Source organism: Clostridium sp., from assembly GCF_050717515.1.
In the GTDB taxonomy this organism is placed as follows: Bacteria; Bacillota; Clostridia; order Clostridiales; family Clostridiaceae; genus Clostridium_AD.
In genome coordinates, this window is record NZ_JBOITL010000023.1 from 57,672 (window position 1) to 115,342 (window position 57,671).

At 31.6% G+C, this 57,671-nt stretch carries 52 protein-coding genes (2 of these 52 cut by a window edge); 13 read left to right on the plus strand and 39 right to left on the minus strand.

Annotated elements, in window-relative coordinates; translation table 11 throughout:
• The 29 genes from uvrC to ACREV6_RS08390 all read right to left on the minus strand — a co-directional run.
• Positions 1-1,061: the 5' portion of an excinuclease ABC subunit UvrC gene (gene uvrC, locus ACREV6_RS08250; RefSeq protein WP_431577530.1), read on the minus strand. 802 nt of this gene lie to the left of the window's left edge; only the first 1,061 of its 1,863 coding nucleotides appear in the window; it begins with the start codon at positions 1,059-1,061; the stop codon falls past the left edge of the window.
• A gap of 290 nt (positions 1,062-1,351) precedes the next feature.
• Complete coding sequence (locus ACREV6_RS08255) at positions 1,352-2,776, minus strand: peptidoglycan D,D-transpeptidase FtsI family protein (RefSeq protein ID WP_431577531.1); 1,425 nt, start codon at positions 2,774-2,776, stop codon at positions 1,352-1,354.
• The gene (locus tag ACREV6_RS08260; RefSeq protein ID WP_431577532.1) at positions 2,769-4,013 is read right to left on the minus strand and encodes an FtsW/RodA/SpoVE family cell cycle protein; all 1,245 of its coding nucleotides are present in this window, start codon (positions 4,011-4,013) and stop codon (positions 2,769-2,771) included. Before ACREV6_RS08260 ends, ACREV6_RS08255 begins: the two co-directional genes overlap by 8 nt.
• 38 nt (positions 4,014-4,051) lie before the next feature.
• The gene (locus tag ACREV6_RS08265; RefSeq protein WP_431577533.1) at positions 4,052-4,480 is read right to left on the minus strand and encodes an FHA domain-containing protein; all 429 of its coding nucleotides are present in this window, start codon (positions 4,478-4,480) and stop codon (positions 4,052-4,054) included.
• Between the two features lie 70 nt (positions 4,481-4,550).
• Entirely contained in the window at positions 4,551-7,388 is a 2,838-nt protein-coding gene (uvrA, locus tag ACREV6_RS08270) for an excinuclease ABC subunit UvrA (RefSeq protein WP_431577534.1), read from the minus strand.
• 58 nt (positions 7,389-7,446) lie between these two features.
• Entirely contained in the window at positions 7,447-9,432 is a 1,986-nt protein-coding gene (uvrB, locus tag ACREV6_RS08275) for an excinuclease ABC subunit UvrB (RefSeq protein WP_431577535.1), read from the minus strand.
• Between the two features lie 283 nt (positions 9,433-9,715).
• A complete protein-coding gene (locus tag ACREV6_RS08280; protein ID WP_431577536.1) occupies positions 9,716-10,495 on the minus strand; it encodes a hypothetical protein in 780 nt (259 codons plus the stop codon).
• A 276-nt stretch (positions 10,496-10,771) separates the two neighbouring features.
• On the minus strand, positions 10,772-11,176 hold the full coding sequence (locus tag ACREV6_RS08285) for a hypothetical protein (RefSeq protein WP_431577537.1): 405 nt from the start codon (positions 11,174-11,176) through the stop codon (positions 10,772-10,774).
• A gap of 298 nt (positions 11,177-11,474) precedes the next feature.
• The gene (locus ACREV6_RS08290; protein WP_431577538.1) at positions 11,475-12,689 is read right to left on the minus strand and encodes a C40 family peptidase; all 1,215 of its coding nucleotides are present in this window, start codon (positions 12,687-12,689) and stop codon (positions 11,475-11,477) included.
• 682 nt (positions 12,690-13,371) lie between these two features.
• Positions 13,372-13,581, minus strand: a complete 210-nt coding sequence (locus ACREV6_RS08295; protein ID WP_431577539.1) for a helix-turn-helix domain-containing protein — start codon at positions 13,579-13,581, stop codon at positions 13,372-13,374.
• Between the two features lie 536 nt (positions 13,582-14,117).
• Positions 14,118-15,431 (minus strand): PDZ domain-containing protein, encoded by a 1,314-nt coding sequence (locus tag ACREV6_RS08300; RefSeq protein ID WP_431577540.1) that lies wholly within the window; start codon positions 15,429-15,431, stop codon positions 14,118-14,120.
• A gap of 139 nt (positions 15,432-15,570) precedes the next feature.
• The gene (locus ACREV6_RS08305) at positions 15,571-16,860 is read right to left on the minus strand and encodes a S41 family peptidase (protein ID WP_431577541.1); all 1,290 of its coding nucleotides are present in this window, start codon (positions 16,858-16,860) and stop codon (positions 15,571-15,573) included.
• Between the two features lie 87 nt (positions 16,861-16,947).
• The gene (ftsX, locus tag ACREV6_RS08310; protein WP_431577542.1) at positions 16,948-17,841 is read right to left on the minus strand and encodes a permease-like cell division protein FtsX; all 894 of its coding nucleotides are present in this window, start codon (positions 17,839-17,841) and stop codon (positions 16,948-16,950) included.
• Complete coding sequence (gene ftsE / locus ACREV6_RS08315; RefSeq protein ID WP_431577543.1) at positions 17,831-18,517, minus strand: cell division ATP-binding protein FtsE; 687 nt, start codon at positions 18,515-18,517, stop codon at positions 17,831-17,833. Before ftsE ends, ftsX begins: the two co-directional genes overlap by 11 nt.
• A gap of 322 nt (positions 18,518-18,839) precedes the next feature.
• The gene (locus ACREV6_RS08320; RefSeq protein ID WP_431577544.1) at positions 18,840-19,196 is read right to left on the minus strand and encodes a hypothetical protein; all 357 of its coding nucleotides are present in this window, start codon (positions 19,194-19,196) and stop codon (positions 18,840-18,842) included.
• Between the two features lie 116 nt (positions 19,197-19,312).
• Positions 19,313-20,251, minus strand: coding sequence for a transketolase family protein (locus ACREV6_RS08325; RefSeq protein WP_431577545.1), 939 nt, complete (start codon positions 20,249-20,251; stop codon positions 19,313-19,315).
• Positions 20,251-21,075 (minus strand): transketolase, encoded by an 825-nt coding sequence (locus ACREV6_RS08330; RefSeq protein ID WP_431577546.1) that lies wholly within the window; start codon positions 21,073-21,075, stop codon positions 20,251-20,253. The genes ACREV6_RS08325 and ACREV6_RS08330 overlap by 1 nt, the downstream gene beginning before the upstream one ends.
• Positions 21,076-21,389: 314 nt before the next feature.
• On the minus strand, positions 21,390-21,737 hold the full coding sequence (locus tag ACREV6_RS08335; RefSeq protein ID WP_164959548.1) for a type II toxin-antitoxin system PemK/MazF family toxin: 348 nt from the start codon (positions 21,735-21,737) through the stop codon (positions 21,390-21,392).
• Complete coding sequence (locus tag ACREV6_RS08340) at positions 21,697-22,017, minus strand: CopG family transcriptional regulator (protein ID WP_164959547.1); 321 nt, start codon at positions 22,015-22,017, stop codon at positions 21,697-21,699. The genes ACREV6_RS08335 and ACREV6_RS08340 overlap by 41 nt, the downstream gene beginning before the upstream one ends.
• 159 nt (positions 22,018-22,176) lie before the next feature.
• Positions 22,177-23,337: an alanine racemase gene (gene alr / locus ACREV6_RS08345; RefSeq protein WP_431577547.1), complete on the minus strand. Its 1,161-nt coding sequence runs from the start codon at positions 23,335-23,337 to the stop codon at positions 22,177-22,179.
• Between the two features lie 57 nt (positions 23,338-23,394).
• Positions 23,395-24,009, minus strand: coding sequence for a germination lipoprotein GerS-related protein (locus ACREV6_RS08350; protein WP_431577548.1), 615 nt, complete (start codon positions 24,007-24,009; stop codon positions 23,395-23,397).
• A gap of 142 nt (positions 24,010-24,151) precedes the next feature.
• Positions 24,152-24,547: a holo-ACP synthase gene (gene acpS / locus ACREV6_RS08355; protein WP_431577549.1), complete on the minus strand. Its 396-nt coding sequence runs from the start codon at positions 24,545-24,547 to the stop codon at positions 24,152-24,154.
• A gap of 286 nt (positions 24,548-24,833) precedes the next feature.
• A complete protein-coding gene (locus tag ACREV6_RS08360; protein WP_431577550.1) occupies positions 24,834-25,187 on the minus strand; it encodes a DUF6514 family protein in 354 nt (117 codons plus the stop codon).
• A 368-nt stretch (positions 25,188-25,555) separates the two neighbouring features.
• Positions 25,556-26,155 carry a hypothetical protein gene (locus ACREV6_RS08365; protein WP_431577551.1) on the minus strand — a complete coding sequence of 200 codons (600 nt, stop codon included), beginning with the start codon at positions 26,153-26,155 and terminating at the stop codon, positions 25,556-25,558.
• Positions 26,156-26,315: 160 nt separating this feature from the next.
• Positions 26,316-27,557, minus strand: coding sequence for a hypothetical protein (locus ACREV6_RS08370; protein ID WP_431577552.1), 1,242 nt, complete (start codon positions 27,555-27,557; stop codon positions 26,316-26,318).
• Between the two features lie 2 nt (positions 27,558-27,559).
• Positions 27,560-28,684, minus strand: coding sequence for a DUF58 domain-containing protein (locus ACREV6_RS08375; RefSeq protein ID WP_431577553.1), 1,125 nt, complete (start codon positions 28,682-28,684; stop codon positions 27,560-27,562).
• Positions 28,685-28,696: 12 nt separating this feature from the next.
• Positions 28,697-29,644 (minus strand): AAA family ATPase, encoded by a 948-nt coding sequence (locus tag ACREV6_RS08380; RefSeq protein ID WP_431577554.1) that lies wholly within the window; start codon positions 29,642-29,644, stop codon positions 28,697-28,699.
• A gap of 277 nt (positions 29,645-29,921) precedes the next feature.
• The gene (locus ACREV6_RS08385) at positions 29,922-30,380 is read right to left on the minus strand and encodes a COG2426 family protein (protein ID WP_431577555.1); all 459 of its coding nucleotides are present in this window, start codon (positions 30,378-30,380) and stop codon (positions 29,922-29,924) included.
• A 177-nt stretch (positions 30,381-30,557) separates the two neighbouring features.
• Positions 30,558-31,448: a DegV family protein gene (locus tag ACREV6_RS08390; protein WP_431577556.1), complete on the minus strand. Its 891-nt coding sequence runs from the start codon at positions 31,446-31,448 to the stop codon at positions 30,558-30,560.
• A 195-nt stretch (positions 31,449-31,643) separates the two neighbouring features.
• Between ACREV6_RS08390 and ACREV6_RS08395 the strand changes: the two genes are divergently transcribed.
• Positions 31,644-34,187: an FAD-dependent oxidoreductase gene (locus ACREV6_RS08395; RefSeq protein WP_431577557.1), complete on the plus strand. Its 2,544-nt coding sequence runs from the start codon at positions 31,644-31,646 to the stop codon at positions 34,185-34,187.
• A 236-nt stretch (positions 34,188-34,423) separates the two neighbouring features.
• On the opposite strand, the gene ACREV6_RS08400 is transcribed toward ACREV6_RS08395, so the two are convergent.
• The gene (locus ACREV6_RS08400; RefSeq protein ID WP_431577558.1) at positions 34,424-35,311 is read right to left on the minus strand and encodes an N-acetylmuramoyl-L-alanine amidase family protein; all 888 of its coding nucleotides are present in this window, start codon (positions 35,309-35,311) and stop codon (positions 34,424-34,426) included.
• 204 nt (positions 35,312-35,515) lie between these two features.
• On the opposite strand from ACREV6_RS08400, the gene ACREV6_RS08405 reads away from it, so the two are divergent.
• Positions 35,516-35,899, plus strand: a complete 384-nt coding sequence (locus ACREV6_RS08405) for a hypothetical protein (protein WP_431577559.1) — start codon at positions 35,516-35,518, stop codon at positions 35,897-35,899.
• A gap of 42 nt (positions 35,900-35,941) precedes the next feature.
• Here the strand turns inward: ACREV6_RS08405 and ACREV6_RS08410 are convergent, their stop codons facing one another.
• The 3 genes from ACREV6_RS08410 to yidA all read right to left on the minus strand — a co-directional run bounded on the left by ACREV6_RS08410 (position 35,942) and on the right by yidA (position 38,811).
• Positions 35,942-36,601 (minus strand): deoxynucleoside kinase, encoded by a 660-nt coding sequence (locus tag ACREV6_RS08410; protein ID WP_431577560.1) that lies wholly within the window; start codon positions 36,599-36,601, stop codon positions 35,942-35,944.
• 426 nt (positions 36,602-37,027) lie between these two features.
• A complete protein-coding gene (locus ACREV6_RS08415) occupies positions 37,028-37,705 on the minus strand; it encodes a hypothetical protein (protein ID WP_431577561.1) in 678 nt (225 codons plus the stop codon).
• Positions 37,706-37,986: 281 nt separating this feature from the next.
• Complete coding sequence (yidA, locus tag ACREV6_RS08420) at positions 37,987-38,811, minus strand: sugar-phosphatase (RefSeq protein WP_431577562.1); 825 nt, start codon at positions 38,809-38,811, stop codon at positions 37,987-37,989.
• Positions 38,812-39,068: 257 nt separating this feature from the next.
• Between yidA and ACREV6_RS08425 the strand changes: the two genes are divergently transcribed.
• Positions 39,069-40,286 (plus strand): HD-GYP domain-containing protein, encoded by a 1,218-nt coding sequence (locus ACREV6_RS08425; protein ID WP_431577563.1) that lies wholly within the window; start codon positions 39,069-39,071, stop codon positions 40,284-40,286.
• A gap of 144 nt (positions 40,287-40,430) precedes the next feature.
• Positions 40,431-42,731, plus strand: coding sequence for a diguanylate cyclase (locus tag ACREV6_RS08430; RefSeq protein ID WP_431577564.1), 2,301 nt, complete (start codon positions 40,431-40,433; stop codon positions 42,729-42,731).
• Between the two features lie 257 nt (positions 42,732-42,988).
• Here ACREV6_RS08430 and ACREV6_RS08435 read toward each other — a convergent pair whose 3' ends face one another.
• Both ACREV6_RS08435 and cmk read right to left on the minus strand, forming a co-directional pair.
• Positions 42,989-43,162, minus strand: a complete 174-nt coding sequence (locus ACREV6_RS08435; protein WP_431577565.1) for a hypothetical protein — start codon at positions 43,160-43,162, stop codon at positions 42,989-42,991.
• 119 nt (positions 43,163-43,281) lie between these two features.
• Positions 43,282-43,812 (minus strand): (d)CMP kinase, encoded by a 531-nt coding sequence (gene cmk / locus ACREV6_RS08440; RefSeq protein WP_431577566.1) that lies wholly within the window; start codon positions 43,810-43,812, stop codon positions 43,282-43,284.
• A gap of 187 nt (positions 43,813-43,999) precedes the next feature.
• On the opposite strand from cmk, the gene ACREV6_RS08445 reads away from it, so the two are divergent.
• Together ACREV6_RS08445 and ACREV6_RS08450 are read left to right on the plus strand one after the other, a co-directional pair.
• Positions 44,000-44,449, plus strand: coding sequence for a ferritin-like domain-containing protein (locus tag ACREV6_RS08445; RefSeq protein WP_431577567.1), 450 nt, complete (start codon positions 44,000-44,002; stop codon positions 44,447-44,449).
• Positions 44,450-44,762: 313 nt separating this feature from the next.
• Positions 44,763-46,256 (plus strand): leucyl aminopeptidase, encoded by a 1,494-nt coding sequence (locus ACREV6_RS08450; RefSeq protein ID WP_431577634.1) that lies wholly within the window; start codon positions 44,763-44,765, stop codon positions 46,254-46,256.
• Between the two features lie 97 nt (positions 46,257-46,353).
• Here ACREV6_RS08450 and ACREV6_RS08455 read toward each other — a convergent pair whose 3' ends face one another.
• A complete protein-coding gene (locus tag ACREV6_RS08455; RefSeq protein ID WP_431577568.1) occupies positions 46,354-47,178 on the minus strand; it encodes a hypothetical protein in 825 nt (274 codons plus the stop codon).
• A gap of 191 nt (positions 47,179-47,369) precedes the next feature.
• Between ACREV6_RS08455 and ACREV6_RS08460 the strand changes: the two genes are divergently transcribed.
• Positions 47,370-49,193, plus strand: a complete 1,824-nt coding sequence (locus ACREV6_RS08460) for a MutS-related protein (RefSeq protein WP_431577569.1) — start codon at positions 47,370-47,372, stop codon at positions 49,191-49,193.
• A gap of 146 nt (positions 49,194-49,339) precedes the next feature.
• On the opposite strand, the gene ACREV6_RS08465 is transcribed toward ACREV6_RS08460, so the two are convergent.
• Positions 49,340-50,347, minus strand: coding sequence for a ComEC/Rec2 family competence protein (locus tag ACREV6_RS08465; RefSeq protein ID WP_431577570.1), 1,008 nt, complete (start codon positions 50,345-50,347; stop codon positions 49,340-49,342).
• 251 nt (positions 50,348-50,598) lie between these two features.
• On the opposite strand from ACREV6_RS08465, the gene ACREV6_RS08470 reads away from it, so the two are divergent.
• Positions 50,599-50,742: a hypothetical protein gene (locus ACREV6_RS08470; RefSeq protein WP_431577571.1), complete on the plus strand. Its 144-nt coding sequence runs from the start codon at positions 50,599-50,601 to the stop codon at positions 50,740-50,742.
• A gap of 299 nt (positions 50,743-51,041) precedes the next feature.
• Positions 51,042-52,385: a magnesium transporter gene (gene mgtE / locus ACREV6_RS08475; RefSeq protein ID WP_431577572.1), complete on the plus strand. Its 1,344-nt coding sequence runs from the start codon at positions 51,042-51,044 to the stop codon at positions 52,383-52,385.
• Positions 52,386-52,455: 70 nt separating this feature from the next.
• Here the strand turns inward: mgtE and ACREV6_RS08480 are convergent, their stop codons facing one another.
• Both ACREV6_RS08480 and ACREV6_RS08485 read right to left on the minus strand, forming a co-directional pair.
• Positions 52,456-52,926, minus strand: coding sequence for a hypothetical protein (locus tag ACREV6_RS08480; RefSeq protein WP_431577573.1), 471 nt, complete (start codon positions 52,924-52,926; stop codon positions 52,456-52,458).
• A 70-nt stretch (positions 52,927-52,996) separates the two neighbouring features.
• The gene (locus ACREV6_RS08485; protein ID WP_431577574.1) at positions 52,997-53,482 is read right to left on the minus strand and encodes a VanZ family protein; all 486 of its coding nucleotides are present in this window, start codon (positions 53,480-53,482) and stop codon (positions 52,997-52,999) included.
• Positions 53,483-53,621: 139 nt separating this feature from the next.
• Between ACREV6_RS08485 and ACREV6_RS08490 the strand changes: the two genes are divergently transcribed.
• The 4 genes from ACREV6_RS08490 to ACREV6_RS08505 form a co-directional block, all read left to right on the plus strand.
• Positions 53,622-54,773, plus strand: coding sequence for an SLC13 family permease (locus ACREV6_RS08490; protein WP_431577575.1), 1,152 nt, complete (start codon positions 53,622-53,624; stop codon positions 54,771-54,773).
• 215 nt (positions 54,774-54,988) lie between these two features.
• Positions 54,989-55,615, plus strand: a complete 627-nt coding sequence (locus ACREV6_RS08495; RefSeq protein ID WP_431577635.1) for a GntR family transcriptional regulator — start codon at positions 54,989-54,991, stop codon at positions 55,613-55,615.
• A 295-nt stretch (positions 55,616-55,910) separates the two neighbouring features.
• Complete coding sequence (locus ACREV6_RS08500; protein ID WP_431577576.1) at positions 55,911-57,119, plus strand: quaternary amine ABC transporter ATP-binding protein; 1,209 nt, start codon at positions 55,911-55,913, stop codon at positions 57,117-57,119.
• Positions 57,097-57,671, plus strand: the 5' portion of a protein-coding gene (locus ACREV6_RS08505; RefSeq protein WP_431577577.1) for an ABC transporter permease. The gene runs 259 nt beyond the window's last position; the window shows 575 of its 834 coding nt (coding positions 1-575); it begins with the start codon at positions 57,097-57,099; its stop codon lies off the right edge, out of view. Before ACREV6_RS08500 ends, ACREV6_RS08505 begins: the two co-directional genes overlap by 23 nt.

A 57,671-nucleotide genomic window follows, 5' to 3' on the forward strand; every position in this document is an offset into this window, starting at 1 on the left:
ATTTCTAAAGTCTTCTTCTTTTCTCCCTTTTGAGGAACCTTAATTGTTACCTTTGAGTCTTTTTTTGAGCTAAGCCATTGCTCCAGAATCTCTCCCTCATTTATAAAAGGAACATATATAGTTTTAGGAATAAAGGCTGTACCTCCGTAAAATCTCTTTATAAATCCTTCTATAAGTTCACTTCCTAATTCACCCGCTTCGTCATTTAAAATAAAATGTTCCCGGCCTATTATCTTTCCATCCCGAAGGAAAAACACCTGAAGGCAAACATCTTTTTCATCCACATATAAATTAATAAAATCTTCATTTTCGCAATTACCTATTACAATTTTTTGCTTTTCGTTTATCTTATCTACCGCCAAAATTTTATCTCGAAAACCCGCTGCTTTTTCAAATTCCAAAGATTCTGATGCACTTCCCATCTCTTGCTTTAGACCATCCACAATATTTCTATCTTTTCCTGTAAGCAGTTCCATTGTACCTTTTATGAATTTACCATAATCTTCTCTATTAATATAACCTGCACAAGGAGCTTTGCAGAGCCCAATATGGTAGTTCAAGCAAGGCCTTGTATAGGGTAATCCTTCTTTAATAACTCGCTTGCAGGTTCTAAGGGGGAATATTTTTTTTATAAGCTCAATAACGGTATATACAGCTGCCGAATCTGTATAGGGCCCAAAATATTTCCCTCCATCATTTGCAATATTTCTAGTTACAAAGACTCTTGGGAATTCCTCATTTATGGTTATTTTTATAAAGGGATAATGTTTATCGTCCTTAAGCAAAATATTGTATCTTGGGCTATATTTCTTAATAAGGTTACACTCGAGTATTAGTGCTTCCATTTCTGAATCCGTCACTATGTATTCAAATTCAGCTATATTTTTCACCATAGCCTTCACTTTTTCAGAATGATTCTTTGAATTTTGAAAGTATTGTCTTACTCTATTTTTTAATATTTTAGCCTTCCCTACGTATATTATTTCACCAAGGTGATTTCTCATAAGATATACTCCTGGTGCCTCTGGAAGAATCTTTAGTTGATATTCAAAATCAAACACATTAAACCTCCTTGCCGCTTTCTGGAGTACATAACAAAAATCAATTATTTTAGTCATATATTCCTATTTCCTGGGCAATTTATTACAAATTGCTACATGCATTATATTACTAATAGGTAATTAAAAATAAATATTAATCCAAGTTTAGAATAATCAATATACAATGCTCAATGACCAAGTATTTCAGTGAAAATGTAACGACATATTATATGAAAATAAAGTCAGATATCGTTCCATATCTGACTTTATAATATTAGTGTTTTCACATCATTCTATATGTTTTTTTAATTTTATTGCAAATAAACTTTTATCAGTTCTCTAGTTATTTCGGCAGCAACTCCGCCGCCTACTCCGCCCTCTTCTACAATTACCGCTATGGCAATTTGAGGGTTTTCATATGGTGCAAAACCAATAAACCAGGAATGTGGTCCTACCTGTTTACTGGCATCACCCTTATGATCTGCAGTGCCTGTTTTTCCACAAACAGTTATGCCATCCACAGCTGCATTTTTCCCTGTACCTTCAGCCACTACATCCTTCATTAAATCTTTCATTATCTTAGCATTTTCTTTTGACATGTTTTCTCCTAATGCTTTAGGCGCTATTTTCTTTAGTGATTTGCCCTTACTACTCAATATCTCTTTAACCATCATTGGTTGCATCATAATGCCATCATTAGCAACCGTGCCTGCAACTAATGCCATTTCCATAGGAGAAGTTAAAACTTGAGCTTGCCCTATAGCACTTTGTGCTATATTACCTTTTTCATTGCTTTTATAACTTGGAAATTGACTATTCTCTATGCTTAAACCAGAAGCTGGAGTATCCTTGTTAAAATAAAATTTTTCTGCAGTATCCTTTAGTGCCTTATTTCCCAAATCAATACCCAAGGATCCAAAAAACACATTACTAGAATGCAAATAAGCAGTTCTAAAATCTATATTTCCCAAAACCTCACCATCATAATTTCTAAGTGATGAACTTTCATTAAAAACTAATGAACCAGTATCTTCAAACCTCCTATTGTAAACATTTGGAAGGTTCTCTAAGGCACTTATTGCCGTAATAGTTTTAAATATAGATCCCGGTGGATATAGCCCAGATACTGCTCTGTTAAGCAATGGCATATCCTTATTAGCAACTATCCCTTTCCAATCCTTTTCTAAATTATTAGGGTTATAAGATGGCATAGACACCATTGCTAAAATTTCTCCTGTTTTAGGATTTAAAGCCACTATTGAACCGCGCTTACCTTTTAAAAGATTAAAAGCTTTTTTTTGAAGCTTAGAATCAAGGGTAGTTCGCAGCCCATTACCAACCTTTTCTTCTTCCTTTTTATTAAAGTCAAAAAGCTTTGAGGCTACTGTGCTTTCAGATCCCATAAGTTCTGCATCATATTTTTTTTCAAGTCCTGCAAGTCCATATATAGGATTCATATACCCTATAGCATGAGCAAAAACCTCGCCTTGCAAATATTCTTGTTTTTGAGACACTTCGCTTAATTTCGTACTTTTAGTTAAGGGAGTCATATCTTTATCATAAACGGTTCCCCTGAGTACCTTATTTCTTTCTGCCCATAGTCTATGATTAAAAGTACTGGACACCGCCTTTTGACTATTAAACATATAAATATAGGTTATATAGGAGATTAAAGCAACAAAAAGTATTAAAAATACCAACATTACTTTTTTTATATTAATCACAAAATCATTCATAACTTTGACCGTCCTCCGAAATTTTTTGAAGTATACCTAGGGAAAAGAAAGTTATTATCATAGAACTCCCACCATAACTAACTAGTGGCAAGGTTATACCTGTTAGTGGAATAGCTCCAACCACACCACCTACAATAACCAATACTTGAGCGGCTATCATTGTGCTATAGCCCACTGCTAGAAGTCTTGAAAATTTATCCTTACCATAAACAGGTACTCTCATGCATCTATAAAACAGCAAAAAGTATAAAATAAGTATAGCAAACCCAGTAAGCACACCCATTTCCTCACAAATAGCTGCAAAAATAAAATCCGTATTAACTACAGGAACCATTTTAGGGTATCCAAGCCCAAGACCTGTTCCAAAAAGGCCACCTGAAGCTATAGAAATTAAGGATTGTACTACCTGATGCCCTTGATCATATCCATATTTCCATGGGTCACCCCAAATTAAAACCCTTAAGCGCACATGTCCAAAAAGTTTATAGCTTATAACTCCACCTACCATAAAAAGTACTAAACATACCAGTACATATTTAAAGTTTGAAGTAGCAATATATAACATAGTTACTGAAATAGCAAAAAATAAGAGTGCTGATCCTAAATCCTTTTGAATCACCATAAGCCCAAGCGAAACCATAACTACAATTCCTGGCTCAATTAGAGACTTAAATTTTATAAGCTCTGACTTCCCCTTAATACCTTTACCATAATTCTGTAATGATGATGCTAAATATGCCACCAATGATAATTTACCAAATTCTGTTGGTTGAAAACTAAATCCAGCAATATTTACCCAGTTTTTAGCTCCATAAGTTGGATCTGCAAATATACTTCCCATAGACATAAGTACAAGAGTACATACCAAATAAACCCATTTATACTTTCCAAAACTAGTCAAGCTAGGAAAAAGCACTACTACTAAAATAAATATGGCAATGCCTACGGTATACCATATAAGTTGTTTAAGGGCAGTAGGCGAGTCTAGTCTATATAAAATGCCCATGCCTATAACCGCCAAAACATTTGAAAATAGTAAAATATATTTATCTCCGTCGGGGAAAAATCTTCTTATTATAAAGTGAGAATAGGCAAAAAGTATACATATTATCACACCCATTATTAATGCGCCCTTATCAAATCCTTCTTTACCAATAAAAAACATATTTACAAATAAAACTATACATAAAAGATAAGTATACCTTAGAAGTTTCCGTTCTTCCTTTATACTTTCCATATTATCACCTCGTTAATCATCACCTTCGGTGCTGAAATTTATCCTATAACCTTGAAAATTGAAGTTCCTATTTTTATTTCGTCACCTTTTTTTATAGCCACACTGTCTTTCACCCTTTTATTGTTCATTAATGTACCATTAGTACTCCCCAAATCCTGCAGAATATAATCTGTGTTCTTTCTATATATCCTTACATGCTGAGAAGACACGTATTTATCACCTAATATTAAAAGATTATCTGCTTTTCTACCTACTGTAAGTTCATCATTCAAAGGAATAACCGCACCCACTCTTAAGTTGAAATTTTCTCCTCTTTCTATAACCTCAAGTCCCATAGTTTTCTTTATTACTGTTTTCTTCTTTCCACCACCTTTTATGTCTTTATACATTATTCTCAAAGCAAATATTATTATGAGGTATATAATCGCTATAATTGCATATTTCATGATCGAGCTTATAATAGTCATAAGTCATTTTCTCCTCTTTATAAAAATAATCAAAGACCAGCATTGAATTAATATGCTAGCCTTGAATAAATTATAACATTTTTTTTAAATATTGTCCTGTATATGAATTTACATTTAAAGATATTTCTTTTGGAGTTCCACTACACATAATGTAACCTCCCTTGTCTCCACCCTCTGGCCCTAAATCTATAATATAGTCTGAGCACTTTATAACATCTAAATTATGTTCTATTACCACTACAGTGTTACCTGCGTCAACTAATCTTTGAAGTATTTTAATAAGTTTGCTAACATCATCAATATGAAGTCCTGTTGTAGGCTCATCTAAAATATAAAAAGTCTTGCCTGTACTTCTCTTAGATAATTCTGAGGCCAATTTAATTCTTTGAGCCTCACCACCAGATAGTTGAGTTGAAGGTTGCCCTAGTCTAATGTAACCTAGTCCAACATCTATCAGTGTTTTAAATTTACTATGGATTCTTGGAATATTTTCAAAGAATTTTACTGCTTCCTCCACAGTCATATTTAAAATTTCATCAATATTCTTTCCTTTATACTTAACCTCTAAGGTTTCTCTATTGTATCTTTTGCCCTTACAAACCTCGCAAGGCACATATACATCAGATAAAAACTGCATTTCTATTTTAATTATTCCATCGCCCTTGCAAGCCTCACATCTTCCACCCTTTACATTAAAGCTAAATCTACCCGGCTTATAACCTCGCACCTTGGATTCTGAGCTCATAGAGAAAACATCGCGAATTATATCAAATACCCCTGTATAGGTAGCTGGATTGGATCTTGGAGTACGTCCAATCGGACCCTGGTCTATATCTATAATTTTATCTATATTCTCTACCCCTAAAATATCTTTATGAAGTCCTGCATTCTTTTTAGAATTATTTAGCTTTTTATTAAGACCTTTATATAGAATTTCATTTACTAAAGTACTCTTTCCAGATCCCGAAACACCCGTTACGCAAGTAAATACACCCAGTGGAAACTCCACGCTAACATTCTTAAGGTTATTTTGCTTCGCATTAATTATTTTTATACATGAGCCATTAGAGACTCTTGTTTTATCTGGAACCTCAATCATCTTTTTACCACTTAAATATTGCCCTGTAATTGACTCCGCGCAACTTTTTATATCGTCTATTGTTCCTGCCGCCACAATTTCTCCACCATGTTCTCCAGCTCCTGGCCCAATATCTACAATATAATCTGCTGCCATCATAGTGTCCTCATCATGCTCTACAACTACCAGCGTATTTCCTAAATCTCTTAGCTGTTTCAATGTCTTAATAAGTTTTGCATTATCCCTTTGATGAAGTCCAATACTAGGTTCATCTAAAATATATAAAACTCCCATAAGGCTTGAACCTATCTGGGTAGCTAGTCTTATTCTCTGCGCTTCTCCACCAGAAAGCGTTCCTGCTGATCTTGTTAAATTCAGATAATCAAGCCCAACGTTCTTAAGAAAACTAAGTCTATTATTTATTTCTTTAAAAATCTGATTAGCTATCATCTTATTTTTTTCTGACAATTCAATATTTTCTAAAAATTTCACTTCATCTACAATTGACATATTGCAAAATTCATATATATTTTTCTCACCCACAGTTACAGCTAATGCCTCGGGGCTCAACCTTGCACCATTACACTTAGGACATGCATTATCCCCCATATATTGTTCAACTTCTCTTTTTATATAATCAGAAGAGGTTTCAAAATATCGCCTTTTTAAATTGTTTATAATGCCTTCATAAACATGATTAAAGGTTCCTGTTCTATACTCCTTAACATACTCTACCTTTATTCGTTCTCCATTAGTTCCATATAATAGTATTTTAAGGATTTCCGGATCATATTTTTCTATAGGCGTATCTAAACTAAACTTATATTTTTCGCTTAGTGCCTTTAATACTGCAAAAGTCCAGGAATCCTCTTTAAGACTGCCTTCTCCAAAGGACAAAATAGCTCCACCCAAAATACTCTTACTTTTATCTGGCATAATTAAATCCTCGTCGATTTCCATAAGGGTACCAAGTCCATCACAAGTATCACACTTACCAAAAGGAGAGTTAAAAGAAAACATCCTAGGTGCCAGTTCCCCTAGACTGATACCACAATCCGGGCAAGCAAAATGTTCACTAAAAAGCATATCTTCTCCATCTACGACGCCAGCACCTATAGTGCTAGCTATTGCCGTTCCCTCTGCTAATTTTAAAGCACTTTCTAAGGATTCAGAAAGCCTACCACGAATTTCCTCTTTTACAGAAATTCTATCAATGACGATCTCTATACTATGTTTTTTAGTCTTTATAAGCTTTATATCTTCTTCCATAAGTTCTACAATATTACCATCTATTCTAGCGCGAACAAACCCATTCTTTTTAATATTCTCTAATATCTTAACATGCTCGCCCTTTTTTCCCCTTATTATAGGTGAAAGAATTAAAAGCTTAGTTTTCGGTGGCATTTCCATTATTCTGTCCACCATCTGATCCACAGTCTGTTGAGAAATCACCTTGCCACACTTAGGACAATGAGGCGTTCCAACTTTAGCATAAAGTAATCTCAAATAATCATAAATTTCAGTTACAGTACCCACTGTAGAACGTGGATTTCTGTTAGTTGTTTTCTGATCTATAGAAATAGCAGGAGATAGCCCCTCTATGTATTCAACATCTGGCTTATCCATATTGCCTAAAAACTGCCTTGCATACGCTGACAGTGACTCTACATACCTTCTTTGCCCTTCTGCATATAATGTATCAAAAGCAAGCGAAGATTTACCAGATCCCGAAAGTCCAGTAAACACTACAAATTTATCTCTTGGTATCTCTAAATCTACATTTTTTAAATTGTTAACCTTAGCACCCTTTATAAAAATCTTATCCCTCATAATTTCACTCCTCGTATACTTCCCTTAAATAATTAACAACTCTCTCAACTTTTAACTCTTAAATATTCTTAATTTGTTTTTTAAGTTTAAAAATTATATCTCTAAGCTGCGCTGCTCTTTCAAATTGTAAATCCTTAGCTGCCTGCTTCATTTCACTTTCATACTTATCCATTAACTTTTTAGTTTCATCGTAATTTGCTTCCATAGCAGCTTCCAGGGTTTCATATACCGCTTCTTCCTCTGCCACTGTAACAGCTCCTAGTACTTCCCTAATATCTTTAATAATAGTAGTTGGTATTATATCATTCTCTTCATTATAATCCATTTGAAGTTTTCTACGTCTATTAGTTTCATCCATAGCCTTTTTCATAGACTTTGTGATTCTGTCCGCATACATTATTACTTTACTCTCTGAATTTCTTGCAGCCCTTCCTATAGTTTGAATTAAAGAGGTTTCAGAGCGCAAAAATCCTTCCTTATCTGCATCAAGGATTGCCACAAGAGCTACTTCCGGAATATCTAAGCCTTCTCTTAAAAGATTAATACCTACTAGTACATCGAATGTACCAAGCCTAAGATCTTGGATAATCTTCATTCTTTCTATAGTATCAATATCCGAATGTAGGTAAGTAACTTTCATATCCATTTCTCTAAAGTATTTAGTCAAATCCTCTGACATTTTTTTTGTAAGCGTTGTAACTAAAACTCTAAACCCTTTTTTTATTGTGTCCTGAATACTCGCATATAAATCATCTATTTGCCCTTTAACCGGTCTAATATCTATTTCAGGGTCTAATAGCCCTGTAGGTCTTATCACTTGCTCTGCAGTATTCTCACTATGCTCTGCTTCATATACGTTTGGAGTTGCACTTACGAAAACTGTCTGATTCATAGTACCCTCAAACTCTTCAAAAGTTAGAGGCCTATTATCAAAGGCAGAAGGAAGTCTAAATCCATACTCAATTAAATTAGTCTTTCTTGATTTATCTCCGCCAAACATAGCTCTAACCTGTGGAAGCGTTACATGACTTTCATCTATAAACATTAAAAAATCCTTTGGAAAATAGTGCATCAAGGTTTGAGGCGCTGTTCCTTTTGGCCTCCCATCTAAAATTCTAGAATAATTCTCTATACCACTACAGTAACCAACCTCTCTTATCATTTCAATATCAAAGTTAGTTCTTTGCTTAAGTCTTTGAGCCTCTAGTAATTTATCCTGTGATATAAGTTCCTTTAATCTAAGCTCTAACTCTTCTTCTATTTGTTCTATAGCAGGCTCTAGTTTCTCCTTTGAAGTCGCAAAATGAGAAGCTGGGAAAATAGATACATGCTTTCGTGCTCCAATAATTTCTCCTGTTAGCGAATCAAAAGACCTAATTTTATCTATTTCATCACCGAAAAACTCTACCCTAATTCCTTCGCTGCTGGATGAAGCAGGAAATATATCAACAGTGTCCCCTCTTACTCTAAAGGTTCCGCGAATAAAATTAATGTCATTTCTCTCATACTGTATATCAACTAATTGTCTTAAAACTTCATTTCTATCCTTTTCCATACCTTCCCTTAAAGAAACTGTAAGTTTTTTATATTCTTCAGGGTTTCCAAGTCCATATATACATGAAACTGAAGCCACCACAATAACATCATTGCGCTCCAGCAGTGCTGATGTAGCTGAATGTCTTAATTTATCAATATCATCATTAATAGATGAGTCTTTTTCTATAAAAGTATCCGTTTGTGCAATATAAGCCTCAGGCTGATAATAATCATAGTAAGACACAAAATACTCCACACAGTTGTCAGGAAAAAATTCTCTAAACTCCGAGCAAAGCTGTGCCGCTAAAACCTTATTATGGGCAAGCACCAAAGTAGGCTTTTGAACTCTTTCAATAATATTAGCCATAGTAAAAGTCTTACCTGAACCAGTTACGCCTTTAAGAGTTTGAAACTTTTTACCTTCTTCAATTCCTCCCACAAGACTCTCAATAGCCTGTGGTTGATCTCCAGTAGGTTTAAACTTTGAATGTAATTTGAATTCATTCATAAACACACCCCCTTGTATTTCTCTAGGTGCGATAACAACTATTAATTGCTATCATCTATCTGAACGTTTGTTCGTCTACTCTATTTTAACTATAAGTATTTAATATGTCAATATCTCCTTTTTAGATTGACTCTTTTTTCTTAGAATGATACTAACAAAAGTATATATTTCGTAAAATGCGTTGAACTACTTAGGGTCGTGAACGCATTTCTAGCAATATATACTTTTTGTTACAGCATCCTCTTAGAAAAAAGCTTGTAATGTAAATATTAATTATAATTTCTTATTTAGACTTTTTTAATATTAACGACTCTTTTTTTCCATTCCATTCTATTTTTACTATCATATCTCTATCAGTAGACTTAGGAAATCCTGTTGGTAGTATCAGTTTGCCCGTATGAACCATGGTATTATCCATTGAGAATTCGCCCTCTTCTCCTTCGCTCCTAGTATCTATTGAGTATTTTACATCCTTTACCAAGTTACCTTCTTTCCCAGTGTACTTAAATGTATAATAAGTGTCATGTGAGTACTCATTACCATCGATTTTATAACCTACATGCCAATTATCACTGGTGCCCTCATAATTAATTACTACATCTTCAACACCTAAACGCAAATTATTTGAAAGTCTAGAAAGTGCATCATAACTATTTTTATCATTAGGATCTTTTACAATACATGTTAAGTATTTATATATATCTACTCGCTTTTCCGTAATCGCCTTCAATCTACTATTAGTTGTGTTAGTTTCTGTCATACAATAATAAAGCTCCTTTATCGCACTAATTAATTCATTGTGGTTTTCACTCTTGCCATATGAAGTTAAATCTTCTATAGATAAAGCTGTATATAAGTTAGAGGCTGCCATTATATAATAATGATTTTTTTCATCATCCTTCATTATAGTATAGTCCCCTGCAAAACAAAATTGGGCCTGGGACAAAGTGTATTTAAATAATTCATTTGCAGTTTTTTCTCGCTGGTTTAAACTAAAAAAGCTATAAGTTCCAAACACCAAACTAATTATTAGCGCTAATATTAATAATTTTTGTTTTTTCATTAAAATTCCACCTTTGCATACCTTATCGTCTTACCTTCACCAGGTACTTAAACTAATATAATTTCATTGCTTTTAAATCTATTTCCAACGTCCACATAAACAGCTACTATGATTACTTAAATAAAAAGCCTTATAATATACTATATTATAACATCAAATCCAATTAATTATATGTAGTTTAATTCGACTAATATATTCTAAAGATGCCCTTTTTAAACAAAAGGACTTGCCTCCTCAGTATAAACTGATAAGGCAAGTCCTTTTGTTTTATTTCAATTAAACATTTTTTTCTATAACATTTTCTTCTATAGTATTTTTTTCTACAACATTATTTTCTTCAATAACATCATGTTCAATCTCGCTTTTACTTAGTAACATAAAAGAATCCGAAACTTTTTTATTCACTTTACCCACACCAAATAAAACAAATGCGATACCTCCATATATACCAATTGGTTCAAACATTCCTGGCAACAATTGCGATGTCAATAATGCTTTTCTTACAGTAGCAATATCATAACCCTGAGCTACAGCTTGACTAACCGTACTTTTAAATAATAGAATATTATTAACCAATAATGCAACACCAATCATTGCCACAACTGAAGCTACAAGATACATAACAATTGAGATAGAAGATCCCTTTGATTTTTTAGATGCATTTTTTTCTTTGATTCCCATAATAATTTGTCCTCATTTCTGCCTTTAAAGGCTATATTATAATTTCAATTTAATACTGAGCTGATATTGTTTTCGAAAAAAAATCAGTGTCTATTCATTAATAATAGTAGATAATTGTTGCATTCAGGTGTCAATAATGTTAACAATCTATAACCAATATAAAATATTAGTTGCAAATACTTACTCAACATTCCATTTTCTGAAATGCAGTTAAAAAATACATTATCTTGTTCCATATAAAAAGGCAAGCCCAATAAGTAATGGCTTGCCGCTTAGTAAATATACATAATAAATTTATTTATTCTATTATTCTTTTACCTATTACAAAATGATCTACGTAATAACCAGTTAATTCAGATATTTTTACAACATCACCAGGTTTAGGACAATGTATAAATTTATTATTTCCAATATATATTCCCACATGAGATACTTGAGAAGGTTCAGCTGAATTTGTAGTAAAAAAGACTAAATCCCCACTTTCAAGATTATTTATATTAACAGTTGCACCTATATCTACCTGTTCCATAGTCGTTCTAGGTAAATTCATACCAAAGTTTTTATAAATATACTGCACAAGCCCTGAACAATCGAATCCACCACTTAAATATTTCCCAGTAGTGCTGAATTTTGCTGGTGTTTCACCACCCCATATATAAGGTGTACCCAAAAATTTGTTTGAATATGACACTAAATTATTTCCAGTTGCTGTTGTATTATATTGTTGTCCATCTTCAACATATTGAGCTTTGTTTGACGTATCATCAACCATGCTTACATAGGATTTATATATATATCCCCATTCGCCAGCATACTTAATTTTATAGAATTCACCTTGAGTTCCATATATCTCTACTTTTTCTTTAGGATACTTCTTACCCATAACAATAACATCATTAGCCAATGAAGCTGTTTTTCTTACACTCAAAAAATCAGAGGCTGTAATAGTCCCAACTCCTGTAGCTTTCGGTACAGGCGTCGGTGCAGTAGAACTGCTTGTACTATTTGAATTTACAGTCTTTTGCCCTGTAACTTTTACATATAATGCACTTATATAGCTTGTTTTTCCAGAATAAGTTATTTTATAAAAACCATTTGTGTTTTCATACATTGTAACTTTACTTCCAAGCTTAATAGTACCCGTCACAGGATAGCTTGGACCAGCTCCAGACCTTACATTTAAAATATTTGCTGTTATAACTCCATATTTTTCTACGTAAGCCGGTTTTACGCTTGGCACGCTCTTCGGAACAGACGCACTTTTTACTAGGTTTATATATGATCCATGCACGTATCCAGTTTTTCCACCATTACTTATTTTATAAAAATCCCCATATTTTCCAAGGGTATTTATTTTTGTATTCTTTGAAAGAAAACCTGTAATTGAAGAAGTCAGTGAAGGTTTTTGCCTAACACGTAATGAGGCTGTATTCACTACTCCACTATCTGCAAATGCAATTTGTGAACTTACTATTGTAAACAGTGTTACTATAAGAGCTATTCTTTTTTTCATTAGTTTACCTTCTCTCTATATTCTAAATTCAATTCAAGTATATGCTATATCTTAACCACTACTTATTATTTTGATTTTACATCTACATTTCGCCATAATATACTTTATGATTTATTTAAGTGTATTCATCCACCCCCTTTTTTTTGAGTACTATTAAAACTCACATTAAAAAGCACTAAGGTAAATATGATGCAGTAGTATTTAGTATTATAGCACTTATATACTAAAAAATTCTTGTTTTCAGAAATTTAAAATCCCTAATAAAGATAAAACTAGCAAATACAAATTACACATATTGCGTTGTCTTTAAATAAATCATAGTTTAATGATTTATTGTAAATTTACGGTAATAATGGTATAATTAAATAAATATTTTATATTGAATTTTTATTTTATGCTGCTTTAAAACCTATTTGTAAACAATTAGGTGTAATTGTATTTATGGATTTTATTATCATTTTTATACTTGAATTATTTAAAACTAAAAACCTTGATGACCCTGAATATAATGATTTCATTAATACTATTATTCCTTTATTAATATTTTTCGGTATTTTTATTGCCATACTTTGGGTATGCAGTAAGTTAGGCTTGTTCTGTTGCAAAAAAACAAAATTGACCATGTAATTTTACAGTCAATTTTAACAGTATTGTCCTAATGCCCCAGTATATATTTATATTTTTAAATTTTCCCTTTCATTTCTTTGATTCCTTTAATAATATAAGGAACGCCAAGTGGCAAAAAAACACCCACCATATTTATTTCTGGATACGTTTGTCCATATTCCCATTTTGATACTGACTGACGAGATACATTCAATAATTCTGCAAGTTGTTCTTGTGACAATGTTTTTTCTTTTCTCAATCCTTGTAATTTTTCTGAAAAACTCAACTCCATCACCACACCTAAATAATACCTAAACTTCGGTTATCACACTACCAATTTTAATTTGCTTTTTTGTCAACTTGAGGTTGCAGTCGTTATATCACAAGGCTAACGCCTAAAAGAATTTTGGACTTATCCATTAAAATAAATAATATTTCAATATTATTATACAAAAAATTCGCAGCCTATCGGCTAAAATATTTTGGGACTGCTCTGTTGCAAAAGATTATGCAACTCAGCCATATATTATGTCCCCCCAAGGTTTCCCCCCCAAATCTACATAAAAAAGAAAGAATGCAATTTCTCTGGAGTGACTTGCAATACGAAACGCTGAAACTATTGAAATTCCATTTAGAAATTCTTCTTTTACGAATGTAAAATCCTCGTAAGCTTGCACAGGAAGTGCAAGCTAGCGAACCTGAGGCAGGACGCCGAATGTGAGCGTTAGAGGATTTTACACGAGCAAAAGATTAGAATTTCTTAATGGAATTTCTAGTTTCGAGTTCGTTTGCAAGGCACTCCAGAGAATTGTGCACCTTTCTTTATTTTTTATCTCTGTCTTTCATTTTTTCCAGTACATCTTTAAAGCTTTCGTCATCCATCTTTACTATAGAATTGTCTTTTGGTAGCTCCCTTGGTACAATCACTACTCCTAGTCTTTTGTTCCCATCTACATTGGTATAACTCATATCTTTTAATTCTCCAGATGTTTTTTTGATTTTTAAAGATATTGAATCGAAATTACCTTTAACTATATGTAAAATTTCTTCTTCAGACTCTATTTTTTTATCGTTAAGTCCGACTATTAAATCTCCACTTTGAATTCCCATTTGAAAAGCAGGAGATTTAGGGGCTACTTCTAGAACCATAATTCCCTCATCGCCACTAACAAATTTAGGTTTTAAAGTGAGCTCCAGGTGCTTTTCTAATTGCAACATTGCTTCATGCAGTGCAGCTGCAAATATCAAAATAAAAATTTGAATAGCTACGCCAAATACTGCTAATTGTGATATAGCTGTTAAAATCACGCCATATCCCATTATTAGTGCTCCTGAAAATAGAGTTTTCTTGCCCTTACTCTTAGTAAAGGTAATACTGCTATAACCAATGATCCCATAAAGCGCAATAGAAGCTATGATTGATTTTTCTAAGATTTTACCCGCTATAGTCCCTCTTATTGCAGGCATCCACTGTGGAGTCATTAAGCTCTGTCCTGCCACCAGATCCGAGCTCTGAGAACTTAAAAGTATAAGTATAGCAATTGGCAATGCCCAATATCTTTTTAAGGCAAATCCCCCAATAATTTTATTGTCTCTATTTGTAAAAACAGGAATAGCTCCTCTTGATCCATCTATCATTACTAAACTTCCCTCAATAATATGTAATACACCCACCAACGTCATTAAGGTAAGAATATCTACGTTTATAAAATCTAATTTTGGCATATGCAATATGATAGCTGCATATTTAAACACTAGGCTGGCTATACCTAAAACTGCACCAGAATAAGAAAAGCATATAAATCTAGGCTTAAATGCCATAAAAAACAATGACAACATAAACAATAAATAAATACTTGAATTCTCATCAAAAACTAGACCTAAAAATGTAAACATAAGACTTGCTAGGGTCCCTGCAATAATTCCTATTACAATTTGAGATATAGTCAACTCAAAAGGTGAATCTAAACTTTCTCCCATTATCATTTTCTGCATAACCGATATTTTCTTATTTTTATTATAAAAAATTAATCCGATCATTATTAATATAAATGCATTTGAAGGATCTACAATTGCAGAAGCAACTGCTCTTAAAGTATGTATTGCAATGTCCATTGAATAAAATTCTCCTTTCATCTTACTTAGAACAAGGAGACTCCCACTTCTATACGAGGATAGGAATTGTTCTTTTAGCTTTAGCTAATCATCTGCGATGCTGAACTGTTGTTAAAAACCAAGTATCCACCAAATTTATTGGTAGATACTTGGTATGTTGTTACTTGATTTTACCCTTAGCTATCTCTAAAGCTTTTTCAAACTGTGGATCCAAAGTTCTATCATATGCTTTCTCTTTAAGTGCTTTTGGATAAACCACCTCAATTTCTGGTTTTATTCCAATATGATGTATATTCTCACCACTTGGAGTATAATATTTTGATATAGTTACTTTTAATGCAGTACCATCATCAAAACCATCAATATCTCTGTAAAACATCCTTTGAACTATCCCTTTACCAAAGGTCTTTTCTCCCACTAAAGTACCAACCTTATAGTCTCTGATTGCTCCTGCAAAAATTTCTGAAGCACTTGCTGAACCTTCATCTGTTAATACTGTGAGTGGCATGCCTATAGCCAGACCACCCTTAGATTTATCTTCGCTTCTTTTCTTATTCTTATCTATTGTAGATACAATAACCTTTCCTTTAGGTACAAAGTTAGATGTTAAGTCTACAACTTGATCTAAAAGTCCACCAGGGTTTCCTCTTACATCTACTATTAAACTTTTCATACCTTTGCCTTTTAATTCTGATAATTTTTTTTCAAAATTCTTAGCAGTATTTTCATCAAACATTGTAAGTTGAATATATCCAACATTTTTATCTAACATTTCACCTTTAACTGTTACCAAATCAATTTTAGCACATTTAAGATTAACTTCAAAACTGCCTTTATTTTTTCTATTAAGAGTTAACTTGACAGTTTCATTTTCCTTGCCTTTCATCATTGTAATAGCTTTGTCTAGTTCTTTTCCTGTCACAGCTATTCCATTAACCTTTTCAATAACATCTCCAGGAAGTATTCCTGCACTTTTAGCTGGTGATGGATCAAACGGCGCGACAACAACTATATTTTTTCCTTTAATGTCTACTTGCAAACCAAGACCTATATAAGTTCCTATTGTTTGAGTATTAAAGGCTGTAAACTCTTTTTTGTTCATAAAAACTGTATAAGGATCCTCTAGTGAATTAGTCATTCCTTTTATAGCACCTTCTACTAAAACATCATCACTAATTTTTCCATCGTAGTACTCATATAGTTTATTTCTCACTAAAAATAGCTTTTGAAACTTTACTACTTGGTCATAAGCATCTCTTCCAATTATTACTTTTCCATTGGCAGTTCTTAAGGATATTTGAGTTGAAACAAATAGGGTTATGAGGTTAGTAGCAATTACTATAACTATAATCCAAATAATCCATTTTGTTTTCTTTGTTTTGCGTGTTTTGTGTTTCTCATCATTATATTCTACAGTTTTATATTGTCCAAATCTATTTTCATCGCCCATTTTATACACCTCTTTGTAATTCTCTATATATTATTTATGTAAATATAATAAATTTATAACACTAATAATGAAATAAATATATTATATTTACACAACCAAGAATTTTCTTATAGACATTATACTTCCTATGGCTCCAATAACTATGCCACCCAACATAAATTGCCATAGAATAGTGCTTAATATAAAATGAGGATTTATTAGATTAACCCCTAATAATGCACTTGCTGCAACCTTTAGAAAAACCATTTTATAAGCATAATATAGTATTCCGGTAGAAATAATTGCTCCCGATAAACCCAGCATCATACCTTCAATAATAAATGGCCATCTTATAAACCAATCAGTAGCTCCAACAAATTTCATAATACCTATTTCTTTTTTTCTAGAATATAGCGTAAGCTTAATTGTGTTTCCTATTAAGAACAGTGATACACTTATTAAAATTACAAACAATACTAATCCTACTATCTTCAAAGTAGTTGTTATTTTTATAACTTTATCAACAATTTCCCTAACATCATTGATTTCATCTACACCTTTTAATCCTTCAGTAGCCTTAACTATATTATCTACTATTTCAGGTTTTTCTACTCTTACAATATATGAAGTTGGAAGAGGGTTCTTTTTATCAAAGCCTTGTACTAAGGATTTACTATCTTTTCCAAATTGTTTCTTCATTTTTTCTAGCGCATCGCTCTTATCTTCAAATTTAATCTCTGCAACTCCCTCTACATTGTCAAGGGCCTTTTGAATAACAGATTTATCACCTATTGTTACATCCTCTTTAAGAAAAATTTGCACCTGTAACTTAGAACCTACTTGTTTAACTCCTGCATTAACATTAAAAACAATTAATAAAAACACGCCTAAAATAAATAGAGTAGCTGCCACTGTAGCGATTGACGCCATACTAACAGTTCTATTTCTTTTTAAACTTTTTAGTGCATCTACAAAATAATATTTAATTGTACTAATCTTCATAACCGTATCTTCCTCTCTGCTCATCTCTAGCTAGAACACCTTTTTCTATAGCTATTACTCTCTTCTTCATAGAGTCTACTATATTCTTTGCATGTGTTGCCATAACTATTGTAGTACCAGCCTTATTAATATCATTTAAAATATCCATGATACCTATTGCTGTTTCAGGATCTAAATTTCCCGTTGGCTCATCTGCTATTAGCAATGTAGGATTATTTACTATAGCTCTAGCAAGAGAAACTCTTTGTTGCTCTCCACCTGAAATTTCATGAGGAAAAGCCATATGTTTTTTAGATAATCCAACTAAATCTAAAACCAAAGGCACTCTTTTTCTAATATCCCTTGGTGAACACTCTGTAACTCTCAGTGCAAAAGCCACATTTTCGTAAACATTTAAAGTATCAATCAATCTAAAATCTTGGAAAACCACTCCAATTTTTCTTCTAAAATAAGGTATCTGGTTTCTTTTTAATTTTGTTATATCCGTATTGTTTAAAATGACACTACCTGTAGTTGGTTCTATCTCTTTTAAAAGTATTTTAATAAAAGTAGATTTTCCCGCTCCACTAGGACCTACAAGGAATACAAATTCCCCTTTTTCAATAGTAATATCAACATTCGACAAGGCTATTACATTATTATCATAAATCTTAGTTACTTTCTTAAATTCTATCATATTTCATTCTCCTTACTACGTTTATGTAATTCATTTCAGTAAAATCCATAACAACATTATATCATAAGGACTAGACCTATAATAAATTTTATTATAAAATTTTCGTGAATATTACTCAAAATACGTTGATTTACTTTTTCAAAAATTCATAAATATTATTTATCTTTATGTTTTCCTATAAAACTAAAATTATGAGGTCTTATAAAATTATCATAATTTTAATTTTGAAGTATATGTGCGATTAAAGTACAAAAAGTAATTCATCAAAAAAAGGTGCCACCTACAGCAATAAGCTTGCTGTCTACAGTAACCTTATTGTTGATTAATAAATTTGAAATAATATTAAGTCAATTATTGTTGAATAAATTAACATAAATAGGGAAACGAAAAATATTACACCGACTAAGTTCAATTTTTCAAAGTACTCCATCCATTTTTCTTCATAATTAAGCGGTTCTAACATTTCTCTTTTTACAAAACCTATACCTGAAATAGCAAGACCAAAACAAGATATTCTAATAGCTGTCCTGTCTACTGAGGCTAATACCCCTTGAAGATTTAAGTCACCTGAGGCTAACCCACCTATTACGCCAATTAAAGCTCCCAAAATTATAGGAATTAAAAATATTTTTAATGACAATATAAAACAATGTAATAAATCCTTTAAAATTTCTTTCATGCTTGTCCCCCTCCCCCTTATTATTCTTGATGTATTATATCATAAATCATCGCAAAAAACATTATCCTGTAGAATAGTTAAGACCCCTATGTATAAACACATAAGGGTCTTTAAAATTATTTTAAACTCAGGCCTTTTTTAAGAGCTTTAACTATTTCTTCTGTGGTTAATCCATAAGCTTTTAAAAGTTCATCTGGTTTGCCACTTTCACCAAAGGTATCTTTGATTCCAACTCTCATAACTGGCACTGGATGATTTGAACAAACAACCTCTGCTACTGCAGATCCAAGTCCACCTATAACACTATGTTCTTCTGCAGTAACAATTAATCCGGTTTTTCTAGCTGCAGTAATAATCGCTTCTTCATCTATAGGTTTAATAGTGTGTATATTTAACACTTTAACCTTTATTCCTTCCTCAGCTAAGATGTTATAAGCTTCCAATGCAGCATCTACCATAATACCTGTAGCTATTATAGTTGCGTCACGACCTTCTCTAAGTGTTACAGCTTTTCCCAGTTCGAATTTATAATCAGGGTTATCATTTATTGTCTCAACACCCATTCTTCCTAGTCTTACATAACAAGGTCCATTGTATTTCGTAATAGCTGCAATAGCTGCCTCTGTTTCAATATCATCACTTGGGCTTATAACTACCATATTAGGAATACTTCTCATTAGAGCTATGTCTTCTATAGCCTGGTGAGAAGCTCCATCTTCTCCTACAGTTAATCCTGCATGTGTTGCACAAATTTTAACATTTAATTTAGGATAACAAATAGAATTTCTTATTTGTTCAAAAGCTCTTCCTGCTGCAAATATTGCAAAAGTGCTTGCAAAAGGAATTTTCCCACAAGTAGCAATCCCTGCTGCTACGGACATCATATTCCCTTCAGCAATACCCATATTAATAAATCTTTCCGGAGCAACTTTTTTAAAATCTGCAGTTTTAGTAGATTTAGATAAATCTGCATCTAAAACGACTATATTTTCATTTTCCAGGCCTAATTTAGCTAAGGCCTTACCATAAGCTTCTCTTGTTGCAATTTTACCCATTATAGTGCACCCCCAATTTCGTCTATTGCCATTTGGCATTGCTCTTTACTTGGAGCGGCACCATGCCAACCAGCTTCATTTTCCATGAAGGACACGCCTTTTCCTTTTATAGTTTCACAGATTATAACTGTTGGTTTTCCTTTTGTTTTTTTAGCTTCTTCTATAGCATTTTTAATTTGATCAAAATCATGCCCATCCACAGATATAGTATTCCATCCAAAAGCTGCAAATTTAGCATCTACTGGATCAGACCCCATAACCTCAGAAACTTTGCCATCTATTTGCAGTCCATTATGGTCTACAAAAGCCGTTAAGTTATCAAGCTTATAATGTGCAGCTGACATAGTAGCTTCCCATACTTGACCTTCTGCAAGCTCTCCATCACCAAGTAATGAATATACTCTATAATCTTTTTTATCAAGTTTTCCAGCTATTGCCATACCTACTGCAGCTGAAATACCTTGTCCAAGGGACCCTGTAGACATATCTACTCCAGGTACAGTGTTCATATTAGGGTGTCCTTGGAGCCTTGACCCTAATTTTCTGAGTCCCATTAACTCATCCTTATCAAAAAATCCCTTTTCAGCAAGCACGCTATATAATGCTGGTGCAGCGTGTCCCTTTGATAAAACGAATCTATCTCTATTGGGGTCATTTTTATTTTCTACACTTACATTCATCTCATTAAAATATAATGTAGTTATAATTTCAACGCAGGATAATGATCCACCTGGGTGACCAGAATGTGACTCTGTGATCATAGTTATTATATTTTTTCTAACTTGCCTTGCAATTGCTTTTAATCTTTCTACTGTATTTTGCATAAGTACCTCCTAGTATTTCTTTAGAGTATAAAATAATTATTAATTGTTTTCCTCCTAATATTGCTTTGAGATCAATAATACTAATAATAGTTATTTACTTGTATTCCATTTATCTTCCACCATTATTATAACAATATTACACACTATAACAACATATTTCTTAAGGATTCTACAAAAAAAAATAAAAAACTATAGATTTTTTTTAAAATCTATAGTTTTATTAAAATACATTGAGCCATTAACCCATAAAATGAAATAAGTTCAATAAATGACCTTATCGTTTTTAATAAGGGCAATAAATGCCCTTATTAATTTTATAAACCTACACTAATTAAAAGTGCAGTATCTACTTTTTTCATATCGCTATCAGTCATATGACCAATTTTTTCTTTTAATCTTTTTTTATCTAGTGTTCTTATTTGTTCTAGCAAAACTACTGAATCTTTATTTAACCCATACTCTTCTGAAGAAATTTCAACATGAGTAGGGAGTTTTGCCTTGTTTATCTGAGACGTAATAGCTGCAATTATAATAGTGGGACTGTACTTATTTCCAATATCATTTTGAATTATAATTACTGGTCTAACCCCACCTTGCTCTGAGCCTACAACCGGGCTCAAATCAGCATAAAATATATCTCCTCTTTTCACTATTGTTGTCATTAGACAAATCACTCTCCGAAAGCTTAACTTCGTAATCTTTAAAATCTTTAATATCAATTTCAAAACCCATGTCAGCTATTTCTAAATTTAATTCAGCCATTTCTAAATAACCACGTTTCATTTCATCTATATAACTAAGTCTTTTCTTTTCCTCAATATATAGTATTATAGCTTCCCTAAAAAATTCACTTCTTTTTTTAGAATCTTTCTGGAGTGCCTTATTAAATTCAATATAGAGTGTTTCTGATAGGTTTACTACTAATTTCTTTGAAGTTGACATAGAAAATTTAATACCTCCCATTTGCTTAAGCAACAATATGTACAAAATATATTATAATTCAACCTATGTCAATATGTCAAAGAAATTATGGGTATTTTAACCCTTTTACAACAGTATTTTTACACATAAATAGTTTATTTTACATATAATACATTAATATTACACGTAATTTCTTATTTTCACAACTTTACCTTTACTAATGTAGACTCTCGGAACTCTTTTCCCAACCATACAAACTATTTCATAATTTATAGTTCCTATTAGTTCCGCTATTGTATCCGCTGTAAATTTATTTTTCTCATCTTCACCCATTAGTATAACCTCATCACCAATCTTCACTCCAGAAATATCAGTAACATCAATCATACATTGATCCATGCAGATCCTACCTATTACTGGAGCAAAGCTTCCCTTTATGATAACCTTTCCCTTTTGATATAGAAGCCTTGTATATCCATCTGCATATCCAACTGGAAGTGTAGCTATAATACTTTCTCTCTCTGTTTTAAACTTTCTTCCATAACTCACGTATTCTCCAGGTGGCAAACTTTTTATGTGTACTACATTTGTTTTTAAGGTCATTACAGTTTTTAAATTTATATTGTCCTTATTTACCTCTCCAGAAGGATAATAGCCATATAATATTATTCCTGGTCGTACTGCCTCATAATGTGTTTCAGGTAAATCTATAATAGCAGCGCTATTGGCCATATGTCTTATATTTATGTTCACTTTTTTCTCTTTTAACTTTTCATAAAAATAATTGTACTTTTTAACTTGGTTATAGGTATAAGTCTTGTCTTTTTCATCAGCCGAGGAAAAATGACAAAACATTCCTTCTATAATTATATTAGGTAGCTTACTAATACTATATACTTCTTCTATACTGCCATCATTTGGCAGATAACCTATCCTACCCATACCCGTATCTACAATTATATGAATTTTAGCTACTTTATTTTTCTTTTGAGCCATTTTTGATAATTCACTTGCAAATTCATAAGAGTATACAGCTTGCTCAATGTTATATTTTAATAAATCATCTATTAAATTTGGTGGCGTAAACCCTAAAATCATTATTGGGCATTCTATGCCTGAACGCCTAAGCTCCACTGCTTCACTTACTACCGCTACAGCTAATCTATTAGCACCATTTTGTAGGAGCACTGGCGCCACATCTATAGCTCCATGTCCATAGGCATCTGCCTTTACAACAGCTATTATATTTTCGCTCTTAGCTACCCTTCGAATTTCTCTCATATTATAAGCTAGTTTATCTAAATCAACCTCTGCCCATACGGGCCTTAAATGTCTAAACACGACCTTCACCTCTTCTGATATTGAAATTTAATTCTTATGCTTATGTTTTTACTCGCACTAAGGAATTGAAAACTCCAATGGTTCAATTTTTACATTAGTAAGAAAATTAGTATATGTTATATTGATTTTTTCTTTACCCTTTATATCATAAATAACCAATTTTTCTGGTATCATACTTTTATAATTAACATACAACAATGCATTATTAATATTTTTATTGCTACCAGGTATAAATAAATTGATTACTGAATATTCAATATCATTAATCTTTTCAATTGAATATTTTATTTCCTCATTAGTATACAATAATCCTATGTATTCTCCAATAAAACACAGTTTAAGAACTTCATCAAAATCCTTGCTCTGTACATACTTTGTTCCATTGTTTTTATCATTAATATAAATATTATCATCGGTTTTATAGATAAATACTCTGTCTTTATTTAGCTCTAGTTTATATCCGCCTCCTTTCAAATAGGATTGCCTTGCCTTATAGTTAATAGTCTGCTTATCATTCTTTATATCCATGTTCATTTCTGTAGTATAGCTTTCCATGTTTTTTAAAAAGGTTACAATATCATTCGTATTCTTAGGTTTTTTATTACAGGAAGTTAATAGCGTGGAACTAGAAACAAGTAAAAGTATTAAAAATAATAGTAATTTTTTTTTCATTGTTACCCTCCTAGCATTTCTCTAGAGCAGATAGGGTTACCCCTGTTATCTACCATAACAAATCACTCTACTACTATTACTATTACTCATGGTTTCATACTATTACAAAAATAGCTAATGACAAAAAAATCATTATCTGCAGCTATTCACTCACCTCTTCATTTTTTTCTACTTCAAATATAGCATAAGCTACCGCACAATCTTCCCCGTGAGATATGCTAAGATGAATATTATACTTTCCCTCTTTTTTAGCTATTAACTTTGCTTTGCCTTTTAAAATTACTATTGGCTTTCCAAGGGTTGTCCTGTCAATTTCAATATCTTTAAAGTCAAACCCCCTAAACCCTGTACCTAACGCTTTTGCTACTGCTTCTTTAGCAGCGAATCTTCCAGCCACATATTCCGGCCTCAAATTTCTACTTTTAAGGTATTCTAATTCAGTTATTGTAAAAATTTTTTCTAAAAACCTACTGTTGGCGACCATAGCATTTTTTATTCGTCGTATTTCAACAATATCAGTACCTACTCCAATAATCAAAACTCTCACTCCCGCTCTTTAATCTCTGCTCCATAATTTATATATTTAATTAAACACAGATTTTAACTATACTAATATTCATACTGCTACTAACATAATATAATAAATTTATGATTATTTATAGTATTATTCATAAGTTATTTTATGTGCTTCTATTTTCAAACTATATTTTTCTTTATATAACAAAAAGAGGAGAATCCTCCTCACTATGTTAGTTTAGTTTAATAATATATCGCCACTAGCTCATTACTAAAGTAACGAGAGCACGTAGCTATTTTTCAAAATATTAGCAAGTACCAATATTTTTTAACATCTCATCAAAATCGCTAATATACTCATCAATATAGTCACCTAGTATATCAATCATATGAATAGGTGATACTGTATTTTCATATAGCATTTTTATAAGATTTTTAACTTTATGTCTTTGAGGACTTATGTTTTCTACACAATCCCTCTCTATAAATACTACTGTATCATCAACGATGTCTTGCCTTTCAATCTCAATACCATAGGCTTGTACTTCAGTAGATTCATTATCCATTGAAACAGAAACCTGACTTTTTACTAATCTATAAAAATAATTATGCTTTACATCAACCTCTGTTACTCTTTTAGATAAATTTTCTAAAACTACCATATTCGTCCCCCTTGTGTTATGTTATTGAAAATATAGTAACATTATTTTTCAGAAAAATCTGTCATTTTATGAAATGGGTTCAAATGTATTATCTCTTAAAAGTGACAACTTCAACTCTTTGCGCCCATAATGTTATTATTAACAAAGTATCCACAGGCATCTCTTTATATATACACTAGCTTATTTTGTCGAAATCATAATAAATATATATAAAAGTTTTTTTATTATAAATTGAATATATTTTTAAAAAGTGCAACTATTTTTTATTTGACCCGCAATATAATGAAAAATATAATTATTATGTAAATATTTGGCATAATAGTTGTTTGTTTTGCTAACTATTTTGTTTATTTTTTAATCCAATAATGTTATTTGTATTTTTTTTCCTTTATTTCTTTCAACATTTTATACCTATCAACGCCAATGTATTTACATAAATCTTCCAATATTAATAATACTGCAATAATCATAGTACAATCATCCTTGTAATACGCCTCTAAATCATATCGATTTTTATACACAATGGAATTATCTTTTTTGCAACTAATAGTTTTATATAGTTCCTTTAAGGTATTGTATAATATGGAGTACGAAATTAGTATAAAATCTCCTTTTGCTTTTTCACTACCATTAACTACCTCTCTAACAATTCTATTTAAAGATGTATTTTTGTAATATTCCAACATTTTCAGCCTATAATTATCTTGGATAAACTTCCCAACTATTTCGGCATCTATCAAAGTTATTTCTCCATCTGTGTTAAAAAAAATGCTAGCATCTACCAGACCATTTTTCTGGTCACTAATTTCTGATAACATTTTCTTCATTCTGTAGTTGAAAAAACTAGTGAATTCACCTTTTGTAATAAAATACTGGAGCTCTTTAGTAGACACAACATACACTAGCTCTGAAAAATTTTTATAAGCCTTATTTAAATAACTTTTATTATTATAATCCATGTAACTCATAATCCTATTGCCCCCACTCTAATAAATTAGTTGAGAATTCTAAGTCCTCCCTATTTAGTGTGGCTAATTAAATACAAACTATACTAAAGCACATGAAAATAAATAACAAGTCAAGTATACTAACATACTGACTTGTTATTTATTTTCATGTACTTTGATCTTATATTTTCTTCTTAATATCACTATGTCCCTTTTTAACCATCGCAACATTTTCCTGGGTCATAGGATGCACTGAAAACTTAGCTTCGTTATATACCGATGTCATCTCATCTAAGCTATCTAAATTATCAACTTTAATTTTAGTAACGTTCTTTAGCTGCGTGGCAGTCATGTAAGTCTTATAAATATCTGCTTCTTCAGTTATATTTTCAAAACCTTTGTATGTATAAAGAATCTTATCTCTATTACTTTGACCGCCTTGAAAAATTTTACGCAACAAGTCTTTAACCCAATGTTTTTTCTTCTTTTTGCTAACAATTCTTTCCTTTTCTTCTACAAATTCATTACAAATTTTTGTTTTATTTCTAAATCTCGATAAAAATTTATATATTACATATAAAATAAGAAGTAAAATCAAAATTTTAAAAATTATAATAAGCACTGGTGATATTTCAATTGATTCATATTTAGTCAGAATAGGCTGTTTTTTTAAATTGGTTTTAGATGTATCTGCACTACCTGCAACTCTTTGACACTTAATAAAAAATCCCCTTAGTTTTTCAGACAACCAACTTATTGGGCCACCAAAAATTTTAATTAGAAGGGATACTATTATAAACAATATATAATTTGCTAAATGCATAATCATATCTAATAATCCTGATATAATTTTGCTGGCATAATCCAAAGATAAAGTAAGAACTGATATTCCTATAATTATATTTGTAACCATAGTAGTATTGCTTTTAACAGCATATACATATCTTCGCGTTTCTCTCATAAGTATAATAATCATTATTATATAGAGAACGTGGAACCTATACATTGCATTTACAAAGTCGGTCCCTAAGATAAATGAGAACACCCAAATGGCTATTAGCACTACCATAGACTTTGTTATATCTTCTTTATATTGAGAGTAATCTATAGGATTATCCTCCAATGAATAGGTTATTAAAGCCATAAACAACAAGAAAATTGTATTTATAAAAATGATTTGACCTTTGAAAAATATAAAAGAAGCTAATATACTAAGTCCTAAAAGCGCTAGTATAAAAAGGGGTTTTCTTAACTTCAAACTTTTAAGATATTGCGTCAAAAAAACAATACACAAACAAACTAAAAACAGTTTATATTCTACTGGGTTTTTAAACAACCATTTACTTAAAGCTGACCAAATTATAAAAGAAATAGTAACAAGACTTATACTATAAATACTCTTGACTTTTCTATACCAGCTCATCCCTATAACACCCCTTTATAATCCATCTTTTCAATACCTGATATGCAGGTCACAGTAGATTTTAACGAAACGTCTATTACTTTAATTAAAATGCCCCGTCTTTTGAGTTTAGATAAAATACCAACACTCTCTTCATCTAAATAAGGCGTAATAATTATATAAGTAGAATTTGGATTAAATTCTTTTATTTTACTTCTTAAATAATCGCTAAATCTAATAGTAATGCTATAACTCATCCTAGCACTAAGTTCCATTATTTTTCTAAGAGCATTAATATCTGGATAAACCTCACTAGTGATTTTAGTTTGCATTCCTACTAATTGACAATTAGTCCACATTCCTGTGGGTACTCCTTCTTTGATGGCTATAGACGCTAAGGAGGCTGCCACTGTAATTCCATTTTCTATAAGCAGTGGTTGAATGGTACCCCAATAAGGTTCTCCACATTGAGCGTTTACAATGATTGTAAGGTCTCTATCTGAAGTAAAATCATATTCTTTTACCATAAGCCTGTCCATTTTCAAACTGGATTTCCAATGAATATCTTTCATTCTATCCTCTACGTTATATTCTCTTATTCCTTTAATATATAATGGATCCTTATGAATCCATCTCTTAACATTATTATTCCCTTGTAAATTGGTATTTGCAAATTCAACATTATTCATATTAATAAGTTTAGGATAAACCAAAAACTCAAGAAAATCTTCTGCATGCATGGTTTCTGCCGAAAGTCCAAATAAATCTCCTACAGTAACATTTATGTCTCTTAAAATGTAGGCGCCGCGTACGTTACACTTTAATTTGTAAATTCTTCTTTTTCTTTCATACCAGCTTATGGTGTATTTACTTAAATGCCATAAGTCAGCCCCTTCTTTAAATCTATTACTGTCTGATACAAACTCTATGGCACCTGGCATTTTCTCACTTAACATTAGAAATGATATAGGTAGCCTTTTATTATTTTCAATAGTTGTAGTAATAGTGAATTCCTCACCAGGTAAAAGTCTATCTTTATCAATATTTCTACTGATTTTGAGGTTATCAAAACCTTTTTTTCGTGTAAACTCACCTATAAAAAAAATAATAGTTAGTATGGCCAGAATCAGAGCAAATTGTATAAACATTGCCCCCCCTCCCTATAACTTTTCGAGTGGAGCTTGAATAGTACTTATTATTTCTTCTATAAGGGTTTTGCTCTTATTACCCAGGCCCAGATCATTCTTAAGCATTAACCTATGGCTTAAGATAGGGACTGCGAGTTCCTTTATATCCTCTGGAATTACATAGTCCCTCCCTCTTATAGCAGCTAGTGCTTGGCTTCCCTTCATCATATTCAATGTAGCTCTTGGACTACAGCCAAGCTCCACTTCTCTATGACTTCTTGTAGCGCTCACTATTGCTATTATGTAATCTTTTATTTCTTCACTAACATGTATCATAGTATAATTATTTTGAACATACTCTATGTCTTCCATCGAAACCACGGCCTGAAGATCATTCAATGGATCTGCTATCATAAATCTATTCATCATGGCCTTCTCCTCTATAGCATCTGGATACCCCAATGAAAGCTTCATAAAAAATCTATCTAATTGTGCTTCTGGTAATGGAAAAGTTCCAAACTGTTCCACCGGATTTTGAGTAGCAATTACAAAAAATGGTCTTTGGAGTTTTATAGTATTACCCTCCACAGTAATTTGCCTCTCTTCCATACACTCTAAAAGTGCTGACTGTGTTCTAGGTGTAGCTCTATTAATTTCATCTGCTAAAACTATTTGACTGAGTAGCGGCCCAGACCTAAACTCAAACTCCTGATTTTTTTGATTATAATAATATATTCCAGTTAAATCTGAAGGTAGTAAATCAGGGGTAAACTGTATCCTCTTAAACATGCAATTCATAGAGCTTGAAAGACTTTTCGCAAGCTTAGTTTTCCCGAGTCCTGGAACATCTTCAATAAGCACATGCCCAGAACATATAAACGCCACTATAATTTTATCTATATTGTCCCCTTTGCCTACTATAACTTTACCTACATTTTCCTTAATTTTGCCTCTAAATTCCTCAAATTTCTTTGTATCCATTTTAAAACCCCCCATTAGCTTATATATTTACATTTTCTTTAATTTCAATATACCATATATAGTAATTAATTTAAACATATTCGTTAGTAAATATTACTACTTTTATAACCATAAAAAAATCCCTCACCGTTAGGTAAGAGATCATGAGTTAAAGCATCTCCTGCGGAGCTGCAATTAATGACTTCAGAAGGAGCCTTAGACTCCCACTAAAGTTTTGTTTTGTTGTAGTATGTGATCCCCACTTATAAAAGTGGGAGACTTTCCTTCTGAAATATCATTAAAGCATTTTCAAAAAAGCTGGAGCAGCTACAGCGAGTCCTGTAACAATAACTCCACATAAAAAAGATCCTATAACTGAACACATAACAGATCTTTTAAAATCCAACTTTAAAAAAGCAGCTATTGCAGTCCCTGTCCAAACTCCTGTGGTTGGAAGAGGTATTGCAATAAACGTTATAAGCGCTATTTCTTCAAATTTTTCAAATTTAGCTTTATTCTTGTTTATCTTTCTATCAATTAAATTATAAAAGCCACTAAAAAATTTATATTTTCCTAAAAAGTCAAATATTTTATTAAAAAATATCAGTATAAATGGAACCGGAAGCAAACTTCCAATAAAACTTAACAGGAATACTGTTATTGGATTAATATTGTACACGTTTATTCCAAGAGGTATAGCAAATTTCATCTCACTAAGGGGCACTGCTGACAGTAATAATACTTGTAACCATTCCATAAAAAAATCTCCTTATTTACATTTTTTCTTAACGCATCTTCAAAAAAAATGACTAGTCATCATACTAGTCTTTTTTGAGGTTTAATCTATTATTCACAATACTATTATAAGTATTATGATTACATACTTTCAAGTGATATTATAAACAAAAAAATATTTAACTATATATTCACAATTTTAAATATCAATTACATGATGTTGTCTAGACTCACCAATAAAAAACACGGCCAAAGCTCCCGGTCCACTAAACCTTCCCACTACCGGTCCAATGTAATGAATAAGTACTTCTTTAACCCTAACCTTTTCCAGTATCTCCTCCTTAAGCCTTACAGCTTCATCAACGCAATCTGCATGACAAATAGCTATGGTTTGAGTTTCAGGATCTATAATCTTATCCTTTACTATTTCTGCAAGCTTAGTTATTGATTTTTTACGCCCGCGAACCTTGAGCACTGGCATTACGCGTCCCACCTGGTTAAGCGTAAGTATAGGCTTTATATGCAGAACTAGCCCTAAGGTAGCCGCTACATTAGATATTCTTCCGCCTCTTTTTAAAAAATTAAGATCCTGCACAGTAATATATGTATTTAAATTTTGTATAATTTTTTCTATTTCAGATACAATTTTCTCAGCGGTGCATCCCAGGTTTTTCATTTCTACAGCTTTTCTAACCATAAGTCCTTGACCAAGTGATGCTGTTAACACATCAATAATATATATTATAACATTTGGAAACTCTTCCAATATTGCAGTCTTTCCAATATTAGCGCTATTATAGGTTCCGCTAAGACCTGAAGAAACTCCAATATAAATTATATCCTGTCCACGCCTCGCAGCCGGCTTAAACATATTATAGAAGCTTTCGGAATTCGCTTGAGAAGTATTTGGAAGTGCCCCTTCTCTAAGGTCATCAAAAAACTGTTTTTGACTTAAACTTTGTCCAAAATCATCTAAGTACTCTTTATCATTATAACTAAATGGTAACATAGCAAAGGGTATGTTATTACCATAAATATACTCCTTCGGTAAATCGCAGCAAGAATCTGTCATTATAACAAAATCTTTCATTTGTACTCCTCCTAATTTTTATAATTCCGCAAATATTTTGTTAAACAATACTGTAAAAACTATAGCATAAAAAGTGTTCACTGTAAAAGGAAATTGTATTTACAGGGTAAATTATTATTGCTTTATAAATACGCCTATACTATAATGTTAAATAATAACTATTGTTTTTCAATAGTAATTAAAGGAGTGTTGTAAATGAACGCATTAGAAGTAAAAAAAGATATATATTGGGTAGGTGCACTAGACCCCAATCTTAGAATTTTTGACATAGTTATGTATACCCCTTTTGGTAGCACTTATAACTCTTATGTAGCTCGTGGCAGCGAAAAAACTGCAGTATTCGAAACAGTAAAAGAGAAATTTTTTGATGAATATCTGGAAAGACTAAAGTCTTTAGACATTAATATAGAGAATATTGACTATATTGTAGTTAATCATACGGAGCCAGACCATGCAGGTTCAGTTGGCAAACTTTTAGAAATTTCTAAAAATGCTAAAGTCGTAGGTTCAGCTGCAGCTATTAAATTTCTCAAAGAAATTGTAAATAGAGATTTTGAATACATAACTGTAAAAGATGGAGACAGTATAAATCTTGGAAATAAAACCTTATCCTTTATTTCAGCACCTTTTCTTCACTGGCCGGATTCAATGTTCACTTACGTTGTGGAGGACAAGATTCTCATAACTTGTGATTCTTTTGGTAGCCACTACTGTAATGCTGAAATGTATAATGATTTAAATAAAAGCCAGGAAAATTATATGGAAGCCTTAAAATACTACTTTGATTGTATTATGGGACCTTTTAAACCTTATGTGTTAAAAGCTATAGATAAAATCAAAGACCTTTCAATAGATATGATATGCCCAGGACATGGCCCTATTTTAAGAGAAGACCCTTGGAACATAGTAAATAAGTATAAAGAGTGGAGCCTTCCAATTGAAGCTGACCAGGAGCCACAAATCACCTTATGCTACGTATCAGCTTATGGCTATACGGAGGCTGTGGCTAAAAAAATAGAACAAGGTATAAAAACTTATTGTAATTTCAAAGTTAACATGTATGATGTTATACATAATGATATGAATGACATTTTAAATAGTATAGATAAATCCCAGGGAGTAATTTTTGGTTCTCCTACTATGAATGGAGACGCACTAAAACCAATATGGGATATTTTAATAAATCTAAACCCTATAGTTCATGGCGGAAAAGTAGCTTCTGCATTTGGTTCCTATGGTTGGAGTGGAGAAGCCGTTCCAAATATAGAGGATAGATTAAAACAACTTAACCTAGATCTATATCCTTCCATGACAATTAATTTTAAACCTACAGAAGGAGATTTAAACTTCGCCTTTAAATTTGGAGAAAGTTTTGCAGAGAAAATAGCTGAAAAGGTTAAAATAAAAAGTTGCCCCGTTAAACCTTCTACAGAAAAAAGATGGAAATGCGTAGTTTGTGGGGAAGAATTTGATGGACCAAAACCACCTGAAATATGCCCTGCTTGTGGAGCCAGCGCCGATCAATTTATTCAAGTATCACAAGATGTAGTGACCTTTAGTTCAGATAAAAAAGAAAAATTTCTAATCATTGGTAACGGCGCTGCTGGATATTATGCTGCGGATGCCATAAGAAAAAGAAATAAACAATGTGTTATAGAAATAATTTCAGATGAACCATACTTAACCTATTATAGACCTTCCATCTCTGATGGTATAAGTGAAGACCTTAAAGAAGATACTTTTTACCTATCTCCAAAACAATGGTATGTAGATAATAACATTACCCTAACCTTAGGAGTTCAGGTTCAAAGTTTAAAGCCTGAAGAAAAGAAGATATCACTTAAAGATGGCAGCACTGTAAGTTATGATAAGCTAATTTTAGCAAATGGAAGTCAAAACTTCATGATTCCTGTAGATGGAGTAGATAAAGCAGGTGTCTTCACTTTAAGAAATCTAAAGGATTTAGAAGCTATTAAAATTAAAATGAAAACCGCAAAGAATGTGGTAATTGTAGGTGGTGGACTCTTAGGCCTTGAAGCAGCTTATGAGATAAGAAAGTCTGGTCTAAATGTCTCTGTGGTAGAAGTTAGTAGTTCCCTACTCACTAAGCAATTAGATAGTGAAAGTAGCCTTATACTTAAGACTGCAGTTGAAAACCAAAATATTGAAGTTATACTTTCCGATTCTGTAACCTCTATAGTAGGTGAAAAATCAGTTTGTTCTGTTAAGCTAAAAAGCGGAAAAACGCTAGATGCAGACCTGGTACTATTTTCAACAGGTATTGCACCAAATAAAAATATAGCCCATGAAACTAATATAATTACGGGCAGAGGCATAATAATAAATGATAAAATGGAAACTAATATCAAAGATATATATGCCTGTGGAGATATTGCAGAATTCAAAGACAGAGTATATGGTAATTGGCCAGCTGCTGTAGAAATGGGTAAAGCTGCAGGTATGAATGCAGTAGGAGAAAGTAAAGACCTATCCATCTCCCTAAGTGCCATTTCCTTTAATGCTATGGGCCTTGAACTATTGTCTGTAGGAGAAATTTCAAAAGAAGGATCTATTTGTATTAGCTTAAAAGATGATACAAACAAAATATACAAAACATTATTCTTCACTGAAAACATCATAACTGGTGGAATTCTAATAGGAGATAACAAATCTTCAGCTAAACTAATAAGTGCAATTGAAGATTCAAAATCAATAAAGGAAGTCCTAGATATAATTTAGATGCCTAGTGCCAACCACGTGGCAAGTGGCATGTTGCAAGTTTTTTTTAGCAATCCACGTAATAAAGAGCACATAAGACTTAAATGTCTTATGTGCTCTTTACTTATTTTTTTTAACTTTTCACTTAAATCATTAAGGTGAATCATTACATCTATAAAAATTAATATATATACTAAATATGAAATTTCCACGGAGTGATTCGCAATAAGAAACCCTCGGAAATTAGGTATTTTTTCTTATTCTATTAATGCCTTATGAATCCCTTCTGACAATGCTTTGGATAATCGACTTTGGTAATTCACATTTGTGAGCTGCTTGTCCTCTTCCACATTAGATTGAAAACCCATTTCCACTAAAATAACAGGAACCACCGACCAATTAAAACCTGTAAGATCATTTCTCTCCACAACGCCTCTATTTTTCATGCCAACGCCGATTAAACTGTTAAGAACTATCTCTCCATATCTTTTACTTGTTTTATATATAGCATTTGTATTTTTAGTATCTGCTGGTACGAGCATCGAGGCTCCTTTAACAGATGAATTATCATTTGAATCCGCATGAATTCTTATAACTAAGTCTGCCTTAGAAGTATTTCCAATCTTCGCTCTTGCAATATTCCCTAACATTTGTTTATTTTCTGTTTTAGTCATTATTACAGTATAGCCTTTTTTTTCTAACAAACCCTTTAGTTTAACGGCTACTGCCATATTAACCAAGTACTCAGGAGTTTTTGTATTAATACCCTCAGCCCCACCTGGCTCCTTTATTTTCATTATGTTGGAGCCTGGCGCTTGCTGCTCTTTTTCCATACTAGTAACACTTGCATGTCCTGGATCTATAACAATAACCTTGCCAGAAGGTTTTTTTATTATTGGTGTTTTCACTTGCTTTTTAGTTTCAGTCTTCACCTCCGGTGTTGGCTTTTGTGCTACTATAGCTATTTTTTCTTTTTCCACTTTTAACACTGCTGCTTTTTTAGTAGTATTTATATTTACATCATTAATTTTTATAGCTTGTACGTATTCTTCCTTTACTTTGTTCACATAAGTTGCCCCATATAATACACCACCTATTATAGGTAGACAAATAAAACTTAATAAAATTTTCTTAATTTTCGACATTCTAATCCTCCTAACAATTTCTCTTGAAAAATAATAATCAATGCCTATTTTACTATTCCTTTATGAGATTGTATATACCTATTTGGAGTTATTAGAAAATGCAAAAAAATATTATATGTTAAATCCCAAGCATTTCATAGTATTATAATAAGCCCAAATACCTAAACTAAAAAGGATGAACTTTAAAAAAGAGGAGGCCTTTTCATGCCACGAAATAAAGATAAATACGTGAATGATGACCGTGATAAAATCGAAAAAGCTAATAGAATAGAGGAGCTTGAAAACCTAGTAGAAAGTCATACTAGAACAGAGCGACATCTTGAGCAGCACTCTGATATTGCTTCACCAGAAAGGGTCAATGAAGCAAGAGAAAAACAAGCTGAGAGAGAAGATAACATTGAGATTTTAAAAGATAAAATTGTAAGTGGAAACAAAACTCGCTCTAATGAGTCAGAAGGCCTAGAAAAAAACTATACCTTTGCTAACGGATATATGGATCATAACAAAGATCATATGGATAAGGATGTCCTAGAAAACATGAAGGAAAAACAGCAAAACAGAAGAGACCGAATGAATGGATTAACTTAGAAAAGCAGGCAAAGTCCTAAGGATTTTGCCTGCTTTTTCTTTTTAATATTTTATTTTTGTCAAAGCTTCATCTATAAGTCCCAACACATATTCTTTATCTTTTTCATTATTTTCAAAATCTAATCCATCCACATTTATCTTTAAAATTGGAGATATATTATATTGCTCAAAATAAGCTCTATAATTAGAATTTAGCTTTTCCCAATACCCACGTTCCACAATTTTCTCATACTCTCTACCTCTTCGATTTATCTTATCCATAGCTGCTTCTACAGATGTTTCTAGATATACTAGTAACTTCGGTGCCATGCAATGCTCAATCATATTTTCGAATAACTCAGAATATAAATCAAACTCTTCGTTACACATCTCTCCTGCATCATTCAACATTTTCGCAAAAATTACATCTCCATAAATACTTCTGTCCATAACAGCATTTTTCACTCTTGAAGCTGCCTTAATATTTTTAAATCTTTTATTAAGGAAAAATATTTGCAATGAAAAACTATATCTCTCCCTATTATAATAAAATTTTTCTAATATAGGATTATCTACCACCGGCTCTTCAAAACACTTATAGCCCTTTTCTGCCATTATATTCATAAGGGTGGTCTTCCCCACTCCAACTACACCATCTATAACTATCATGTCCCAGTGCCCTCCTCGGTTTATCTTACTTAGTGACTTCTCGTAATATCCCATAATTTTATACTCCTCTTATATCTTTTTCAGGTATAAAACTGCACATTTTCTAACTACTTTCATTCTAAAATTTGATTTCCCTAAGCAACTCAGGATGAATAGACATTAGTAATTGTTATGTCCCCCAGCGGAATTCCCAAATGGCTGTTTAAAACACCATATAAATAGTCAGTATGAAATTTCGCCGGAGTGACTTGCAATAAGAAGCGCAGAAACTATTGAAATTTGATTTAGAAATTCTTCTTTTGCGAATGTAAAATCCTCGTAAGCCTGCCAGGACGGCAGGCTAGCGAACTGAGGCAGGACGCCGAATGTGAGCGCTAGAGGATTTTATATGAGCAAAAGATTAGAATTTCTTAATCAAATTTCTAGTTTTAAGCTCGTTTGCAAGGCACGCAAGCGAAATTTCATACTACTCTGTTACCCCTATACAATTTTAAGATTTTTCCTTTTTGAATAAGCCAAAATTATACCCAAAGCCAAGGATAAAAATGCAGCCATAAGAACTCTATACTCACCTGGCAATAGGAAAGTTATTGTATGTGCTGGTATCCAGAAAAAAGGGATAGTTTTAAAAACAACAAAGCTCATAAATCCATACCAATCTATTTTATCTGTTACAGCTCTAAGCTTAACTTTTTTAATTTCACTAAATTTTCCTTGTCCCAAACCTATATAGGTATCAGTAAGTCTATGCAAAGTCATGAAGGTAGGACCAAAAATTAAATTCATAAAAGCACTTGTGAAAAAGGCAAATAATAATTTAGCTGAAAAAGTATCAGCTGCACCGCTAGGTAATAATCCCTTCTTCATTGAACCTATTACTCCATTTGCAAACAAATCAAAAGCTATAACAAACCCCATACCTAAAAATCCCCAAACTATAAATTTATATACAATCCCTACAGGTTTCTTATAGTTTCCAGTGGCTATTCTAATTGCTAAAAGCTCTCCCATAGTAGCTAAAATGGAAACCTTTACAAATCCCATTATGTAAGGATGCGCTTTGTTCGCTACTGTATATATTTCGTTAGTTGATGGAAACGCCAATAAAAAAACAATTATTAGTAATGCCCCTATCCATATTAAATCCTTTTTTTTCACTATAATTCCCCCTTTGTATTCCTTTGTATTATATCAGAATCCCAAAGCAGTTTACAGATTTTTTTAACACCATTGTGACTATTTACAAATAAAAAAAAGCTAGTATTGGACTTTTACTAGCTTTTCTATATTTGTTTTAAGAGGAAATTTTTTTCAGTATTAAATTTATCTTTAACTGGGGGGTATAAAGATGATCACTACTAAATGTATTAACAGTTTCTATATTTTTATTATATACTATATATAATCCATTGTCAATAACTATTATTATTTAATATTTATTATACTGCAAATCCTTCTTCGCCATTTAGAATGAACTTATTAATTATATACGCAACTCCATCTTCCTCATTAGTTTTAGTTATAAAATTTGCAGCTCTTTTAACTTCTGGGAAGGCATTTCCCATGGCAACTCCTAGTCCAGCATATTTAATCATATGAATATCATTGCCCGCATCGCCTATGCATATAACCTCTTCTTGTTTAATATTAAGTTTTTTTGCAAGTGCTGCTACTCCTGCGCCTTTGTTAACAGATTTATCAAGAAATTCTAAATAGAAAGGTGCACTTCTAACTATTGTGTACTTACCACTTACTTCTTCGGGAATCTTTTGCATTATCTCCTCTATTAACTCTGGCGTGTCTACAAACATAACCTTTACTATAGTAGTATCTTCAGGCACATCTTCCACAGCAATTATTTCATTGGATATACCATTCATTTCTGCCTCGCCTCTAGTGTATATAGTATCTTTAGGAGAAATTACACTATTCTCTGTTAATGCGTGTATATTCACTTTTAGCTCTTTACTTAACTTGTACAAATATTTATAATCTTGAAGCGTTAATGTTGTTTTAGATATTATTTCGCCACCTTCAGAGCTTTGAACAAGCGCTCCATTAAAAGCTACTGCATAATCCTCCTCAGAAACTAAATCAAGTTCTTCTAAATATTTTTTAAAACCAACTAAAGGTCTTCCTGATGCTAGTACAACTTTTACTCCATTTTCTCTAGCCTTTTGTATCGCTTCATAATTTGCTGGTGAAATTTTCTTTTCATCATTTAATAATGTTCCGTCCATATCTAATGCTAATAATTTATACATCCATAACCTCCATGTAACTACATTTATTAGAAACCACTCTAAAGTGATTAAATTATTTTTAATAATTATATTTATTAATTATATCATGGAATTTTTTAAGTAATGGATTTCACACTTTGTAAACTTTGCGTGAATTTTTATTCCTATTTTGTAATATCCTCTATAAAAATGTTTAATTTTATCAAAACTTAGCTTATAATTACTTTATGAAAATTGCTATCTAATAATAAATATAATTACATTGGAGGAAATAACGCATGCTATTTAATTTAAATGAATTTTTAATGTCAATATCCTTTGCTTTGGATTTTGTAGAGCTGGACCTTACAGGTGCTACTTCTAACCACAGCAAAAGAGTATCTTACATATGTTATAAAATGGGGAAACACTTAGGGCTAACTAATAAAGAGTTATATGATTTAACCGCTTTAGCAATTCTTCATGATAATGGCGTTAGTGAAAAAAGCTTACATGATAAATTACTAGGAAAAAATTTGGAAAACTTCACCTTAATAGAACGAAAAAAAGAACATTGTACAGCATCCGAAAGAAATATTAGCACTTTCCCTTTCAATGGCGATGTAGTGAATGTTCTACTTTATCATCATGAAAACTATGATGGCACAGGTTTTTTTAACATAAAAGGGAATTACATACCATTAATGTCTCAAATAATTCACCTTGCGGATCTTCTTGATATTAATTTTAATTTTGAAAGTTTAAAAAATGAAGATCTTAATAAGCTTATATCTTTTATAAATGAGAATAGAAATATTATATTCTCAGATAATATAGCAAACGCATTCCTCAATATATCTAGCCATAAAAGTTTCTGGTTAGATTTAAAAAGTATGTATATTACAACTGCTTTAAAAAAATTAGTTCCACCATTATCAATCGAATGTTCCTTTAAAAAAATACGAGACATAACAAAAATCTTATCAAAAATAATAGACTCTAAATCTCCCTACACACAATTACATTCTAGTGAACTAGCAATTAAAATAGAAAAGCTAGCTAAATACTATGGTTATAATGAAGATGATAGCTACAAATTAATTATTGCTGCTGATTTACACGATATAGGAAAGTTAGCCGTACCTAACTCTATATTAGACAATCCAGAAAAACTAACCTTAGATCAATATGAAATTATAAAAGAACATCCCTACTATACTAGAATTGCGCTGCAAGAAGTAAGTGGCTTCGAGAACATAGTGGAATGGGCTTCAAACCATCATGAAAAGTTAAATGGTAAAGGCTACCCCTTTGGAAAAAGCCACAAAGAACTGGACTTTAATTCCAGACTTATGGCTTGTCTTGATATATACCAAGCTTTAACTGAGGCTCGTCCTTATAGACCTTCCTTAACCCATAAAGCGGCTATGTTAATATTAAATGATATGAAGAATAATAACTTTATTGATTGTAAAATCACAGAAGATATAGATTATATTTTCAAAGTAAACTGTTAAATATATCAATTATAAATAGCTATTATGAATTTCAATACATAATAATGTTAAGTTAGAGGAAAAGTACTGACAATTTATCTGTGTTAATGTAAAATAATAACTGTAATATATGAAATAAACTAATTTTTGGGGGGAGACTAGATTATGATGCTAAAAAAAGAAAAAACATTTATCATTACTCTATCTACTATTATTTTAGCAACATTATTATTTGTCATTTTCACCTTAAATAAATTAGCCACCACCAATATCTCCTCAAACATTAGCTCTCAAAAAGGAGTATTGGAGCTTTCAAATTGGGATTTTCATAAAGATGGTTATACTTCCCTTGGAGGTCAATGGGAATTTTACTGGCAGCAATTATTGACGCCAAAAGATTTTGCAACTAACTCAACACTTCCCTCTTATATAGAAATGCCTATGGAGTGGAATAAACACAATAAAATTTATAGTTCTAATGGCTATGCTACATATAGTTTAACAATAAAATTAAATGATAAATATAAAGACACCCTTTTAGGTATTAGTGTTCCTGATATGTTATCTGCATATAAATTATGGGTTAATGGAGACCTCCTTTCTTCTAATGGAATTGTTGGTACAAGCAGTTTTTCCGAACATCCCAGCACTATACCCATAACCAGTTATTTTATGAATAAAAGTGATAAAATTCATTTAGTACTTCAAATTTCAAATTATAATTTTAAAGATGGTGGTACCCAGGACAAAATTTATCTAGGGACACAAACTCAAATGTCTAATAAAAGAGAAGCTTCCATTGCTCTTGAAATTCTTTACTTCAGTGTATTGCTTATAATGGGCTTGTATCACTTGTGGTTATATGCTTTTAGAACAGATGATACGCCTAAACTGTATTTTGGCGCCCTCTGTATAACTTTATCTTTAAGAGCCTTAATTGTTGGCAATAAATACTTTTTCACAATGTATAATAACTTAAGCTATAGCTTGGGACTTAAACTAGAATACTTAACTTTTTATGTTGGAGTTTATCTTATGATAAATTACATACATGTAGTTTTTAAAAATAATTATTCAAAATGGATTAAAAATGGTTGCAAACTTTTTTGTTTTTTCTTTATAATTACTACTATATTTATCCCCCCCCTGCTCTCCTCAAAGTTCCTTATGGTCTTTCAAATATTCACTTTATTAATGATTATTTATGCTTCTTTTATCATATTAAAATCATATAATAGTAGAAAACAAGGGAGCTTAATTATTGCAATTAGTTGTTTAGTACCTATTGCTATAACCGCTATGTCAATACTACGACATCTAGGTTTAAATAATTTCAATGACTATTCACTATCAGGATTCTTATTTCTCATACTTTTTAATGCTTTTATGTTGGCAATGAATGAATCTAAAGCTTACAAAAAAATAGAAAATTTATCTAAGGAAAAAGAACAGTATCTATTAGCAGAAAAACTTACAAAAGTTACCTTTCTCTTAAATTCTACCTTGAATTTACAAGAGGTTTTAGATAAATTATTAGAAAACTTAAAAGAATTAGTACCTTATGACAGTGCCTCATTTTTCATGGAAGAAAATAACCGTTTTAACGTTAGGGCCGGAAATGGATTTGAAAATGTGGAAGATATATATAAAATTTCTATTAATAAAGAGGATGACAAGCTATTTAAAGAAATATGTACAACTAAAACTACACTATTAGTTTCTGATGTTAAAGAAGATCCTCGTTTTAGTCTATTTATAGATAAAGCTACAATTGAAAGTTGGATGGGAATACCTATACTGTTTAAAAACGAAATTGTCGGTATCTTAACATTAGATTCAACCCAAAAGAATATTTATACTAAGTATCACTGTGACATAGCTTTATACTTTGCATGCCATGCAGGAATGGCTATAGAAAATGCTAAACTACATGGTAAAACTAAGCATCTAGCTAGCATAGACCCGCTAACTAACTTGTACAACAGACGTAGTTTTTTTGAACTTGCAAATATAAACTTTGATAAAGCAAAATCATTTGCACAGACCATTTCAGGCATTATGATGGACATTGACGATTTCAAGAAAGTCAATGATAATTTAGGTCACCATACTGGTGACCTGGTATTAAAGCATCTTTCTAAAATTTGCTCTGAAACTTTAAGTAAGAATCATATTTTAGGTCGTTATGGTGGTGAAGAATTTATTGTTCTATTACCCACTATCTCCTTTGAAGAAGCAGAAATAATTGGTGAAGCCCTACGAAGTGCTATAGAAAATAACCCTATAATTATTAGGAAATCAGCTTCGATACCTATAACCTTAAGCATTGGAGTTGCTTCCATTACTCCTACAATACAAGATTTAGATTATTTGTTTGTAGAGGCGGATAAAGCGCTGTATCAAGCAAAATCTCTAGGTAAAAATCAAGTTGTGTCAATAAATTTGGACTCTTCAACAGTAACTTAGGATGGAGGTAGTTTAGGTAGAGACTGGGATAAAAAATATACCAAAAACTAGATTTGGATTTACTTGTTACGCTAATATAATGAGTTTTACAGACTCTTAGTTTATGTACTTAAAAATCCCGTAAGCAAGCCCAGACACATGACAATTACTAAAAAAAGCATGGGATTTCTCTGGAGTGGCTTTCAATAAGAAGCGCAGAAACTCTTGAAATTCTTATTGCAAGCCACCTAGGCGAAATCCCATGCTTTATTTTATTATTAAAGATTATCTATTTTTTTATGCTGACATCTCTTACAAACCTTAATTTTTTCACCACTACCCATAATTAGATCATACAACAACTTTATTCTTTCAGTCTTACATACAGGACAAGTTCCTCTTCCTCTTGATGGCAACTTCCACAAAGCCCTACCGCGAAATTCTTTTCCCATTTTAAATCCCCCTTTTTGTTTATAGTTCTCTAATCACTATTAATAGTATTAATTATTGTAGGGAATTATGAATGTTTTTTACACTTATATTTCGAAGAATAAATTTCCTACCTTTGGAATTATTCTTTCACCTTATCTAAGGCACCTTTTATTACCTCTTCCATACTGATATGAGAAGTATCAATAACTAAATCATAGTTACTCTCATTATCTATATCAATATCATAAATATCCTTAAATCGACTAGACTCTAATCTCCTTCTTTCAATTATATTCTCCTTTGCTTCTTGTTTTGAAGCATATTTCTCTGATGTACCTCTTTCATTCTTCATAGCCCGCTCCACTGCAACATCAATATCTACCTTTAGATAAATTTTAAAAGAATCTGGTATGAAATTCCATGCAAGTCTAGCATCAAAAATAAAATTTTCATTTTCTATTCCAATTTCTGTAGTCCTATTGTCAACTTCATTATCTAAATTATTATTAAGCATATATTTATTGTATTCTGTTATAGATATTCCTTTTTCAACTGCTAGCTTTCTTTGTAATTCACCTACACTAAAATAAGTATAATCTAAAGCCTCACTTATAGCCTTAGCAACACTGCTTTTACCTGAATATAAGGCTCCTGTTATAGTTATTTTCAATTTAAAATCATCTCCAATACTTTAATTCACTAAAATAAATACCCCATAAAATTATAATACCAATTATACTTCATAAATATACTTTTTGGAACTGCTCCTTGTAACAGATATCAACGGTTCTTCATATTATATATAATATTGATTTTATAATTGTTTTTTCCTAAAAAGCACTAAAAGGAGGTTTCAAATGTTTGCAAACCCATATTCCATGTATGATATGAATTTATTAGAAAAATCCTTAGAAGGAATTAAATTAGCTGTTCAAGGTGAAAAAGAAGATGAATTATTCTATGATTACTTAATAAGCATTGCCCCTACAGATGATGAAAAGAGAATTATTGCCTCTATAAGAGATGATGAACGTGGACATAATAAAATGTTTAGACAAATATATAAAAGCATAACTGGTGCCTTTGTACCCTCTGGTGAAGATGAGGAATTTGTAAAGCCTATTTCTTACCCTGATGGTATAAAAAAAGCTTTATTTGGAGAACTGAGTGCTGTAGAAAGATATAGGGAAATCAGAAGAGGACTTCCATCTACAATTTATAGAGACATGCTTTTCAATATTATAACTGATGAAATAAAGCATAGTGCAAAATACAATTACTTATTTACCCTAGTAAGGCAACTGTGACTTGGAAATAATAGTAAGGTGACTGTTACTTGGAGATAATAGGGTTATGCATTTTTTCTTATATTACGCTAACAAAAGTATATATTGCGTAGAATGCATTAGAATTCCTTGGCGACATGAACGCATTTTAGCAATATATACCTTTTGTTATAGCATTCTTTAAGAAAAATCTCTATATCTATTGACAAAATTAGTCACTAAGCATACAATCAAATTAGATATTACTTGATAATCATTATCGTTTTATATGAACTAGGCACATGATAATAAATATGCCTTATACCAAAAATGAAAGAGAAGGTGAATATGTATGATATTCAATAGCAAAAATATAAAATCCAAAACCAATGAAGCTGAAACAAAATTTATTACATATTTTGAGGATTCCAAATTAGAAGATCTAAATTTAATTTTAGACAATGAATTATTGTCTAAAATTAAATTTACATTAGATAGTGAAGACTTTAAATGTAAAAACGGAGAGCTTCAAAATATCAACTTATTTAGAAATGAAAGTCCTAAAAATATAATTTTAGTTGGTATTGGTAAAAAAGAAGATTTTAATTTAGACAAATTAAGAAAAAATATAGCAAAAGCAGTAAAAGAGGCAGCAAATCTTAAATCTAAATCTATTGATATAAATATACAAAATTTAGTTAGCCTAATGAACTTAGATGAGATCACTCGAACTATTTCTGAAGCTACTGTCATGGCAGATTATAAATTTGATAAATATAAATCAGATAAAAAAGCTTCAGTCTTAGAACAATTCACTATAATATACAATCAGGAAGATGAATTAGAAAGTATTGATATGGGAATTAATGAAGGTATAATACTTGGACAAGCTAACCTATTAGCTAGAACCTTAGTTAATGAACCTGCTAATATATTAAGTCCTATAAATCTAGCAAGCCAGGCAACAAAAGCCGGTGATGAAAGTGGCTTTGAAGTTGAAATATTTGATGAAGCTTCTATAAAAGAGTTGAATATGCAAGCATTCCTTGAAGTAGCAAAAGCTTCTGATAACCCACCAAGATTAATTGTAATGAGATATAATGGCAACCCGGTCAATAAGGATGAAATTGTAGGACTCGTTGGAAAAGGACTTACTTATGATACTGGTGGTTTATCTATAAAACCTACTACTGGAATGCTTACAATGAAATCTGATATGGGTGGAGCAGCTGCTGTAATTGGTGCCATGACTGCTATAACAAAACTAAAAGCAAAGGTAAATGTAGTGGCAGTCATTGCTTCTTGTGAAAATATGATTAGTGGAAACAGTTACAGACCAGGAGACATAATAGGCTCCATGGGTGGAAAAACCATAGAAGTACTTAACACTGATGCTGAAGGAAGATTAACGCTTGTAGATGCAGTGAATTATATAATTGAAAAAGAGCATGCTACTAAAGTAGTAGATATAGCCACATTAACTGGGGCAGTTATTTCAGCTTTAGGAACTACAACTACTGGTGTAGTTTCAAATAATGATTTCTTCTATAATAGATTAGAGCAAGCTTCAAAAATTTGTGATGAAAAAGTTTGGAGATTACCTGCTTTTGATGAATATAAAGAATTAATAAAGTCTGATGTAGCAGACCTTAAAAACCTAGGCGGTATAAAAGCTGGAACTATAACAGCAGGCTTATTCATTGGAGAATTTGTAGAAGAAAAACCTTGGCTACACCTTGATATAGCTGGAACTTCTTGGTCAGAAAAAGATAGTGGTTATAAATCTAAAGGTGGAACTGGTGAAGGTGCTAGATTGTTGTATCACTTGATTAAGCAACTAGAAAAATAAAAAAAAAACAAACTATCAAAATACTTATAAGTATTTTGATAGTTTGTTTTTTAAAATAATCCCTATAATTTAAAAGCTTGTCTTTGTGCGTAAAGACTTACTGTCTCTTAGATTCACTCATAGCTTTATCAAGTTCACTTGTAATATCATTTATGGTTTTTTTCTTTTCTTCTATAGATTTACCCTTGACTTCATCAAGGATGTTTTGAATTTGTTGCATTTTTTCCTTTTGTGTTTCATTCATAAATACAACAGCGCTTTGCATTTTTTCTTCCAAGGTCGCTAGTTGTTTGTCTACGTCTGCGGAACTGCTCTTGTCCAAGTCTTTAAGCAACATTTTTATATCCAGTTTCACAGCGGTTCCTAATATTTTATTATCTACAATCTTTAAACTATTGATCTTAAAAGGAAGTGCACCTTCTTTAATTTTTATTAAGTTGTCCTCTACATAAAATACCTTACTATCCTGTTTTTTTATTTGAGAAATTATCAGGCTTTTAGGTACCGGCAGCTTTCCGATTTTAAAATTGTCTGCAAGATATACAATTTCTCCATTAGAAAAACTTATTTTACCTTTAGAAGAAAGTAGCAATTTAAGTTTGTTATAACTTATAGGCGCCTCAATTAAAAGTTCATCATTTAACACTTTTATGTTAACACCCTGTAGAGTTATATTCCCCTTATTTACAGGATTTTTAAAATTTAAATTGATAAGTTCATCTATATCCTTTTGATTTAATTGAAATTCTCCACCTCTTACTTTAATATATGCAAGTTTACTCACAATCTCTGTGGAATCTGTTTTTCTAACAATTATCCCACCATTATATAAAATCATGTATGCAAAGACTGCCATTGCTCCTAATACAATACTCAGTAACAATATTCCTCTGTTTTTCCTCATTTTTTTACTTCTAGCCATAATCGCTCCTTCTATTCTTAATGTTTATATATTATCACATATAATACAACATAAACTTGCAAATAAGATAGTTCACAAATAATTTATCCTTATCATGGTATTTATTTAGTCATATTATCCTAAATTGAAAATTGCGAACCAAGCCTTTAGTATGATATTATATATCTAATAAGAATGCCTAGGAGGATATAATGGAAACTGAAAAAAAACTTTATGCTAATCGAAAAAAACATTACGATAATCTATTAAAAAAACAGAATGAAATGGTAAGTTTTATAAGCTTATTAAGATTTTTAGTCTTTGCAAGTGGCCTCGGCTTTACTATTTTCTTTTATTTGCGACCTAATTATTATTTATGCCTCTCTGTATTAATTGCCACTCTTCTAATATTTGTATTTCTAGCAATTAAACATAGCAAGATAAAACACAACAAAATTCGTTGTTCTACTTTAAGTAAAATTAATGAAAATTGTATAAAACGTCTTACTAACAATTGGAAGGAGTTTTCAGATAATGGTGAGGATTTTTCTGATGAAAATCACAATTATACAAAAGACTTAGATATATTTGGTGATAACTCCCTTTTCCAATGGATTAATAGTTGCACAACTTATCTTGGCAGAAAAAAATTGAAGGATACTTTCTCTGCTCCTATTTATAGTATTGAAGAAATATATAAAAGACAGGAAGCAATTAAAGAGCTTACAAACAATATTGGTTGGACGCAAAGATTTGAAGCGGAAGCAATACTTAGTGAAAATAAAAATCATAACCCGGAAGAATTGTTCAAATGGGTACAATCTAAAAATGAGTTTTTTCTAAAATCCTGGGTAATAGCTATAATAAGAATATTACCAGTAATAACTCTATCAATTTTTGTGTCCTCCCTTATTTTTCCAAATATTTCCTATAAAATAGGACTTATAGGCGTCGTGATTCAAATAATACTTCTCTCACTTGGCTACAAAGAAGTAAGTAAAAATTTAGATACAGTACACCAATATAAAAATACAATTCTTATATATAATAAACTCCTTGTGCATATAGAAAATAAGAAGTTTAGTTCAGAGTACTTGATAAAATTAAAAGAAAAACTTATAAATAGCAAGGGACTTACGGCCTCTTTTCAGATAAAAAAACTAGTAAATCTAGTGACCTTAATATCTGACAGAAAAAACATGTATTATATCCCCATAAACATCCTTACTCTGTGGGATTATCAATGTTTAATTAATTTACAACGCTTTAAAAAAGCTAGTGGAGCTTCTTTAAAATCTTGGCTAGAGGTTATAGGCGAAATGGAAGCCTTAAATAGTTTGTCTGCTATAGCCTATGAGCATAGTAATTGGACAATGCCAAAGTTCAAGGAAGGCTCCCCTATTTTTAAAGCTAAAAGTCTGGGACACCCACTACTGGGAACCAGCAGAGTATATAATGACGTTCTCATTGAAAAATCACGAAACATTCTTTTAATAACTGGTTCCAATATGTCTGGAAAAAGCACATTACTTCGTACTACAGGTATTAACTTAGTTTTAGCCTATGCCGGTGCTCCCGTATGTGCAGATGATTTTTACTGCTCTATAATGGATATTTATACCTGCATGAGGACAAGTGATAATTTAGAAAAGAATATTTCTTCTTTCTATGCAGAGCTACTCCGAATAAAAAAACTTGTAAGTGCTACGGAAAATAAAGCCCCAATATTCTTCTTATTAGATGAAATTTTCAAAGGAACTAACTCTATAGATCGGCATACAGGAGCTAAGGTTTTGGTAAGCAAATTAAGTAATGAAAATGCACTAGGCTTTGTATCTACCCACGATTTGGAATTAGGTGAAATAGAGAATACCAACGTGAAAGTTAAAAATTATCACCTTAGAGAATATTATAAAGATGATAAACTATACTTTGACTATAAATTGCGACCTGGGGTTTCTACCACTAGAAATGCATTATACTTAATGAAAATGGCAGGACTTGAAATTCCACCGGACATTGAAATTCCTAAATAAAATTATGAGTTTTATCCCCAATAAAATATTTAAAACATCAAAATACCTCTCAGGTATTTTGATGTTTTTATTTTTTAACCATATTTTAGAAGGAAAGTCTCCCACTTCCATAAGTGGGCGGTAACAATTGATAATTGTTACCTGCATTAGCGCTGCCCTGCTTTATAACTACCTGGTTTTGTGTTAAAGGTTATGGTTTTTCCATTAGATGTTGCAATAATGGTGCCACGCTCATCTGTTCTGTATACTGATATATTTTTATTTTTCAACTTATCCATGGTTTCCTTATGTGGATGCCCATAGTCGTTTCCTGTTTCAGTAGATATAACTGCATATTTTGGATTTACCTTAGATAAAAATTTCTCTGTAGTAGAGGAACTGCTTCCATGATGCCCTACCTTAAGTAAATCTGCTTTGACATTAAACCCTTTGGCAAGGACTTCACCTTCTGATATATCCTCCGCATCTCCTGTTAAAAGGAAAGAATTACTTCCAAATTCTAATTTTACCACCACAGAATAATTATTCATATCCTTATATTTACTATTATTTGGTGCTAAAATAGTACATTTTGCAGAACCTAAATTGAAGGTTTCGCCTGGTTTCGGCTCAGCTACCTTAAGTCCCTTATTTTTTATTGCTACAATTACATCTCCAAAAGCTTTTGTAGTAGAGGTGGCTTTAGGTAAATATATTTTACCTATTTTAAAATCATTAATTATATAATCTAATCCCCCAATATGATCCTCGTGCGGATGAGTTCCAATAACATAATCTAAGTTCTTTATACCTTGCTTTAACAAATAGTTTTTAACTAACTTACCATCACCATTGTTTCCTGCATCAATAAGCATATACTTCGAACCTTGTTGTATTAAGATGCTATCTGCTTGTCCTACATTAATAAAATGAACTTTTAAATTGCCATTTACAGCTAAATTAGCTTTTTCACCTACATCTTGGGTAGTTTTGGTGTTTTTATCCTCTGTTTTACTGTTTTTATCTGATTTTATTTCTTGTTTCTTACTTTTTTGCAGTTTATCATTTGAAACGCTTGTGGTTTTATAGCCAGCACTACTGGCACATCCAGATAAAAGAAAAACAAATAAAAGCAAGATAAAAAAGCTTATATATTTAATTTTAAATCTTTTCATAACAAAATACCCCCTTAAATCTCTAATTATGTTTCCATAACTATATCAATTATGTACTACAATACAACACTTTTGTAGTTTTGTGAATTTTTTTGGGTTTTTATGTAATTTTATTTTTATCTATATTGGCAATTAACAATTAAACCATGTATATATTTTAACTTATTCCCTATGATTCAATAGTGTTTTAATTTTATTTTAGAGCAAAATAATATTATAATAATATAGTATTATCGGAAAGGAGAAATGTTATGAAAATTAATTTAATATTCAAAAATTTTATTATATTAATTTCTGTAGCTACTTTTTTAAAAGGCTCCTTTTATGTAACTTCTTGTAATAAAGACGAAGATTTTAAAGACAAATATGGAGTTCAACTAGTTTTAACTAACTAACATTTACAAAAAATTGAAAAGGTTGTACATGCTATCTATAAGAAAGCTTGTACAACTTTTTTTAAATTAATATAAAACCTATTGCAAGTCATGCAGGAAATTGACTTTAAATCACTGCTATCATATAATAGATTAGATTAAACACCTAATCTTTTTATTGGAGGTGGTATAAATGGATTCAGGACCCAGTCATCATAATTATTATATAAAATTTAATATTATTATAGAGGAAGAATTCATTTATACTAAAGCTTGATTTAGCTATATCTTCTTCCTCTCATAAGATTTAGGAGGTTTACATGGCACATGGATTAAATGGAGAAGCACTAACAGAATTTTTAATAAATGGAAATATAGAGGAAATAAATAAACTTATTCAATTTATCCATCCTACAGATATTTTAATGGCTATTAGCGAATATGAGGGAAATATCCTAGATTTATTCCAAAACCTATCCCCAAATGTCATTGCTGATATTATTGATGAAGCAGAGGATGAGGATAAGTACAACCTTTTATCCATTCATCCCGAAACAATTCAAAAGGAAATCATACACGAAATGTCCTCCGATGAATTAGTGGACTTATTAGAATCAGTTTCAGAAGATGAAGCTAAAAGCATAATGATAAAAATGGATAAAGAAGATGCGGATGGAGTAAAAGAGCTTCTGACCTACCCTGCGGAAAGTGCAGGAGGAATTATGGCCACTGAATTTATCAGTGTAAAAGAAAATATGACCATAGGTGATACCTTAGCTTATTTACAAAAGGAAGCTCCAGAAGCAGAAACTTCTTATTATATATACGTATCAGATGAAAATCATCTTTTAAAAGGGGTTATATCCCTAAGAGACATTGTGGTAAGTAGCTTTGATGTAAAAATTTCTGATATTATGAACAGTAATGCCATGAGTATACCCGTTGATATGGACCAAGAAGAAGTTGGCCACATATTTGAAAAATATGGATTTTTAACTATGCCCGTAGTAAACGCGGCAATGCAGATTTTAGGAATAATAACTGCAGATGATATAATGGAAATTCTTAGTGATGAGCATACTGAGGATTTATATCGTCTTGCAGGTTTAAAAGAAGATGAAAAGGTTACTGGTTCTCTTAAAGCATCTGTCAGCAGTAGATTACCCTGGTTATTTGTAAATTTAGTAACGGCTATAATGGCAGCCGCTACCGTTAGTCTTTTTGAAGGCACCATTCAAAAGGTTGTAGCCCTAGCCACCTTTATGCCTATAGTTGCAGGAATGGGCGGTAATGCAGGTACCCAAACTTTAACTATTATTATTCGTAGCATTGCTCTAGGAGAAATAGACGCTAAAAATTCCAAGAAAATATTGTTAAAAGAATTTGGTGTAGGTCTATGTACAGGTGTTTCAGTGGGTATCGCTGTAGCTCTTTTAGGCTGGTTTTGGGAAAAAAATGTAGTTTTCGGAGTGGTTATTGGTTTATCTATGGTGCTAAATATGATGGCAGCCACTATATCAGGTTTTGCAGTTCCAATTGTTCTTAAAAAGCTAGATATAGACCCAGCCCTTGCCTCTGCAGTATTTGTTACTACAGTAACCGACGTTCTAGGCTTCTTCTTTTTCCTAGGACTTGCCACCTTATTCTTACCTTTCCTAGTATAGAACTTCTATGAGGCAACAAAAATCAAAACTACCAAAGTGCATTTAAATACACTTTGGTAGTTTAACTTTATTAATCTTGATTTTTTTGATTTCTAAGTTCTGCATTTTTAAGGTGCATTTTTTCTCTAAGTGCATCAGATTTTTCCTTAGTTAGAACACCATCGGCTACCAGATCTTTAAATAATCCGCCTCTTTCACCTTTGCATTTTCCACTTTTACATTTTCTATCTGTTTTATTTTCCATGGACCTTTTCTGGGATTTAGTGTTTGCATATTCTAAAACCTTATCTCCCTCAGCTTGTGTGATAATACTCCCTGTTACACTCTCTTTAATTACAGTTTCTAATGTAGAACTCATATCTGATTTTCTTTCGTCCTCTAGCTTTTCCTTATCCATAGGAACTTTAACATCCATGCTTGAAGCAAGCTTCACACTTCCATTATCTTTAACTGCTGCAAAACTAAGATTCTCTCCAAAAAATATTAAACCTGTGCATAACATTCCACTTAATATTTTTATTCTTAAAGATGTTTTTTGCATTTTCTAGTCTCCTCATAGCGAATTTTAGTACCCACTTATTATGACTATATTAAGTCAATAATATGCACTATTAATACTTCGCTACTACCTTGTTTTTACGGAATTTATAACCAATATTATATATTAGCATTGCTAAAATCCCACCGCTAAAATCAATTATTATATCAAGAATATTTGAAGTTCGCCCAGGTACATACTTTTGGATAAACTCATCTAGTACAGGAAACAGTAAGAGAATAAATAGCAATAAAAATATTTCGCTTGTCTTATATAATTTAAATTGCCTTACTGCACTGCATAAGAATAGGCTAAAAACAAAATACTGAAAAAAATGCGCATTTTTTCTTACATAATAGTTTACATCACTAAATTTAATGCCAGGTACACCAATGGCCTCCGCTGGAATATTCATAACTTTACTTGCTACCTTTATAACCTCTTTACTAGCTTTTTGTGATATTTCTCCTTGCCTTGTACCATTATAAAAAATCACGCAAAGACAAATAACACAAAATAAAATCTTAGCTATTGTCTTTCTTTTCAATCTATTTTTCATAAATTTCTCCTATACTTAAACTTATTTTTTTATTATAAAATCTTACTAGGCATTTAGCACCTCACCTTAAGGTTACCCTTCAATGGATTTCAAAGCTAAAAGATGATATACTATCCTAGTTTGAAATTCTAAAAATAAAGTGAGTGATAAAACAATGTTAAACACAATATCTCTTAAGCATAACATAACACAACTATTTAATATATTAAAAAATGAAATAGTTTTCTCCTTAGCATTAACTCTGGCTATTATCACTTCATTATTTTCCACCCCAAAGCTGGAATATATTGATTTTAAGGTATTATTTACCTTGTTTAATCTTATGATTGTTGTAGGTGCTTTTAAAGATATGAAAGTATTGGACAAAATAGCTGTAGGACTACTTACTAAGTTCAATAGTTCCAGAAAAATTTCATTTATTTTAATATTCCTTACTTTTTTTAGTTCTATGTTAATAACCAATGATGTAGCTCTAATAACCTTTGTACCCTTGGCTCTTATAATAAGCAAAAGAGCTAAATTGAATCCTATGAAATTAGTTGTATTTCAAACACTAGCCGCTAATATTGGTTGTGCCCTTACACCTATGGGTAGTCCGCAAAATCTATTTATTTTTTCTTACTATAAGCTAACAGCCTTTGGATTTCTAGAAATAATGATCCCTTTTTCGGTTCTGGGTGCTATTTGGCTTTTCCTATTAAATTTAACGCAAAAAAATAGAACACTGGATTTTGATTTAGATAAGGTAATTGTTGAAAATAAGCAAACCCTGTTGGTTTTTTTCGCTTTGTTCCTATTTATATTATTATCTGTATTTAATATTATAAATTACAAATTAGCCACTATAATTACAATTTTAGTGGTTATACTATTAAATAAAACTTTATTAGTAAAAGTAGATTATATTTTACTGCTTACCTTTATATGCTTTTTTGTTTTTATTGGCAATCTATCAAGTTTACCTTTTATAGAACACTATGCCAAAGGGGTTTTGCAAGATAAAACCACAACTTATTTTTCTTCAATTATCTTAAGTCAAATTATTAGTAACGTTCCCTGCTCAATACTACTTGCAAGCTTCACCTCAAACTGGAGAGAGCTACTGCTTGGGGTTAATATAGGTGGCCTTGGAACCCTCATTGCATCTTTAGCTAGTATTATTTCCTATAAGCTGTATATAAATGAATGCACCTACAAGGAAAAAAATAAGTACCTTCGTTGTTTTACATTTTATAATATAATAAGTCTATCGTTATTTACTTTTATAAATTACTTTATTTTTATATTTTAATTATTACCATAAACTTAAAATTTATATTCATTTTGGATTAATCCCTTTAGTTTTCTTACTATTTCCGCCTTAAACTTGCCACTTGCCACGTGGGTGGCACCATTTTTTGTTTACAATATTGTCATTATAACCTATACTTGATTTGGAAAAACTATTATATGTTTGAGGGGGTGAATTTATCAAAGGTTTAAATTTTACTTTTGATAAAATCAAAAATGCCAAATAACTCTACTTTAAAACCTGTTTATCAAAAAATAGCTATAGATCTTGCCAATAGAATAGTATCTGGGGATCTTTCAATAGGAGATAAGCTACACGGTCGTTCTTCCCTTGCAAGTAAATATAACGTATCACCAGAAACAGTAAGAAGATCTATAAGTCTTTTAAGTGATATGGATATAGTGAAAGTAACAAAAGGTAGCGGAATTGTTATAACCTCAGTAGATAATTGTTTGCAATTTATTGATAAATTTAAAGATATAGATTCTATAAGTTCTCTTAAAAAAAATATTATGGATTTACTTGAAAAGAAAAAAGAGCTAAATAAAAATATAGAACATTCTATTGACGAACTAGTAGATTATTCTAGCAGATTTAAAAATAGTAATCCATTCATACCTTTTGAATTTGAAATACATTCTGAAATGAGTATAATAGATAAAACTATATCAGAGGTTAAATTTTGGCAAAATACAGGAGCAACTATAATTGGTATAAGACGAGATGAAAAGTTAATACTATCTCCTGGGCCAACTACAATATTTAAAGCTAATGATATATTTATAGTGATTTGTAGCGAAAATAGTTATTGTAGGATTAAAGACTTTCTTACTGAAAAATAAAAATGTATTTAAATATGCCCAGGCCCCTACATCACAGTGTTTTATAACAATGTGATGTAGGGGCTTTTTTTTAATTTCCTAAACTCTAGCAGCAAAAATAATGAAAATGCACACTTTCAAGCTAAATAAAGTTATCTAGAGCAAATAGCTGAACGGCTTAAATGCTTGAATGTCGATGTATGTCGAAAATTTGAACTTCTTGTTTTAATTTGTTATGATGTAAAAATCGGCTATAAAATTAAACAAATGTTTTTTACAAAAAATACATAAATTAAATAATAAAAGAGGTGGATAAATGTTAAAAATTGAAGTTAAAGGATTAACCAAAATTTTTGGTAAAAACCCTAAACAAGGGGTAAAGTTTTTAGAAAGTGGAAAAACAAAAAAAGATATTTTAAAAGGAACAGGAATGACTGTAGGTGTAAACAGAGTATCCTTTGAAGTACATTCTGGAGAAATTTTTGTAATTATGGGGTTATCCGGAAGTGGTAAGTCTACGCTTGTAAGATTAATTAATCGATTAATTGAGCCAAATGCAGGCAGTGTATTAGTAGATGGCGAAGATTTAGCCAAAATGGATAAAAACCAATTAAGAGAAACTAGAAGAAAGAAACTAAGTATGGTTTTTCAAGGATTTGGATTATTCCCTCACCGCAGCGTTTGGGAGAATGCCGGATTCGGATTAGAAATTCAAGGAATGGATAAAAAAGAAATCCATAAAAAAGCTCTTGAATCATTAGAAATGGTAGGACTTAAAGGCTATGAAGATCAATATCCTAGTCAATTATCAGGAGGAATGAAGCAAAGAGTAGGTCTTGCAAGAGCTCTAGCTAACGATCCAGATATTTTATTAATGGATGAAGCCTTTTCAGCCCTAGATCCTCTAAATCGTAAAGAAATGCAAGATGAACTTATACATTTACAAGCATCTATGCATAAAACAATTATATTTATTACCCATGACTTAGATGAAGCACTTAAAATTGGAGACAGAATTGCAATTATGAAAGATGGATTGATTGTTCAGGTTGGTACTCCAGAAGAAATCATGACAAATCCTGCTGATGAATATGTTAAAAAGTTCGTTGAAGATGTAGATAGATCCAAGGTCTTTTCTGCCCAACATGTTATGCAGAGTCCAGAAACCATCAATGTAGAAAACCACGGCCCACGAGTTGCATTGCAACGTATGAGACAGGCTGGAATTTCAAGCATTTATGTTATTAATAAAAATAGAGAGTTCCTAGGAGTTGTAACTGCAGATGCTGCGGCAGAGGCAGTGAAAATCGAGAATAAAGATATTTATGATGTTATGGATACAGATGTTCCTGTGGTTCTTCCAGATTTATCATTAAATGATTTATTTGAGATAATACACGATTCTCCTGTACCAGTAGCTGTTGTTGAAAATAAAATCTTAAAGGGAATTATAGTTCGAGGCGCGGTACTTGCGGCTCTTGCAGGAAACGAGGTGAATCTAGATGACACAAATACCAATAGTTGAATGGGTTGATATGTTTGTAGAATGGTTAAGAGATAACGCTCAGTGGTTTTTTGAACCCATTAAAGATGGACTAAACGCTGTTGTAAATGGTTTAAGTGACGCACTAATAGCTATTCCTCCATTAATTTTTATTCTAATTATCGTAGTATTAACTATATTTATAACCAAGAAAAAATGGGGCTTATCTATATTTGCACTATTAGGATTATTGTTAATACAAAATCTAGGATATTGGGAACAAACTATGCTTACACTATCTTTGATTTTAACATCTAGCTCAATATCAATTTTAATTGGCATCCCTCTTGGAGTTTGGATGTCAAAAAATAAAATAGTTCAAGATATAATAACACCTATATTAGATATTATGCAGACTATGCCTGCCTTTGTATATTTAATACCAGCTGTTTCTTTCTTTGGTATAGGAATGGTGCCCGGGATTATTGCATCTGTTATATTTGCAATGCCTCCAGTTGTAAGACTTACTAATTTCGGTATTCGTCAAGTTCCTACAGAACTAATTGAAGCTGCAGATGCTTTTGGTTCAACTCC

Bases quoted from the DNA above. Each gene is read 5' to 3' on its own strand.
- ACREV6_RS08255 (WP_431577531.1), bottom strand. From the start codon at position 2,776: ATGAATGATTTTGTGATTAATATAAAAAAAGTAATGTTGGTATTTTTA.
- ACREV6_RS08260 (WP_431577532.1), bottom strand. From the start codon at position 4,013: ATGGAAAGTATAAAGGAAGAACGGAAACTTCTAAGGTATACTTATCTT.
- ACREV6_RS08265 (WP_431577533.1), bottom strand. From the start codon at position 4,480: ATGACTATTATAAGCTCGATCATGAAATATGCAATTATAGCGATTATA.
- uvrA (WP_431577534.1), bottom strand. From the start codon at position 7,388: ATGAGGGATAAGATTTTTATAAAGGGTGCTAAGGTTAACAATTTAAAA.
- uvrB (WP_431577535.1), bottom strand. From the start codon at position 9,432: ATGAATGAATTCAAATTACATTCAAAGTTTAAACCTACTGGAGATCAA.
- ACREV6_RS08280 (WP_431577536.1), bottom strand. From the start codon at position 10,495: ATGAAAAAACAAAAATTATTAATATTAGCGCTAATAATTAGTTTGGTG.
- ACREV6_RS08285 (WP_431577537.1), bottom strand. From the start codon at position 11,176: ATGGGAATCAAAGAAAAAAATGCATCTAAAAAATCAAAGGGATCTTCT.
- ACREV6_RS08290 (WP_431577538.1), bottom strand. From the start codon at position 12,689: ATGAAAAAAAGAATAGCTCTTATAGTAACACTGTTTACAATAGTAAGT.
- ACREV6_RS08300 (WP_431577540.1), bottom strand. From the start codon at position 15,431: ATGAAAGGAGAATTTTATTCAATGGACATTGCAATACATACTTTAAGA.
- ACREV6_RS08305 (WP_431577541.1), bottom strand. From the start codon at position 16,860: ATGGGCGATGAAAATAGATTTGGACAATATAAAACTGTAGAATATAAT.
- ftsX (WP_431577542.1), bottom strand. From the start codon at position 17,841: ATGAAGATTAGTACAATTAAATATTATTTTGTAGATGCACTAAAAAGT.
- ftsE (WP_431577543.1), bottom strand. From the start codon at position 18,517: ATGATAGAATTTAAGAAAGTAACTAAGATTTATGATAATAATGTAATA.
- ACREV6_RS08320 (WP_431577544.1), bottom strand. From the start codon at position 19,196: ATGAAAGAAATTTTAAAGGATTTATTACATTGTTTTATATTGTCATTA.
- ACREV6_RS08325 (WP_431577545.1), bottom strand. From the start codon at position 20,251: ATGGGTAAAATTGCAACAAGAGAAGCTTATGGTAAGGCCTTAGCTAAA.
- ACREV6_RS08330 (WP_431577546.1), bottom strand. From the start codon at position 21,075: ATGCAAAATACAGTAGAAAGATTAAAAGCAATTGCAAGGCAAGTTAGA.
- ACREV6_RS08335 (WP_164959548.1), bottom strand. From the start codon at position 21,737: ATGACAACAATAGTGAAAAGAGGAGATATATTTTATGCTGATTTGAGC.
- ACREV6_RS08340 (WP_164959547.1), bottom strand. From the start codon at position 22,017: ATGTCAACTTCAAAGAAATTAGTAGTAAACCTATCAGAAACACTCTAT.
- ACREV6_RS08350 (WP_431577548.1), bottom strand. From the start codon at position 24,009: ATGAAAAAAAAATTACTATTATTTTTAATACTTTTACTTGTTTCTAGT.
- ACREV6_RS08360 (WP_431577550.1), bottom strand. From the start codon at position 25,187: ATGGTAGTTTTAGAAAATTTATCTAAAAGAGTAACAGAGGTTGATGTA.
- ACREV6_RS08365 (WP_431577551.1), bottom strand. From the start codon at position 26,155: ATGAGTTACATGGATTATAATAATAAAAGTTATTTAAATAAGGCTTAT.
- ACREV6_RS08370 (WP_431577552.1), bottom strand. From the start codon at position 27,557: ATGAGCTGGTATAGAAAAGTCAAGAGTATTTATAGTATAAGTCTTGTT.
- ACREV6_RS08375 (WP_431577553.1), bottom strand. From the start codon at position 28,684: ATGTTTATACAATTTGCTCTGATTCTGGCCATACTAACTATTATTTTT.
- ACREV6_RS08380 (WP_431577554.1), bottom strand. From the start codon at position 29,644: ATGGATACAAAGAAATTTGAGGAATTTAGAGGCAAAATTAAGGAAAAT.
- ACREV6_RS08385 (WP_431577555.1), bottom strand. From the start codon at position 30,380: ATGGAATGGTTACAAGTATTATTACTGTCAGCAGTGCCCCTTAGTGAG.
- ACREV6_RS08390 (WP_431577556.1), bottom strand. From the start codon at position 31,448: ATGAAAGATTTTGTTATAATGACAGATTCTTGCTGCGATTTACCGAAG.
- ACREV6_RS08395 (WP_431577557.1), top strand. From the start codon at position 31,644: ATGAACGCATTAGAAGTAAAAAAAGATATATATTGGGTAGGTGCACTA.
- ACREV6_RS08400 (WP_431577558.1), bottom strand. From the start codon at position 35,311: ATGTCGAAAATTAAGAAAATTTTATTAAGTTTTATTTGTCTACCTATA.
- ACREV6_RS08405 (WP_431577559.1), top strand. From the start codon at position 35,516: ATGCCACGAAATAAAGATAAATACGTGAATGATGACCGTGATAAAATC.
- ACREV6_RS08410 (WP_431577560.1), bottom strand. From the start codon at position 36,601: ATGGGATATTACGAGAAGTCACTAAGTAAGATAAACCGAGGAGGGCAC.
- yidA (WP_431577562.1), bottom strand. From the start codon at position 38,811: ATGTATAAATTATTAGCATTAGATATGGACGGAACATTATTAAATGAT.
- ACREV6_RS08425 (WP_431577563.1), top strand. From the start codon at position 39,069: ATGCTATTTAATTTAAATGAATTTTTAATGTCAATATCCTTTGCTTTG.
- ACREV6_RS08430 (WP_431577564.1), top strand. From the start codon at position 40,431: ATGATGCTAAAAAAAGAAAAAACATTTATCATTACTCTATCTACTATT.
- ACREV6_RS08435 (WP_431577565.1), bottom strand. From the start codon at position 43,162: ATGGGAAAAGAATTTCGCGGTAGGGCTTTGTGGAAGTTGCCATCAAGA.
- ACREV6_RS08445 (WP_431577567.1), top strand. From the start codon at position 44,000: ATGTTTGCAAACCCATATTCCATGTATGATATGAATTTATTAGAAAAA.
- ACREV6_RS08455 (WP_431577568.1), bottom strand. From the start codon at position 47,178: ATGGCTAGAAGTAAAAAAATGAGGAAAAACAGAGGAATATTGTTACTG.
- ACREV6_RS08460 (WP_431577569.1), top strand. From the start codon at position 47,370: ATGGAAACTGAAAAAAAACTTTATGCTAATCGAAAAAAACATTACGAT.
- ACREV6_RS08465 (WP_431577570.1), bottom strand. From the start codon at position 50,347: ATGAAAAGATTTAAAATTAAATATATAAGCTTTTTTATCTTGCTTTTA.
- ACREV6_RS08470 (WP_431577571.1), top strand. From the start codon at position 50,599: ATGAAAATTAATTTAATATTCAAAAATTTTATTATATTAATTTCTGTA.
- mgtE (WP_431577572.1), top strand. From the start codon at position 51,042: ATGGCACATGGATTAAATGGAGAAGCACTAACAGAATTTTTAATAAAT.
- ACREV6_RS08480 (WP_431577573.1), bottom strand. From the start codon at position 52,926: ATGCAAAAAACATCTTTAAGAATAAAAATATTAAGTGGAATGTTATGC.
- ACREV6_RS08485 (WP_431577574.1), bottom strand. From the start codon at position 53,482: ATGAAAAATAGATTGAAAAGAAAGACAATAGCTAAGATTTTATTTTGT.
- ACREV6_RS08495 (WP_431577635.1), top strand. From the start codon at position 54,989: ATGCCAAATAACTCTACTTTAAAACCTGTTTATCAAAAAATAGCTATA.
- ACREV6_RS08500 (WP_431577576.1), top strand. From the start codon at position 55,911: ATGTTAAAAATTGAAGTTAAAGGATTAACCAAAATTTTTGGTAAAAAC.